50 protein-coding genes and 1 riboswitch (2 of these 51 only partly in view) are annotated in these 57,671 nt (G+C 32.5%); of the genes, 44 read left to right on the forward strand and 6 right to left on the reverse strand.

From position 1 onward, the window contains the following. Both guaA and coaA read right to left on the reverse strand, forming a co-directional pair. Nucleotides 1–351, reverse strand: the 5' portion of a protein-coding gene (gene guaA / locus MPTP_RS01015; protein WP_013773159.1) for a glutamine-hydrolyzing GMP synthase. The gene continues 1,215 nt to the left of window position 1, outside the view; the window shows 351 of its 1,566 coding nt (coding positions 1–351); the start codon lies at nt 349–351; its stop codon lies off the left edge, out of view. A 379-nt stretch (nt 352–730) separates the two neighbouring features. Then, on the reverse strand, nt 731–1,654 hold the full coding sequence (gene coaA, locus MPTP_RS01020) for a type I pantothenate kinase (protein WP_013773160.1): 924 nt from the start codon (nt 1,652–1,654) through the stop codon (nt 731–733). A 156-nt stretch (nt 1,655–1,810) separates the two neighbouring features. On the opposite strand from coaA, the gene MPTP_RS01025 reads away from it, so the two are divergent. The 10 genes from MPTP_RS01025 to deoD all read left to right on the forward strand — a co-directional run bounded on the left by MPTP_RS01025 (nt 1,811) and on the right by deoD (nt 12,146). Continuing rightward, nucleotides 1,811–2,413, forward strand: a complete 603-nt coding sequence (locus MPTP_RS01025) for a GDSL-type esterase/lipase family protein (protein WP_013773161.1) — start codon at nt 1,811–1,813, stop codon at nt 2,411–2,413. Next, nucleotides 2,410–3,012 carry a class I SAM-dependent methyltransferase gene (locus MPTP_RS01030; RefSeq protein WP_013773162.1) on the forward strand — a complete coding sequence of 201 codons (603 nt, stop codon included), beginning with the start codon at nt 2,410–2,412 and terminating at the stop codon, nt 3,010–3,012. Before MPTP_RS01025 ends, MPTP_RS01030 begins: the two co-directional genes overlap by 4 nt. Before the next feature lie 250 nt (nt 3,013–3,262). Further along, the gene (locus MPTP_RS01035; protein ID WP_013773163.1) at nt 3,263–3,748 is read left to right on the forward strand and encodes an AmiS/UreI family transporter; all 486 of its coding nucleotides are present in this window, start codon (nt 3,263–3,265) and stop codon (nt 3,746–3,748) included. Between the two features lie 847 nt (nt 3,749–4,595). Then, nucleotides 4,596–5,018, forward strand: coding sequence for a cytidine deaminase (locus MPTP_RS01040; RefSeq protein WP_080580421.1), 423 nt, complete (start codon nt 4,596–4,598; stop codon nt 5,016–5,018). Nucleotides 5,019–5,339: 321 nt separating this feature from the next. Next, nucleotides 5,340–6,422 carry a BMP family lipoprotein gene (locus tag MPTP_RS01045; protein ID WP_013773165.1) on the forward strand — a complete coding sequence of 361 codons (1,083 nt, stop codon included), beginning with the start codon at nt 5,340–5,342 and terminating at the stop codon, nt 6,420–6,422. A 272-nt stretch (nt 6,423–6,694) separates the two neighbouring features. Next, a complete protein-coding gene (locus MPTP_RS01050) occupies nt 6,695–8,236 on the forward strand; it encodes an ABC transporter ATP-binding protein (protein WP_172956380.1) in 1,542 nt (513 codons plus the stop codon). Further along, entirely contained in the window at nt 8,233–9,366 is a 1,134-nt protein-coding gene (locus MPTP_RS01055) for an ABC transporter permease (RefSeq protein ID WP_013773167.1), read from the forward strand. Before MPTP_RS01050 ends, MPTP_RS01055 begins: the two co-directional genes overlap by 4 nt. Beyond that, entirely contained in the window at nt 9,366–10,319 is a 954-nt protein-coding gene (locus MPTP_RS01060) for an ABC transporter permease (protein WP_013773168.1), read from the forward strand. The genes MPTP_RS01055 and MPTP_RS01060 overlap by 1 nt, the downstream gene beginning before the upstream one ends. 273 nt (nt 10,320–10,592) lie before the next feature. Then, nucleotides 10,593–11,411, forward strand: coding sequence for a purine-nucleoside phosphorylase (locus MPTP_RS01065; RefSeq protein ID WP_013773169.1), 819 nt, complete (start codon nt 10,593–10,595; stop codon nt 11,409–11,411). A 27-nt stretch (nt 11,412–11,438) separates the two neighbouring features. Beyond that, complete coding sequence (gene deoD, locus MPTP_RS01070; RefSeq protein WP_013773170.1) at nt 11,439–12,146, forward strand: purine-nucleoside phosphorylase; 708 nt, start codon at nt 11,439–11,441, stop codon at nt 12,144–12,146. Between the two features lie 100 nt (nt 12,147–12,246). On the opposite strand, the gene gpmA is transcribed toward deoD, so the two are convergent. After that, nucleotides 12,247–12,933 carry a 2,3-diphosphoglycerate-dependent phosphoglycerate mutase gene (gene gpmA, locus MPTP_RS01075; RefSeq protein ID WP_013773171.1) on the reverse strand — a complete coding sequence of 229 codons (687 nt, stop codon included), beginning with the start codon at nt 12,931–12,933 and terminating at the stop codon, nt 12,247–12,249. Between the two features lie 372 nt (nt 12,934–13,305). Further along, a complete protein-coding gene (gene rpiA, locus MPTP_RS01080) occupies nt 13,306–13,995 on the reverse strand; it encodes a ribose-5-phosphate isomerase RpiA (RefSeq protein WP_013773172.1) in 690 nt (229 codons plus the stop codon). Nucleotides 13,996–14,337: 342 nt separating this feature from the next. Here rpiA and rpsL point away from each other — a divergent pair, with 342 nt between their 5' ends. The 16 genes from rpsL (at nt 14,338) to MPTP_RS01160 (ending at nt 33,816) form a co-directional block, all read left to right on the forward strand. After that, nucleotides 14,338–14,757 carry a 30S ribosomal protein S12 gene (gene rpsL / locus MPTP_RS01085; protein WP_013773173.1) on the forward strand — a complete coding sequence of 140 codons (420 nt, stop codon included), beginning with the start codon at nt 14,338–14,340 and terminating at the stop codon, nt 14,755–14,757. A 50-nt stretch (nt 14,758–14,807) separates the two neighbouring features. After that, nucleotides 14,808–15,278: a 30S ribosomal protein S7 gene (rpsG, locus tag MPTP_RS01090; RefSeq protein ID WP_013773174.1), complete on the forward strand. Its 471-nt coding sequence runs from the start codon at nt 14,808–14,810 to the stop codon at nt 15,276–15,278. A 74-nt stretch (nt 15,279–15,352) separates the two neighbouring features. Beyond that, nucleotides 15,353–17,434, forward strand: coding sequence for an elongation factor G (gene fusA, locus MPTP_RS01095; protein ID WP_013773175.1), 2,082 nt, complete (start codon nt 15,353–15,355; stop codon nt 17,432–17,434). A 138-nt stretch (nt 17,435–17,572) separates the two neighbouring features. Beyond that, nucleotides 17,573–18,760 carry an elongation factor Tu gene (tuf, locus tag MPTP_RS01100; protein ID WP_013773176.1) on the forward strand — a complete coding sequence of 396 codons (1,188 nt, stop codon included), beginning with the start codon at nt 17,573–17,575 and terminating at the stop codon, nt 18,758–18,760. Nucleotides 18,761–19,008: 248 nt separating this feature from the next. Further along, a complete protein-coding gene (gmk, locus tag MPTP_RS01105; protein ID WP_013773177.1) occupies nt 19,009–19,623 on the forward strand; it encodes a guanylate kinase in 615 nt (204 codons plus the stop codon). A gap of 4 nt (nt 19,624–19,627) precedes the next feature. Further along, complete coding sequence (gene rpoZ, locus MPTP_RS01110; protein ID WP_013773178.1) at nt 19,628–19,936, forward strand: DNA-directed RNA polymerase subunit omega; 309 nt, start codon at nt 19,628–19,630, stop codon at nt 19,934–19,936. Nucleotides 19,937–21,125: 1,189 nt separating this feature from the next. Then, entirely contained in the window at nt 21,126–22,142 is a 1,017-nt protein-coding gene (locus tag MPTP_RS01115) for a proline racemase family protein (protein ID WP_013773179.1), read from the forward strand. Between the two features lie 19 nt (nt 22,143–22,161). Continuing rightward, nucleotides 22,162–23,034, forward strand: coding sequence for a sulfite exporter TauE/SafE family protein (locus MPTP_RS01120; protein WP_013773180.1), 873 nt, complete (start codon nt 22,162–22,164; stop codon nt 23,032–23,034). 614 nt (nt 23,035–23,648) lie between these two features. Continuing rightward, a complete protein-coding gene (gene priA / locus MPTP_RS01125; protein ID WP_013773181.1) occupies nt 23,649–26,078 on the forward strand; it encodes a primosomal protein N' in 2,430 nt (809 codons plus the stop codon). Between the two features lie 274 nt (nt 26,079–26,352). Beyond that, a complete protein-coding gene (gene fmt / locus MPTP_RS01130; protein ID WP_013773182.1) occupies nt 26,353–27,297 on the forward strand; it encodes a methionyl-tRNA formyltransferase in 945 nt (314 codons plus the stop codon). Next, nucleotides 27,298–28,659, forward strand: coding sequence for a 16S rRNA (cytosine(967)-C(5))-methyltransferase RsmB (gene rsmB / locus MPTP_RS01135; protein WP_013773183.1), 1,362 nt, complete (start codon nt 27,298–27,300; stop codon nt 28,657–28,659). Between the two features lie 14 nt (nt 28,660–28,673). After that, a complete protein-coding gene (locus MPTP_RS01140) occupies nt 28,674–29,402 on the forward strand; it encodes a Stp1/IreP family PP2C-type Ser/Thr phosphatase (protein WP_041363507.1) in 729 nt (242 codons plus the stop codon). Nucleotides 29,403–29,417: 15 nt separating this feature from the next. Further along, nucleotides 29,418–31,367 (forward strand): Stk1 family PASTA domain-containing Ser/Thr kinase, encoded by a 1,950-nt coding sequence (gene pknB / locus MPTP_RS01145; RefSeq protein ID WP_013773185.1) that lies wholly within the window; start codon nt 29,418–29,420, stop codon nt 31,365–31,367. Nucleotides 31,368–31,613: 246 nt separating this feature from the next. Further along, on the forward strand, nt 31,614–32,522 hold the full coding sequence (gene rsgA, locus MPTP_RS01150) for a ribosome small subunit-dependent GTPase A (RefSeq protein WP_013773186.1): 909 nt from the start codon (nt 31,614–31,616) through the stop codon (nt 32,520–32,522). Between the two features lie 5 nt (nt 32,523–32,527). Continuing rightward, on the forward strand, nt 32,528–33,178 hold the full coding sequence (rpe, locus tag MPTP_RS01155) for a ribulose-phosphate 3-epimerase (RefSeq protein ID WP_013773187.1): 651 nt from the start codon (nt 32,528–32,530) through the stop codon (nt 33,176–33,178). Continuing rightward, nucleotides 33,178–33,816, forward strand: a complete 639-nt coding sequence (locus tag MPTP_RS01160; protein ID WP_013773188.1) for a thiamine diphosphokinase — start codon at nt 33,178–33,180, stop codon at nt 33,814–33,816. Before rpe ends, MPTP_RS01160 begins: the two co-directional genes overlap by 1 nt. 96 nt (nt 33,817–33,912) lie before the next feature. Here MPTP_RS01160 and rpmB read toward each other — a convergent pair whose 3' ends face one another. Further along, nucleotides 33,913–34,101 carry a 50S ribosomal protein L28 gene (rpmB, locus tag MPTP_RS01165; RefSeq protein ID WP_013773189.1) on the reverse strand — a complete coding sequence of 63 codons (189 nt, stop codon included), beginning with the start codon at nt 34,099–34,101 and terminating at the stop codon, nt 33,913–33,915. A gap of 368 nt (nt 34,102–34,469) precedes the next feature. On the opposite strand from rpmB, the gene MPTP_RS01170 reads away from it, so the two are divergent. The 9 genes from MPTP_RS01170 to MPTP_RS01210 all read left to right on the forward strand — a co-directional run bounded on the left by MPTP_RS01170 (nt 34,470) and on the right by MPTP_RS01210 (nt 45,340). Further along, a complete protein-coding gene (locus MPTP_RS01170; RefSeq protein ID WP_013773190.1) occupies nt 34,470–34,832 on the forward strand; it encodes an Asp23/Gls24 family envelope stress response protein in 363 nt (120 codons plus the stop codon). A gap of 53 nt (nt 34,833–34,885) precedes the next feature. After that, entirely contained in the window at nt 34,886–36,568 is a 1,683-nt protein-coding gene (locus tag MPTP_RS01175; RefSeq protein ID WP_013773191.1) for a DAK2 domain-containing protein, read from the forward strand. Nucleotides 36,569–36,678: 110 nt separating this feature from the next. Then, nucleotides 36,679–38,718: an ATP-dependent DNA helicase RecG gene (gene recG, locus MPTP_RS01180; protein ID WP_013773192.1), complete on the forward strand. Its 2,040-nt coding sequence runs from the start codon at nt 36,679–36,681 to the stop codon at nt 38,716–38,718. A gap of 149 nt (nt 38,719–38,867) precedes the next feature. Continuing rightward, entirely contained in the window at nt 38,868–39,872 is a 1,005-nt protein-coding gene (gene plsX, locus MPTP_RS01185; protein ID WP_013773193.1) for a phosphate acyltransferase PlsX, read from the forward strand. A gap of 132 nt (nt 39,873–40,004) precedes the next feature. Next, the gene (gene acpP, locus MPTP_RS01190) at nt 40,005–40,247 is read left to right on the forward strand and encodes an acyl carrier protein (protein WP_013773194.1); all 243 of its coding nucleotides are present in this window, start codon (nt 40,005–40,007) and stop codon (nt 40,245–40,247) included. Nucleotides 40,248–40,718: 471 nt separating this feature from the next. Further along, a riboswitch (Lysine riboswitch) is annotated at nt 40,719–40,890 on the forward strand. A 198-nt stretch (nt 40,891–41,088) separates the two neighbouring features. Further along, nucleotides 41,089–42,711 (forward strand): ABC transporter permease subunit, encoded by a 1,623-nt coding sequence (locus MPTP_RS01195; protein WP_375782332.1) that lies wholly within the window; start codon nt 41,089–41,091, stop codon nt 42,709–42,711. Further along, on the forward strand, nt 42,704–43,447 hold the full coding sequence (locus MPTP_RS01200; protein WP_013773196.1) for an amino acid ABC transporter ATP-binding protein: 744 nt from the start codon (nt 42,704–42,706) through the stop codon (nt 43,445–43,447). The genes MPTP_RS01195 and MPTP_RS01200 overlap by 8 nt, the downstream gene beginning before the upstream one ends. 513 nt (nt 43,448–43,960) lie before the next feature. Further along, complete coding sequence (locus MPTP_RS01205; RefSeq protein ID WP_013773197.1) at nt 43,961–44,812, forward strand: chorismate mutase; 852 nt, start codon at nt 43,961–43,963, stop codon at nt 44,810–44,812. 9 nt (nt 44,813–44,821) lie between these two features. After that, nucleotides 44,822–45,340: a transcription repressor NadR gene (locus MPTP_RS01210; protein ID WP_013773198.1), complete on the forward strand. Its 519-nt coding sequence runs from the start codon at nt 44,822–44,824 to the stop codon at nt 45,338–45,340. A gap of 229 nt (nt 45,341–45,569) precedes the next feature. Here the strand turns inward: MPTP_RS01210 and MPTP_RS01215 are convergent, their stop codons facing one another. Continuing rightward, complete coding sequence (locus MPTP_RS01215; RefSeq protein ID WP_013773199.1) at nt 45,570–46,544, reverse strand: L-lactate dehydrogenase; 975 nt, start codon at nt 46,542–46,544, stop codon at nt 45,570–45,572. A gap of 309 nt (nt 46,545–46,853) precedes the next feature. Here MPTP_RS01215 and pth point away from each other — a divergent pair, with 309 nt between their 5' ends. The 9 genes from pth to hslO all read left to right on the forward strand — a co-directional run. Next, nucleotides 46,854–47,420 (forward strand): aminoacyl-tRNA hydrolase, encoded by a 567-nt coding sequence (pth, locus tag MPTP_RS01220; protein ID WP_013773200.1) that lies wholly within the window; start codon nt 46,854–46,856, stop codon nt 47,418–47,420. Nucleotides 47,421–47,469: 49 nt separating this feature from the next. Further along, nucleotides 47,470–51,015 carry a transcription-repair coupling factor gene (mfd, locus tag MPTP_RS01225; RefSeq protein WP_013773201.1) on the forward strand — a complete coding sequence of 1,182 codons (3,546 nt, stop codon included), beginning with the start codon at nt 47,470–47,472 and terminating at the stop codon, nt 51,013–51,015. A gap of 398 nt (nt 51,016–51,413) precedes the next feature. Then, on the forward strand, nt 51,414–51,689 hold the full coding sequence (locus tag MPTP_RS01230; protein WP_013773202.1) for an RNA-binding S4 domain-containing protein: 276 nt from the start codon (nt 51,414–51,416) through the stop codon (nt 51,687–51,689). Between the two features lie 62 nt (nt 51,690–51,751). Further along, nucleotides 51,752–52,228, forward strand: coding sequence for an FtsB family cell division protein (locus MPTP_RS01235; protein WP_013773203.1), 477 nt, complete (start codon nt 51,752–51,754; stop codon nt 52,226–52,228). A gap of 55 nt (nt 52,229–52,283) precedes the next feature. Then, nucleotides 52,284–52,751 (forward strand): S1 domain-containing RNA-binding protein, encoded by a 468-nt coding sequence (locus MPTP_RS01240; RefSeq protein ID WP_013773204.1) that lies wholly within the window; start codon nt 52,284–52,286, stop codon nt 52,749–52,751. Between the two features lie 240 nt (nt 52,752–52,991). After that, the gene (tilS, locus tag MPTP_RS01245; protein WP_070209688.1) at nt 52,992–54,419 is read left to right on the forward strand and encodes a tRNA lysidine(34) synthetase TilS; all 1,428 of its coding nucleotides are present in this window, start codon (nt 52,992–52,994) and stop codon (nt 54,417–54,419) included. A 16-nt stretch (nt 54,420–54,435) separates the two neighbouring features. After that, a complete protein-coding gene (gene hpt / locus MPTP_RS01250) occupies nt 54,436–54,981 on the forward strand; it encodes a hypoxanthine phosphoribosyltransferase (RefSeq protein WP_013773206.1) in 546 nt (181 codons plus the stop codon). A 91-nt stretch (nt 54,982–55,072) separates the two neighbouring features. Continuing rightward, nucleotides 55,073–57,208, forward strand: coding sequence for an ATP-dependent zinc metalloprotease FtsH (ftsH, locus tag MPTP_RS01255; protein WP_013773207.1), 2,136 nt, complete (start codon nt 55,073–55,075; stop codon nt 57,206–57,208). A 248-nt stretch (nt 57,209–57,456) separates the two neighbouring features. After that, nucleotides 57,457–57,671, forward strand: partial view of an Hsp33 family molecular chaperone HslO gene (gene hslO, locus MPTP_RS01260; RefSeq protein ID WP_013773208.1) — the 5' portion only. Its footprint extends 682 nt past the window's final position; 215 of the gene's 897 nt are visible here — the first part of the coding sequence; the start codon lies at nt 57,457–57,459; its stop codon lies off the right edge, out of view.

Genomic DNA, 57,671 nt, shown 5'->3' on the forward strand with positions numbered 1-57,671 from the left:
TTCGAGATTGGCTTTTCCATATTCACGATTTTCAGCTGGTTCAACAGTTCCACCTAAATTATAGGTCATTAACTGCATACCATAACAAATTCCCAAAATTGGAATTCCTAAATTATAGATTTCTGGATCAATACGAAATGCTTTTTCATCATATACACTATTGGGGCCACCTGAGAAGATAATTCCTTTAGGAGCTAATTTTTTGATTTCTTCTGCGGTTGTTCGATGACTAAGTAATTCTGAAAAAACACCAAATTCACGAATCCGACGAGTAATTAATTGATTGTATTGACTGCCAAAATCTAAGACAATAATTTTTTCAATTGTTTTTAAATCTATCACATGGGTCACACTTGCTAACTCCTATCTCTGTCATTTGTTTTTTTAAAAAAATAATCATTTAGTAGAATCGTTAATAAAAAATAGAGTTTGTTATAATAAGTTTTTTTATTCTATTTAAATTTAATATAAATAGAATAAAATTTAAATGAAAAATTGCTATTTAGATCACTTTTTGATGAATATCTAAGCGTTATTCTATTATATCCAGTTTTATTCCATATCCAAATATGCGAGAATGAACTGTCTATTGAATAAATGAATTGAATCGATTAATACAGAAAACATTAATTTTATATATAGAAAATTAATGATGAGTGGATAATAGAAAGATATATCATAGATTGATCTTGAAAAATAGTTTGCTGGGTAGTTAAAAGCTTAATTATTATCAATATTTTCGCAAGAAGATTTCATCAATACTATGATTTGTTGTTTTATGAAGTATGATATCAGCACGACCTCTGGTAGGCAAGATATATTCATTCAAATTTTTTAAATTAATTGTTTTCCAGACATTTTTTGCCATTGCAAAGGCTTCTTTACGATCGCCAACTGCATAAGAGTAATAGTAATTATCTGGATTACGAAAGGCAGTATTTAATAAAGCTTCAAACCTTTCTAAGTACCATTGTTCAATTAATCTAGGATCTGCATCTACGTAAATTGAGAAATCAAAGAAATCACTGACATAAATCTGTTGATTTGCTGGTAATTGTAATGTGTTAATCCCTTCAACAATCAAGATATCTGGCTGTTGAATTAAGTTATATTCATTTTCAATAACATCATAAGTATCATGAGAGTAAAGCGGTGCCTTGATTGTTTCTTTTCCACTTTTTACCTCATTTAAAAAGGCAATTAACTTTTTCATATCATAGCTTTCTGGAAATCCTTTACGTCCTAAAATTCCTTTTTGCTTTAGCACATGATTGGGATACAAAAATCCATCAGTAGTAATGAGTTCTACACTCTTTTCTTTAAACATACGACCAAAAATAGTATGTAAAAGACGGGCAGTTGTACTTTTTCCAACAGCGACACTGCCGGCAATGCCAACAATGAAAGGTGGTGCCTGGACGTATTCATGTAAGAATAAACCCTTGCTTAGAGTTAGCGATTCAAATTCCTTCATATACAGATGAATTAAATGCGTAAGAGGAATATAGATATCTTGAACATCCTGGAGAGAGATACGGTCATTAAGACTTTTGATATGTTCGAGTTCTTCAGCGGTTAATAATGCTTTCCCGTCCCGATAGAATCCTCGCCATTCTTCACGTGAGATTGGGTAATAATTTATTTTATCGTCCATGTAAATCCTCCAAAAAAATTAAACGCTAGTTTTTGTTTATTTTAACATAGTTTGAGCAAGTATAACATATATTATAAATATAAATGCTGCATTTATTAAAATGATCAAACATGTTATTATAAGAAAGCAAATTAAAGTAAAGGAGAAGAAAGAGAAATGAAAAAAATTGTTCTTTTTGGCGATAGTATTACGGCTGGTCGCTTTATCGAAGCTGTTTCTCCTATCTTGGTTGATGATATAAAAAAAGATATCACTCGTATGCATCTAGAAACTGTTGAAATTATTAACGCAGGTAGTAGATCAGCGGATACAACTGAGGATGGATTAAAACGTCTACAAAGGGAGGTACTGGATGAACAGCCAGATATTGTTACTATCTTTTTTGGCGCCAATGATGTAGCCGAATATTGTTTAGTTGAAGTAGAACAATATATAAATAATTTAAACTTCATGGTTGAGCAAATTGGTCATGATAAAGTTATTTTAATTACACCTTCTTATATTAATAGTGATAAAAAGGTTGATCGTCCTCAAGAACGTTTACAGGAATATCAAAGACGAGTGAAACAATTAGGACGTGACCTATCTGTTCCAGTTGTTGATTTGTATAAAGCAATGTGCAGCTATCCAGGGTCTAATGAATTTTTACAGGTAGATGGCTTACATTTTTCTAAAGTTGGTTATGAATTATTGAGTGCATTGATTGTTCAAGAATTAAAAAGTAAACTAAAAAAAATTAAAATAAAGGAGAAAACATGACCGATCATTATTACACAGAAAATCCTGAAACGCCTCATCAAAAAGAACAATGGTCCTTTGAATTAAAAAATCAGGTTTTTCATTTTGAAACCGATACACATGTCTTTTCAAGAAAGACGATTGATTATGGAACAAGAGTTTTAATTGATACGTTTAATGGTAAAGAACTACCAGAAGGAGATATGTTGGATGTTGGTTGTGGCTATGGTCCCATTGGCTTAACTTTAGCATCTGTAACTGGACGTTTCGTTGAAATGGTTGATGTTAATCAACGAGCGATCGGTTTAGCAAAAGAAAATGCAAAACGAAATCATATTAAGAACGTAGACATTCATTATTCAAATATTTATGATGAACTTAATCGATCACACTATGCAGCAATCATTAGTAATCCGCCAATTCGTGCTGGCAAAACTGTTGTACATAACATTCTTAGTGGTGCTCATCAATTGCTTGAAAGCAAAGGGACCTTGACAGTTGTTATTCGAAAAAAGCAGGGCGCACCAAGTGCTGAAAAGAAAATGAAGGAAATCTTTGGTAATGTAGAAATAGTGACCAGGGATAAAGGATATTATGTTTTACGAAGTACAAAAGGATGAATTTTAAAATTAAATAGTATGTAGATGACTTAGTAAAAACAAACATATTTTAAGAAATTATATTTTGTTTATTTTTGTTCAATAGGTGTACTAGCTATTTTGCTGAGACTATTGCTCGATTAACTCACAATGTAAAATGCATAAGAGATCGTTCTACTTGAATATTTAATGGTGACCTTAATCAAAAAATTTACTTTTATAAAACAAAATATAATTTAAGCGAAAAACAATTGAGAGAGGAGAAAAAATCATGCTAGGAGTAGGATTATTATTTGTAGCAATTACATTAATAAGCAATGGAGTAGGTGGCTTATTAGATATCGACCAACGCTCGATTGCTTTATTAAATCTTTTGACAGGTAGTCTTTCATTTTTAATCAATACGATTTATTTATTCCATGGTGATTATTATAGTGCTGGTACTGGATATCTTTTTTCTTTTACCTATCTACTCGTTGGAATTATTTATGTTTTTGATCTCGATATGAAGGTTTATGGCATTTTTGCTTTATTTGTTGCAATAAACACTTTATTATGTGCCTATATTTCTTATTTCTCAGATGGCGATTGGCGTTTTGCATTAATTTGGTTGTCTTGGGGTGTATTATGGGGTCTTGGTTTTGTTGAATATGTCTTGGAAAAACCAATTGGAAAACCAGTCTTTTATTTAGCAATTTTGGAAGGAATTGTTACTTGTTGGATTCCAGGTTTTATGATGTTAGCACAAGTTTGGTAGTGAAAAATAAAAATTATATTAAAATTTATTGATGAGCAAAAACAACCGATTAATTAAGCAAATAGAGAAATGACTTCTATAATGACAAGAAGATCGATTATAAGATGGGTAAAAACATAGGAAAATTTTTTCCTATGTTTTTTATTTTTTAATAGTCGAAACTCATAAAAATTTATTTTTATGTTTCATCGAATAGAAATTTTTTGATAATACAAAATAGCTGGTTAATTTTGAATAGGTGACTAAATTTTCTATATTTAGCCATTTATTTAGTTATTGTTCGTTATTTAATGAGAATAAACAGTTTATTTTCTTGATTTTTATTTTAATTAGTAGTAATTAATTAATCTCAATTCCTAATTTTATCCCTAATTTTTAATCATTATAACCGATTATTTAATTTTAAATTTTATCCATCTTTTCTTTATTATCTACTATTTTTTTACGAACGTTTCTGGTAAACTGTAGATAGTTTGATAGGTATCTATATAGATGGCGAATGTAACAAAGTAGGCGAAATATAATTTCATTTATGCTAACAATCATCAATGATGAAAAAACAAACGATAATCTAAGATGATAGAAAATAAGTTAATTACCGATCAAGTTAAATGATAAGAAAAATAGAAATAAAAATGGCTATCAAATTGGATGAATTTTCTATAGATTGTTTGATGAATGTGACCAATCAAGAGAATAAAAATGATAACTGATGAGAAAAAAATAATGGAACTTAATCGAAAATAAATATTGTTAGCCTTGATATATATGGCTGACTCTTAATATATGATTTGTAGCCTGTAATTACAAAAATAACTAGTAATTTTTACTATATAAAAATCAAAAAATGAATAAAGAATCTGAAGGGAATCATAAAATGAAAAAAGATCAGTGGATACAATTAGCAATGACTGCTATGCAAAAAGCCTATGTTCCTTATTCAAATTTTCCAGTAGGTGCCTGTTTGATCACTAAAAATGAAAAAACATATTTAGGGAAAAATATTGAAAATGCTTCTTATGGATTGACAAACTGTGCTGAAAGAACAGCTATATTTAAAGCAGTGTCTGAAGGAGAAAGAGATTTTCAGTGTTTGGTTATTGCTGGTCAAACCGCTGCACCTATTGTACCATGTGGTGCTTGTCGCCAAGTAATGATTGAATTTTTCTCTCCTGATATGCCTGTTATTTTGGTTGGTATAGCTGGAGTAAAAAAGGAGACGACGGTAGGTCAATTGCTTCCAAATCCATTTACTAAAGAGAATTTATAAAATTTTCCTTAACAGATGTTTTGAAGCTATTTTAAATGATGATCAATCAATTAAAAAATGTGTTTAGATAAACTAAAAAGTAATGAAACATATAATAATTTAAAGAAAGTAAGTTATTTAGAAATGGTTAATGAATGATGGTTACTTTAATTTATTTCATGAAAATAATTTAATGATTTATTAGTATTTGCTATCTAAAAAGTAAGGTACTTTTAAACATTTATTATAAAAAATCTAATGAAATGAATAATAGTCCAAATTTAGTAAAAACAAATCTAAAAATTTGTTTATTATAAAATTATTTTGGGAGGCTTTACAGAAATGAAAAAAGCAAAATTACTTGGTTTAGGAGTCATTGCATTGACGGTAGCACTGTCACTAGCTGCCTGTGGTGGAAAGCATACAAAGAATTCTTCTAAAAAAGGAGATCCAGATCATAATATTGTAATGATTTCCGATATTGGTGGCATTGATGACAAATCTTTCAATCAATCTGCTTGGGAAGGAATGAAAGCATGGGGCAAGAAACATGATTTACCAGAAGGAGTCAAAGGCTATGCTTATATACAATCAAAAGATGCTTCGCAGTACACAAGCAATGTCGATCAAGCAATTACAAATAATTTTAAAACAGTTTTTGGTGTTGGCTATTTAATAAAAGATACCATTCAGCAAGCAGCAAAGAAAAATCCAAAAACACAATTTGCAATTATAGATGATGTTATTGCTGATAAAAAAAATGTAGTGTCTGCTACATTTAAAGATAATGAAGCGGCCTATTTAGCTGGTGTAGCAGCGGCCTATACAACAAAAACAAACAAACTTGGTTTTGTTGGTGGTGAAGAACGGGTTGTCATTGACCGTTTTCAAGCTGGATATCAAAAAGGGGTTGCCGATGCTGCTAAAAAATTAGGCAAAACAATTACCGTAAATGCAAAATATGTGGCTTCTTTTGCAGATTCAGCAAAAGGTAGGGCACTTGCAGCATCAATGTATCAAGAAGGTACAGATATCATTTTCCATGCAGCTGGCGCTTCTGGTCAAGGAGTTTTCCAAGAAGCAGCAGCTAGAAACAAAGCAGGTAATGGTGATAAGGTCTGGGTTATTGGCGTAGATCGCGATCAACAGGATGATGGAAATTATAAGACAAAAGATGGTAAAAAAGATAATTTTACATTAACCTCTACTTTAAAAGGCGTGGGAGCTTCTGTTCAAGATATTGCAGATCGGGCACTTAAAGATAAATTTCCAGGTGGAAAGCATTTGATTTATGGGTTGAAAGCTGGAGGCGTAGATATAACAAAAGGAAATCTATCCGATTCAGCAAGATCAGCAGTAAAAGAAGCAAAAGAAAAAGTGATTTCTGGCGAAATAAAAGTACCTGAAAAACCTGAAAATAGGTAAAATAAAAGCCGATAAAATTAGAAAATAGTCATTTTTTCTATTTATCGGCTTTTATAATTATAGAGCATGATTTAGTGTAAACTGATTGTTCCAGTTAGATTAGAATATCTTAACTACCTTAACAAATAAAATTAATGATATAATTATTATATCTTTAATCTATTAAGTAATCATCTTTTGATTTGTTAATGCCTAGTTCCCCTTTACAAGTATTACCAATTATTATTGTATAAGGAAGTGAATAAAATTTGTCACAAGAATTTGTCATTGAGATGCGTAACATTACTAAACAGTTTGGCAATTTTAAAGCAAATGATAACATCAATCTGAAAATTAAATCAGGTGAAATACATGCACTTTTAGGAGAAAATGGTGCTGGAAAATCAACATTAATGAATATTCTTTCTGGATTATTAGTGCCAACTTCTGGCGAAATTTTTATGAATGGCGAGAAGGTGGTCATCTCTGATCCAACAAAGGCAAACCGTTTGGGCATTGGGATGGTTCATCAACATTTTATGTTAATGGATGCATTTACCGTTACAGAAAATATTATTTTAGGAAATGAATTAACAAATTTCGGCATTCTTGATCGTAAAAAAGCCAAAAAAGAAATTGCTCAATTATCTCAACGATATAACTTAGATGTCAATCCAGATGCATATGTTCATGATATCTCCATTGTAATGCAACAACGAGTTGAAATATTAAAAACACTTTATCGAGGTGCAAATGTATTAATTTTTGATGAACCAACAGCAGTATTGACACCACAAGAGATTGACGAATTGATATTTATTATGAAAGAGTTAACTAAAGAAGGAAAATCTATCATTTTAATTACTCATAAGTTAGATGAAATCAAAAAAGTGGCAAATCGTTGTACGATTATTCGACGCGGAAAAAGTATTGATACAGTAATGGTAGCTGATAGTTCTTCTCAAGAATTGGCTGATATGATGGTAGGACATTCTGTTTCCTTTAAAACAGAGAAAAAAATAGCAAAACCTGGAAAAACAATTTTATCGGTTGAAAATTTAGTTGTAAAAGATAGCAGGAATGTTGAGGCGATTAAGGGACTAAACTTAAAAATTCATGCTGGTGAGGTAGTTGGGATTGCAGGAATTGATGGAAATGGACAAACTGAACTTGTTCAAGCACTTACCGGTCTGACAAAAATTGAAAAAGGAACTATTATGTTGAATGGTTCTACGCTGCTTACAAATCAAAAGCCACGTGAAATAACAGAAACAGGAATTGGATATGTACCTGAAGATCGCCATAAGTATGGCTTAATTTTGGAAATGTCAGTTGCCGATAATATTGGCTTGCAAACTTATTATCAAAATCCTTATAGTAAAAATGGTTTATTAAAGCATAAAGTGATTAGACAACATGCACAAAAATTAATGAAGGAATATGATGTTCGGGCATTAAATGAAGAGGTGCCTGCCAAGGCTTTATCTGGCGGCAATCAGCAAAAAGCAATCATTGCTAGAGAAATTGATCGTAACCCAGATTTATTAATAGCAGCTCAACCAACACGTGGACTTGATGTAGGAGCTATTGAATATATTCATAAACGGCTAATTGAGCAAAGAGATAAACAAAAAGCAGTATTGCTTGTCAGCTTTGAATTAGATGAAATTTTAAATGTCTCGGATCGAATTGCAGTTATTCATGCTGGTCAAATTGTTGGTGTGGTCGATCCAAAGGAGACCTCAGAAAATGAATTAGGTTTATTAATGGCTGGCTATTCTTTAGAAGAAGCTCGGGCAGAATTATCAAACGTAAAAGCGGGTGAAACAAAATGACTAATCATTCAGAAAAAATTAGAATGATTTTGGTACCCATCCTTTCAGTAATTATGGGATTTATTTTAGGTGCAATTATCATGTTGATTTTTGATTATGATCCTATTGAAAATTATCAGGCAATGTTTGAAACAGCATTTAATGGGAAAAGAAGTATAGGTGAAATTCTTGTTTCTTCTTCACCCTTAATATTTACAGCATTAGGTTTTTCAGTCGCCAATTCTGCTGGCTTTTTCAATATTGGTTTACCAGGACAAGCACTATGTGGTTGGGTAGCAAGCATCTGGGTAGCTCTTTCAATCCCAAATGTACCTCGTGTGGTTGCACTCCCACTTGTTATTATTATCGGTGCTCTAGCTGGCGCTGTTGCAGCTGCTATACCAGGAATTTTGCGCGCTTATTTTGGTACAAGTGAAGTCGTTGTTACCATTATGTTGAATTATATCTTTCTTTATTTTGGCAATTATATTGTAAATAGTGTTATGCGACCATCCCTGATAGAAAATAAGGGAATTACTCATTTTGTTGGACAGAATACATCGCTTCAGACCCCATTTTTAAGCAATATTAGTGATGGATCGCGTTTAAATATTGGTATTTTTTTAGCAATCATTGCTTTATTCTTGGTTTGGTTTTTAATGAGAAAAACGACCTTGGGTTTTGAAATTCGTTCAGTAGGATTAAATCCATTTGCCTCTGAATATGCGGGTATGAGTAGTAAACGTACCATTATTTTATCAATGATGATTTCTGGTGTTCTTGCTGGTCTTGGTGGTGTTGTACTTGGTTTAGGGACTTTCCAGAATTTCTTTGTTCAAAGTACGTCCATAAGTATTGGCTTTGATGGTATGGCTGTCTCATTACTTGGTGCTGGAAGTTCTATTGGTATTTTGTTATCCGCTCTTTTATTTGGTATTTTAAAATTAGGTGGACAAGGTATGCCATTATTAACAGGATTACCAACAGAATTAGTAGATGTAGTTATTGCTTCAATTATTTTCTTTGTGGGTATTAGCTATTTAACTCGTTTATTATTAGCTAAAATCTCAAGAAATAAAACGGCAATTACTGAGGTTGAATCAACTGAATCAGCCGAAGATCCAAATGATCAAGAAGGAGGAACTATCTGATGAATGTATTAATTTTAGCATCTGTTATTACTCAAACATTGGTTTATGCTACTCCGCTAATTTTAACCGCTCTAGGTGGTACCTTTTCTGAAAGAGGGGGAATTGTTAATGTTGGTCTTGAAGGTATTATGGTGATGGGCGCATTTAGTTCAATTGTTTTTAATTTATCATTTGCAAATACTTTTGGTGCAATAACTCCCTGGCTGGCTTGTCTTGTTGGTGGTGCTGTGGGAATTGTTTTTTCTATTCTCCATGCTGTTGCTACAATCAATTTACGTGCAGATCATATTGTTAGTGGCACGGTGATTAATTTAATGGCACCGGCTTTGTCTGTATTTTTAGTAAAAGTCATGTATGATAAAGGACAAACAGATATGATCAGTCAACCATTTGGTTATTTTAAATTTCCATTTTTAGAAAAAATTCCCTTGATAGGTACATTATTCTTTAAGCAGACTTCATTACCTGCTTTTGTTGCTATTTTGATTGCATTTTTTGCTTGGTTTATTCTTTTTAAAACTCGTTTTGGCTTAAGATTACGTTCTGTTGGTGAAAATCCACAAGCAGCAGATACACTTGGAATTAATGTTTACTTTATGCGTTATACTGGTGTATTAATTTCTGGTTTTCTTGGTGGAATGGGAGGCGCCGTCTTTGCTCAAACTGTTGCTGGCCGCTTTGGTATTACGACAATTGCCGGACAGGGATTTATCTCAATGGCAGCAATGATCTTTGGTCGATGGAATCCTCTAGGAGCAATGTTATCTGCATTATTCTTTGGCTTTGCTCAAAATCTAGGAATTGTTGGTGAAAATTTACCAGTAATTGCAGATATACCAAAAGTATATTTACAAGCCGCTCCCTATGCACTGACGATTCTAGTCTTAGTTATCTTTTTTGGTAAAGCATCTGGTCCAAAAGCAAATGGTAAAAATTATATTAAAACGAAATAGCTATTGTGTGCATTAAGTTTGTTGAAGGAATATGAATTAAAAAAGCTAACTGCTATAATAATTGAAAAGAACTAAAAATTATAATGGTGAAGATAACTATTCATCAACAAATAAGTAAATCTAACTAAAGAATAATCTCGTAAACTTATTATATTACAATGAATTTATTAGAGAATAACTTGGTTTTTTATTCTTTATTCTAAAAAGTAAGGCTTTAATACTGGAATTGAAAACAAACAATAGTTTTATATCAATTAAAATAGGAGAAAATCAATGATAAATTTAGAAGAAAAAATTGCCCAAACGGTAACATTTTTAAAAAAGAATGGTGTAGAACAAGCAGATTTTGGCTTAATTCTAGGTTCTGGACTTGGTGAATTAGCAGAAGAAATAACTGATGCTAAAAAGATTCCTTTTGAGAAAATTCCCTATTTTCCTATTTCAACGGTTACAGGTCATGCAGGAAATCTAGTATGTGGCATCCTAGCTGGAAAAAAAGTAATAGCTATGCAAGGTCGTTTTCATTATTATGAGGGACATTCGATGCAGACAGTTACCTATCCTGTCAGAATAATGGCTGCTTTGGGTGTCCATGCCTTGATTGTCACCAATGCAGCTGGAGGTGTAAATCAATCCTTTATTCCAGGCGACCTCATGCTGATTACCGATCATATTAACTTTACTGGAAATAATCCACTAATTGGTCCAAATGATGAAAAAACAGGACCACATTTTCCAGATATGAGTCATGCTTACTCGGAGAATTTTCAAACGATAGCTAATCAGGTAGCTGCTGAACAAGGTATTAAATTACAACAGGGTGTATATATGGGATTTTCAGGTCCTACTTATGAAACGCCAGCAGAAATTAGAATGTCACGAGCAATGGGAGCAGATGCGGTTGGTATGTCAACTGTTTCTGAAGTTATTGTTGCAGTTCACAGTGGGTTAGAAGTCTTAGGAATTTCTTGTATTACAAATTTAGCTGCTGGTATGCAAAATGATTTAAACCATACAGAAGTAGTTGAAACGACACAGCGTGTAAAAGTACAATTTAAGTATTTAGTCAAAGAAATACTAGCTAAACTTTAACAATCATTTATATAAAAGGAGAATACTATGAGTGTACATATCGAAGCAGAACTAGGAGAAATAGCAGATAAAATTTTACTTCCAGGTGATCCATTACGAGCAAAATATATTGCAGAAACTTTTTTAGATCATCCAGTTTGTTATAACCAAGTGCGTGGTATGCTTGGTTATACCGGAACATACAAAGGACAACAAATTTCTGTTCAGGGAACAGGAATGGGTATGCCATCAGCTTCTATTTATGCTCACGAATTGATCAATTCTTATAATGTCAAAAAATTAATTCGTGTAGGTACTTGTGGATCAATATCCGAAAAAGTTCATATTCGTGATCTGGTTTTAGCACAAGCAGCTGCTACGTCATCTGCAATGATAAAAAATGACTTTCCTACCTATGATTTCCCTCAAATAGCAACATTTGATCTATTGATGAACGCCTATAATATTGCAAAAGAGCAGGGATTTACTGTCCATGTTGGTAATGTTCTTTCAGATGATGTTTTTTATAAGGAAAATACCGATACAGTTTTCCGTTTGGGGAAATTAGGTGTTTTAGCGATTGAAATGGAAGCAGCTGCCTTATACTATCTTGCTGCCAAATTTGGTGTAGAGGCATTAGCGGTGATGACTGTCAGTGATAGCTTGGTCACTGGAGAGGAGACAACAGCAGCTGAACGTCAATCGACATTTGATGCTATGATTAAAGTTGGACTTGAAACAGCAATTGCTCAATAAAATTATAGTTAAATATTAATTTTATTGCTTGTTTTAAAAAAATAATAAAGCAGATTGCTAAATAATGAGCAATCTGCTTTATTATTTATATTTTCAAAAATTATAGATAGTATTTTTTAGCTACAGATAAGTCAGTGTTTAGTTCATAAACAAGTGGTTGACCTGTTGGAATCTCTACACCCATAATATCATCATCAGAAATACCTTCAATATGTTTAACAAGAGCCCGTATAGAATTACCATGTGCGGCAACTAAAACAGTCTTGTCATCTACCAATGAAGGAGCAATATGATCTTGCCAGAAAGGTAAAGCACGTTCCAATGTAACTTTTAAATTTTCTCCAGCTGGAATATCACGTTTGTCCAGTCCAGCATAGCGACGATCATTTAAGGCAGAACCTGGATCCATTTCTTCTAATAATGGAGGCAGTGTATCATAAGAACGACGCCAGATATGTACTTGTTCGTCTCCATATTTTTCTGCTGTTTCTTTTTTGTTTAAGCCTTGTAATTTACCATAATGACGTTCATTTAAGCGCCAAGATTTTACTTGAGGTACCCATAGTTGGTCAGAATATTCTAAAATTAAATTACACGTTTTAATTGCACGTGTTAAGACAGAAGTATAGGCAATATCAAAATCAATTCCAGCTTCTTTGATTTTTCGTCCACCCTCTTTTGCTTCTTCAATTCCTTCAGGTGATAAATTAACATCAACCCAACCGGTAAATTGATTTAATGCATTCCATTCGCTCATTCCATGACGAGAAAAAACTAATTTTGGCATATATAACTCTCCTTTGAAAGATAGTATCTAATTTCAGCTTTTATTGTACAACGTTTTTCTACATATTTCCATTGTTCAATTAAAAAATAATAAAAAATTGTGAAAATAAGAACAAGAGAGTTTGAATTCGTGAAATTTGCTTGTAAAACAGAGAAATAAAAGTATTCCGTTCTTTTTATTTATATAAAAAAGATAAACATTAATAAAAAAAATATCATTTAAAAAATTTATTTTTATCGAGATGACTAATTAAAGAGTAAGAAAAGACTATTTCTAGAAATGTCTTTTCTTACTCTTTAATGGTAGTTTGTTTTCTGAATGATTTATTTCTACACTAATTGACTAATTGGAATAGTTTTGTTGATAAATGGCTTATTTTATCAATTTACTATTGTTTAATGTATGGATACCCTTATCGTGACTAACAATAACCAGAGAAACAATGTTTAAAAACAATCCATGTTCAACGACACCAACCAAATTATCCAAATAGGAACTTAAGCTGACAGGATCTTCAATCTTATCCAAATGTAAATCAAAAATGTAATGGCCACTATCAGTAATGTGTGGAGCATTGTTTTTAGAAGATTTACGTACTGTTGGATGATAATCATTTTTTTCAAGTAGGTGGAAAAGTTGTTGACTTCCGTAAGGAATAACTTCTACAGGTAAAGGAAATGCACCTAAGCTTTTTACTAATTTTGACTCATCAACAATCCAGATACACTTTTTTGAGTAGGTAGCAACAATTTTCTCAAAAAGTAGTGCAGCACCACCACCCTTTATTCCATGAAAATCCTGACTAATCTCATCTGCACCATCAATTGTAATATCTACATAAGGAACTTCATCAATACTTTTTAATGGAATACCCAGTGACAACGCTTGTTTTTCGGTTTCTTTAGACGTCGCTACACCTGTAATTGTTAAGCCTTCTTCTCTTACACGTCTTCCAATTTCTTCCACCATAAATTTGGCAGTCGAACCAGTACCAAGTCCAACAGTCATCCCATTCTCAACATATTTAGCTGCCTCAATGCCGGCACGCTGTTTCAAATTCATTGATCTTTGCTCCTTCTTAATAAATTATCTTCATTGTACCGTTAAAATTGCAAAAAAGAAAGATAGGAAACCATAATAGGTCGGAAAGTATTTTACTTAAAAAATAAGACAAATTTCTGAATTAGAATACAAATAGAAAAAGAGTAATTAATTATAAGTTAATATTGACATTTGCTTGAAAACATGCTATTCTAACAAAGGTGCTTTATTACAGGTCTTTTTATAAGACGTGCTGACTGTTTATCAAAGCATGAAGGGAAATGCAGTTAATGCATTATTTTTTATTTAAAAAAAAGAACCACCTGGACGTGTGGAACTAGAAGTGGAAGGAGGAAATAAGAAATGCCTACAATTAATCAATTAGTACGTAAACCTCGTAAATCAAAGGTGGAAAAATCTGATTCTCCAGCTTTGAATAAGGGATATAACAGTTTTAAAAAGGTTCAAACAAATATTGATTCTCCACAAAAACGTGGCGTATGTACACGTGTGGGAACAATGACACCTAAAAAACCGAACTCAGCTTTACGTAAATATGCTCGTGTTCGTTTGTCAAACTTAATTGAAGTTACAGCTTACATTCCAGGAATCGGCCACAATTTACAAGAACATAGTGTTGTATTGTTACGTGGTGGACGTGTGAAAGACTTGCCAGGGGTACGTTACCATATCGTTCGTGGTGCCCTAGATACAGCTGGAGTGAACGATCGTAAACAAAGCCGTTCTAAATATGGTACTAAAAGACCAAAAGCTGCTAAATAGTTAGACAGTATTAACATAAAAGATGAATATTTCGGAAGGAGGAGTTACGGATGCCTCGTAAAGGTCCTGTTGCAAAACGTGATGTTTTACCAGATCCTATTTATAACTCAAAATTAGTGACTCGCTTAATCAATCGTGTAATGATAGATGGAAAACGTGGGATTGCTGCTAATATTATTTATAATGCATTTGACATTATTAAGGAATCTACAGGAAATGACCCATTAGAAGTTTTCGAACAAGCAATGAAAAATATCATGCCTGTTCTTGAAGTTAAAGCACGTCGTGTTGGAGGTTCAAACTATCAAGTACCCGTTGAAGTTCGTCCTGAACGTCGAACTACTTTGGGACTACGTTGGGTAGTTAATTATGCTCGCCTACGCGGTGAACATACAATGGAAGAACGTCTTGCAAAAGAAATTATGGATGCTGCCAACAATACTGGTGCTTCTGTTAAGAAACGTGAAGATACACATAAAATGGCAGATGCTAACCGTGCATTTGCACATTATCGTTGGTAGAATATCCTCTCTGGATGTAGAATTTCAGATAATTTACTTAGTAATTAATTAAAATAAAGAGAGGAGAAGGCTTAATGGTAAGAGAATTTTCATTAGAAAACACTCGTAATATCGGTATTATGGCGCACGTTGATGCAGGTAAAACAACAACAACTGAGCGTATTTTATATTATACTGGTAAAATCCATAAAATTGGTGAAACACATGAAGGTGCTTCACAAATGGACTGGATGGAACAAGAACAAGAACGCGGAATTACCATTACTTCTGCTGCAACAACAGCCCAATGGAAAGGATACCGTGTAAACATCATTGATACACCAGGACACGTGGATTTCACAATTGAAGTTCAACGTTCACTACGTGTATTAGATGGTGCTGTAACTGTTCTTGATTCACAATCTGGTGTGGAACCCCAAACAGAAACAGTTTGGCGTCAAGCAACTGAATATAAGGTACCACGTATTGTCTTTTGTAATAAAATGGATAAAATTGGTGCAGATTTCTTATATTCAGTAGAAACATTGCATGATCGTTTACAAGCAAATGCTCATCCAATTCAATTGCCAATTGGTGCTGAAGATAATTTCACTGGTATCATTGATTTAATCAAGATGAAAGCTGAAATTTATACAAATGATCTAGGTACAGATATAAAAGAAACAGATATTCCTGAAGATCATTTAGAGCAAGCAAACGAATGGCGTGAAAAATTAATCGAAGCTGTTGCAGAAACAGATGAAGATTTAATGATGAAATATCTTGATGGCGAAGAAATTACAGTTGACGAACTAAAAGCAGGAATTCGTAAAGCAACAATTAACGTTGAATTTTTCCCAGTTTTAGCTGGTTCAGCATTCAAGAACAAAGGAGTTCAATTAATGTTGGACGCTGTTCTTGATTACCTACCTTCACCACTTGATATTGATGCAATCAAGGGAGTAAATCCAAAAACAGACGAAGAAACAACTCGCCCAGCAGATGATGAAGGTCCATTTGCTTCATTAGCATTTAAAGTAATGACAGATCCATTTGTAGGTCGTTTAACTTTCTTCCGTGTGTATTCTGGTGTTCTTGATAGTGGTTCATATGTTTTAAATGCTTCAAAAGATAAAAAAGAACGTATTGGCCGTATTCTTCAAATGCATGCAAATACAAGAAATGAAATTGATCGGGTTTACTCTGGTGATATTGCTGCTGCTGTAGGACTAAAAGATACAACGACAGGTGATACGCTATGTTCTCAAGATTCACCAGTAATTCTTGAATCCATTGAATTTCCTGATCCTGTTATTCAGGTTGCTGTTGAACCTAAATCAAAAGCGGATCAAGATAAGATGGGTATCGCTCTGCAAAAATTGGCAGAAGAAGATCCTTCTTTCCGTGTTGAAACAAACGTTGAAACTGGAGAAACAGTTATCTCTGGAATGGGTGAACTTCATTTAGATGTCTTGGTAGATCGTATGAAACGTGAATTCAAGGTAGATGCCAATGTAGGAGCACCACAGGTATCTTATCGTGAAACGTTCCGTGCAGCAACTAAGGCAGAAGGAAAATTTGTTCGTCAGTCTGGTGGTAAAGGACAATACGGTCATGTATGGGTTGAATTTACGCCAAACGAAGAAGGAAAAGGCTTTGAATTTGAAAATGCAATTGTTGGTGGTGTTGTTCCTCGCGAATACATTCCTGCTGTTGAAAAAGGGTTACAAGATTCAATGAATAATGGCGTACTTGCTGGTTATCCATTGGTTGATATCAAGGCTAAACTTTATGATGGTTCTTACCATGATGTCGATTCAAATGAAACAGCCTTTCGTGTAGCTGCATCTATGGCATTACGTGCTGCAGCCAAAAATGCAAAACCAGTTATTTTAGAACCAATGATGAAAGTAATTATTACAGTACCAGAAGATTACTTAGGTGATATTATGGGACATGTTACAAGTCGTCGTGGACGTGTAGAAGGCATGGAAGCACATGGAAACTCACAAATCGTGAATGCTATTGTTCCATTGGCTGAAATGTTTGGTTATGCAACAACTTTACGTTCATCTACACAGGGACGTGGTACATTTATGATGGTATTTGATCATTATGAAGATGTACCAAAATCTGTTCAAGAAGATATTATTAAGAAAAATGGTGGTAATGCTTAATATTACCAGGTTCTAGCTATTTAGGGACTATCTATTTTTAATGTTTTCGGTTAAAATAAATAAAGATGATGGGATAATTGCTAAAATTATCTATCAATAATAAATTAAAACTTACAATCTTAGGAGGAATATTTTAAAATGGCTAAAGAAAAATTTGACCGTTCTAAACCCCATGTAAACATTGGTACTATTGGACACGTTGACCATGGTAAAACTACTTTAACAGCTGCAATTGCAACTGTATTAGCTAAAAAGAGTGGCGGAGAAGCACAAACTTACGCTGATATCGATAATGCGCCAGAAGAAAAAGAACGTGGAATTACAATCAACACTTCACATATTGAATATGAAACTGCAAATCGTCACTATGCGCACGTTGACTGCCCAGGGCATGCTGACTATGTTAAAAACATGATCACTGGTGCTGCTCAAATGGATGGAGCTATCTTAGTAGTTTCTGCTGCGGATGGTCCAATGCCTCAAACACGTGAACATATTTTACTATCACGTAACGTTGGTGTACCATATATTGTTGTTTTTTTAAACAAAATGGATATGGTAGATGATGAAGAATTATTAGAATTAGTTGAATTAGAAGTTCGTGATTTACTATCTGAATACGACTTCCCAGGTGATGATACACCAATTATTGCTGGTTCTGCATTAAAAGCTTTGGAAGGCGATTCAGCTTACGAAGATAAAATTATGGAATTAATGGATGCTGTTGATGAATATATTCCAACTCCAGAACGTGATCATGACAAACCATTCATGATGCCAGTGGAAGATGTATTCTCTATCACTGGACGTGGTACTGTTGCTACAGGACGTGTTGAACGTGGACAAGTTCGTGTTGGGGATGAAGTTGAAATCGTTGGTATCGCTGAAGAAACCAATAAAACAACTGTAACAGGCGTTGAAATGTTCCGTAAATTATTAGATTATGCTGAAGCTGGCGATAACATCGGTGCTTTATTACGTGGTGTTGCTCGTGAAGATATTGAACGTGGACAAGTATTGGCTAAACCAAGCTCAATTACACCACATACAAAATTTAAAGCTGAAGTATATGTTTTAACCAAAGAAGAAGGTGGCCGTCATACTCCTTTCTTCTCTAACTACCGTCCTCAATTCTACTTCCGTACAACTGATGTAACTGGTGTTGTAGAATTAGCAGAAGGTACTGAAATGGTTATGCCTGGCGATAATATTGCTATGGAAGTTGAATTAATTCATCCAATCGCTATTGAAGAAGGAACTCGCTTCTCTATTCGTGAAGGTGGACGTACTGTTGGTTCAGGCGTTGTTTCAACAATTATTAAATAATTTGGTAAAAAATAATAAATAGATTTAACTTGAAAAAGTTAACGTACTCGGACACAAGGTTGAAGAAGTATTCTTCAACCTTTTTTCATTTTATTTTAAATATATTTTTAGTAGGCAATAATTAATTGATAAATTTCTTAATTAGGATAAAAAGTATTTAGTAGTTTTTATCAATAAATCTCTTGAAAATTACCTAAAAAAAGTGCAAAATAGAACTAATACGGTAATAAATGGGGAAGGAAGTCATTATGTCAGAACGTGGATTATTGATTGTACTATCAGGTCCATCCGGAGTTGGAAAGGGAACAGTAAGAAAAGCTATCTTTGATAGTGAGAACAATGATTTTCAGTATTCTATTTCTATGACTACTCGTAAAAAGCGAGGAGGAGAGGTAGATGGCGTCGACTATCATTTTCGTTCACGTGAGGAATTTGAGGCGATGATCGAAGCAGGGGAAATGTTGGAATACGCTGAATATGTAGGAAATTATTATGGTACGCCATTAACTTACGTAAACAAGACTTTAGATGAGGGAAAAGATGTATTTTTAGAGATTGAGGTACAGGGTGCAAAACAAGTCAGAGAAAAAGTATCTGATGGTATCTTTATCTTTTTAACACCACCTGATTTAGCAGAATTAAAATCACGCATTATCAATCGGGGAACAGATGATCCTGAAATTATTGAAGAGCGTATGCGGGTTGCTCGTGAGGAAATAGAAATGATGGCTGTTTATGATTATGCAGTTGTGAATGATGATGTTTCAGTAGCTGTTCAAAAAATTAAAAATATTATTGCAAGTGAACATTTTCGTGTTAGACATGTTATTGGAAAGTATATAAAAATGTTAAAGGAGATTTAAGATTATGATGTTAAAACCATCGATTGATTCATTATTAAAAAAAGTGCCTTCCAAGTATTCACTTGTTATTCTAGCAAGTAAGAGGGCACATGAACTGGATGAGGGAATGGATCCAACTCTTGATTCTTTTGAATCTGTAAAAAATGTTGGTCGTGCTTTAGAAGAAATTAATACAGGTAAATTGATAAATGATCCACACCCAGAAGAAAAACGCGAACGTATCCAATTAGCTAGAGAAGAAAAGAAAAAAATTCATGAACAAGAACAAAAAGACTTAGAAGAAAAAATAAGTCATGAAAATACAATTAAATAAGTTAGATAGTCAAGTAAACAAAACTAGATAATTTAAATGATAAAAAGCCATTAAAAAATATTTTTTAATGGCTTTTTATCATTTAAATAAATATTATTTTTTATTTTTAATAAAAATAAAAAATAAGCAATAAATAAATATATTTCTTGATAGATCAGAAAGTAGACTTTAATAAGAAAGATAGATATGATATCATTTACATGAAGTATGGGTAGCTGCCTGTTTTAAATTATTAATAAGCATAAATAGGGAGGTGAAAGGTTGAATATACATTAAAATAATAAATGAAAATGAGAACACAAGCATTATAATGATGAAAAAATAATATTTTTAACATCATTACTACCAATGAAATCATTACTTATCAAGTTTAAAAATACTAAAAAATTATCAATTTTAGCAAACTTTAATCAGCCTATTATTTTTGTTATTGTAATAATATTGGTTTAACGATTGTGAATTATTGAACTTTTAGATGGATATTAAAATACCTGGTAGTAATTTATTAAAATCTTTAAGATATTTTTTTATAATATTTTATAATTTTAATTAATAGAGTTAAAGATTTTGGTTTTGCTGGGCTATTCGGTAAATGCAAAATTTCTTGTAAGATTATTGATGATTAGGTAAATATTAACATGAATAAATACCTATTCATTAATGACCTAATCATTAATGAATATGATAGAAAATAAAGCATGATGAAAAATTTACTATATTTTTGAAATGTAAATATCTAGGCAAATAAGATGTTCAGTAAAATTGTTAAATTTAATAAAGGGAAAAATTCGATAAAATCGTGATTGTTGTTCTAAATGTAAATTAATTGAGATAGAAAAATCTTGTGTATGATGACTATTTATTGAGATAGGAAGGAACAGATATAATCAGTAGATAGTTTTAGAAACTAATTCTCAATATTTAGGATAATTAAAAAAGTAGAACAAATCATTAAAATTGATTTTTAAAGAAAAAATTTTAGCAATTTTAATCAAGATAGGTTTAGTATCATACGAATTTCTATTGTTAATTGTAGTTATGATAGATAAGGTGAGCTATGTATTGATATTGAAAGTTTTCCTAATAAGAAATGGTGCTTCATTTATCTGGAATAGCTTTAAGATTAATTATTATAAAAGACAAAAAAGAAGGCGCTATCTTAAAAAGATTAACTAATTGGAGGTAAATGATGAAAATCTCAAGAATGATTGCAGCAATTGATACTCACACGTCTGGCGAAGCGGCACGATTAATCATTGGAGGCATTACCAAATTTCCTGGTAAAACCATGGCTGAGAAAAAAGCATATCTAGAAAAAAAAAGTGATCATTTACGTAAGATTTTGATGTATGAACCACGTGGACATAAGGATATGTTTGGTGCTTTTATTACAGAACCGGTTAATGAAGAGGCAGATTATGGAATTATTTTTATGGATGCAGGTGGTTATTTAAATATGTGTGGTCATAATACTATTGCAGCAATGACTACAGCGGTTGAACAAGGTTGGGTAAAGGTAGCTAAAGATGATAGAGAAGTAACAGTCGTACAAGATACACCCGCAGGGGTTGTTCATGGGAAGGTACAATTAGACGGAGAGCAATCTGTGATTTCTGTTTCCTTTGAAAATGTTCCTGCTTTTCTTTATAAAAAAGATATTGAAGTAAATGTACCTGGAATTGGCAAATTAATCGTTGATATTTCATTTGGAGGTAGTTTCTTTGTATTATTACCTGCTAAATCAGTAGATTTAAATATTGAACCTAAAAATTCAGAGAAATTCAGTAAAATTGGATTAAAGATTCGGAATGCTGTTAATGAGCAGATTGAAATTCAGCATCCAACTTTGAAACATATTAATCAGGTAGATTTAGTAGAATTTTATGGTTCGGCAGTTAGTTCAGATGCTAATTATCAAAATGTTGTTGTTTTTGGTGATGGACAAGTGGATCGTTCTCCTTGTGGAACAGGTACCTGTGCAAAATTAGCTACATTGTATGGAAAGGGACAAATGAATATAGGAGAATCATTTATTTATGAAAGTATCTTACAAACAAAGTTTAAGGGACAAATTATAAAAGAGACTATGGTGGATAATTACAAAGCAATTATTCCTTGTATTACTGGTTCAGCTTATATTACTGGTTTTAACACATTTTTAGTTAATCCGAAAGATCCCTTAAAAGATGGATTTATTCTGGGATAATCAGTAAAGGAGGAGAAAAATGGTTTTAGTATTATTAATAATTTTTATTTTATTAGCGATTATATTTGGTTATTTTCTACTTAAAGATATATTGGCAAATAAAAATAATTTAGGTAGCGGAAATTGGATTATTTCAATCATTATTGGTTTTATTACAGATTTTTTGGATACATTAGGAATTGGTAGTTTTGCTCCAACAACAATGTTATTGAATTTTACAAAACAACTAAATCAGGATCGTTTATTACCAGGAACGTTGAATGTTGCTCATTCTATTCCTGTTTTACTTGAAGCAATTTTACTTATTCAAGTGGTAAAAGTTTCACCTGTTACCTTATTCAGTTTAATTATAGCAGCAATTCTCGGTTCTTGGGTTGGTTCTTATACAGTAGCTAAACTTCCAGAAAAATTTGTCCAATTTTGGATGGGATGGGCATTAATTGCTACAGCAGTACTAATGGCTTGTAAGCAATTAGGGTTATTAGACATGTTAGGTACAGGAAATACAGCGACCTCTTTGGTTTGCGTAAAATTAGTAATTGGCATTATAGGTAATTTTATTTTTGGTGGTTTGATGACGATTGGCGTAGGACTTTATGCACCTTGTATGGCTATGGTTTATATGTTGGGGCTGAATCCATTGGTTGCTTTTCCTGTTATGATGGGATCATGTGCAGGGTTAATGCCTGTTGCTAGCATCAATTTTATCAAGGCAGGAACCTATTCTAGAAAGGTAAGCCTAGGAATAACTATTGGAGGAATTGTTGGAATAATTATTGCTGTAAATTTTCTTAAAGGACTAAATATAGATATACTATCATGGATTATTGTAGTAGTAATTATTTACACTGGTTTTACTTATATTCAAAAAAGCCGTAAGCTAACTGCTTAAAGGATCAAACAACTTGCTTTTTATCTAGGCAAGTCGTTTGATCCCTATTTTTGTTAAATAGATTCATAAATAATATTACAAAATTATTTATGAATTAAAAAAGTTATTTATGAATTTAAAATTCGGTAGATACCTTAATGAAATTAGATTGTTAGGTAGCTCTATTTTATCGAAAAGATAATAATTGAATAGGGTGTAACTATTTCTCAATTGAAAAATAGTTATTTAGTTATATACTTATTTTCAATTAACTTAACGATCTTTTAATAGTAAGTAACGAAAATAACTAGGTACATCACTATTATTCAAATTTAATAAATAGATAATATGTAAAATACGTATATTGATAGTAAGAATTCATCAATTATTTTACTTGTTATATAAATTCATAACTATTCGATTTTAATTAATGAATATTCTAGTTGTCCTATTTAAAGATTTCTTAGGATTTTTGTTTAATAACACATATTTTTAAGATGAACGGAAATTTATTCATAAATTTAATTATATGAAAATTGTTAATTTTTTATAATATAAAAAATTAAGCAAGACAAATATAGGCTTCTTTAGTACAATAGATGCAAAGCTTTTAAGCAAAAAAGGAGCAGTTGACCATGAACAAGGCAGCTTACGTAATTGTTGATGTCCCTACTATGCAAAAAGATCAACCATTTACCTATCTTATACCTAGTTATCTAGAAGAACAGTTGGCTGTTGGAATGCGAGTAGAAGTTCCTTTTGGCCATGGAAATCGTCGTCTTCAAGGTTTTGTTGTAAAGATAGAAGATATAGAACAAATTTCAGAACAACAAACCTTTCAATGGAAAGAAATTATAGCAGTCTTGGATCTTAAACCGATTCTAAATCAAGAATTATTAGAACTAGCTAATTATATGAAAGAACAGACATATGCTTTTAAGATTACTTGTTTGCAAACAATGTTACCCAGTGTAATGCGAGCTGACTATAAAAAATACATTTATCTTACAGATGAGCTTGAAGAATCGCTTCAGGATGAGTTATTTCACGGATTGGATGAAATTACCTGGGAAGATGCCGAAAATAGATATATTTTACCTCAGTTAATGCAATTAAGAAAACAACAAAAGGTAGATATTCGATACGAAATTGCGACTAGGAATAAAGTGAAAACAGCACGTTATATCAAATCTGAAAAATCGTTTGAAGAACTAGAAGAGATAAAGATTGGATTAAGAAAAGGATCTAAAAAGAAAGAACAATTGATTAGTTATCTTCAAAAAATTGGTTTTGAAGAAAAAACTTCTGTAAAAAAAATGAAGGAACTAGGATTTAGCTATTCAATTTTGAATGAAGGAGCACAAAAAGGATGGTTGGCATTTTTTGAAGAAGAAATTTATCGAGATCCTTATGCCAATAAGCAATTTATCAAAACACTTCCATTAACACTTAATACTGAACAGCAAATTGCTGTTGATAAAATCATTCATTCAATAAATACACAACAAAATAAAACCTATCTTTTAGAGGGAATTACTGGAAGTGGAAAAACAGAAATTTATTTGCAAGTCATTGCTGAAACACTAAATCAAGGCAAAACAGCGATTATGCTTGTGCCTGAAATTTCATTGACACCTCAAACGGTCCATCGCTTTAAAAGCCGTTTTGGAGATCAGGTTGCTGTTATGCATAGTGGGTTATCGCATGGTGAAAAATATGATGAATGGCGCAAGGTTGAACGCAAAGAAGCTAGAGTAGTTATCGGTGCTCGTTCGGCTATTTTTTCTCCGGTTGAATCTTTAGGTGTAATTATTATTGATGAAGAACATGAAGCTAGTTATAAACAAGAAGAAACACCTAGATACCATGCACGTGATCTCGCCATTTGGCGTAGTCGTTATCACCATTGTCCAGTTGTTTTAGGAAGTGCAACCCCTTCATTGGAATCAAAGGCAAGAGCCCAAAAAAAAGTTTATGAAGAATTATTACTTACAAAACGAGCAAATCAAGTTGCAAAGCTTCCATCTATTGAAGTAGTCGATATGCGTGAAGAAATGCAGAAAAAAAATCTTTCTTCATTTTCTTTATTATTACAAGATAAATTGGTTCAACGAATAGAAAATAATGAACAAAGTGTCTTATTATTAAATCGACGTGGCTATTCTTCATTTGTCATGTGTCGTGACTGTGGTTATGTCCTTCCCTGTCCTAACTGTGATATCTCTTTAACATTACATATGGATACGAAAAGAATGAAATGTCATTATTGTGGGTACGAAGAACAAATCACCTACAAATGTCCAAATTGCAAAGGAAATAAAATGCGTTATTATGGTACAGGCACCCAAAAGTTAGAAGAAGAACTAAAACAATTATTGCCAACCGCAAGTGTCATTAGAATGGATGTAGATACAACTAGAAAAAAAGGTGCACATGAAAAGCTTTTACAAAAATTTGGTTCAGGAAAAGCTGATATTTTGTTAGGAACCCAAATGATTGCTAAAGGCTTGGATTTTCCAAATGTAACACTTGTAGGTGTTTTAAATGCAGATACGTCACTGAATTTACCGGATTTTCGTTCAAGTGAACGAACATTTCAATTATTAACTCAAGTTAGTGGGCGAGCTGGCCGTGCTGAAAAACCGGGTGAGGTAATCATTCAGACGTTTAATCCAGAACATTATGCGATTCAATTAGTAAAGGAACAAAATTATGAAGCCTTCTATAAAAAAGAAATGCAGATACGTCATCAAGGAAATTATCCACCCTTTTTCTTTACTATAAAAATTACTGCAGGACACAAGGAAGAAAGTAAGGCTGCAAAACAGATGTTCACCATTGTAAAAAAATTGCAGGAAGGTTTATCGGATAAATGCCTACTTTTGGGACCTACACCCAATGCAATTATGCGTATAAATAATTACTATTTTTATCAAGTAATTATCAAGTATAAATATGAACCTAAGCTGAAGCAAATATTAAAAGAAATTTTAACTGAAACACAAAAAGCAATTGCTGATGGATTGAAACTATCGATTGATCCAGAACCAATGAACTTTACTTAGTTGCCTTATTCAATAAAAAATATAGGTTTTAATAGAAGAATAATTCATTATTAGAAAAATTGATTAATACTTGAATGAAAGGTTTGTAATAACTTTTGTTTAATGGTAGGGTAGTCATCATAAGAAATTTTATTCATGAAACCTAGCTACAATATTAAATTTCAGAATGAATTCTATGATCAACTGAAATTACTATCGTTGCTTTTGATTTTTATTATCAAATTGATAGATTGTAAATTGCTATTATACATGCAAAGATATGGGGAATATCAAATTGAAAAAAATTATATTTATGGGGACACCAGCTTTTTCTGTGCCTATTTTGGAAGGACTTTTGCAAGCTGGCTATCATATACAGGCAGTAGTGACACAACCAGATCGTCCAGTAGGTAGAAAAAAAATTGTTACTCCCACTCCTGTAAAAGAAGTAGCACTAAGACATCATTTACCAATATTGCAACCAGAAAAAATCGCAAATTCCAAGGAAATGGAAACCATTATAAAAGGTAAGCCAGATCTGATTATTACAGCAGCATTTGGACAATTTTTGCCTGAACAACTTTTAAATTGTGCTACCTATGGTGCTATCAATGTTCATGCTTCTTTGCTGCCTAAATATAGAGGTGGAGCACCTGTTCATTATGCACTCATCAATGGTGATGATAAAACAGGCATTACAATTATAAAAATGGTGAAAAAAATGGATGCAGGTGATATTTTGTCACAAAGAGAATTAGCAATTACAAAACAAGATAATGTGGGAACAATGTTTGAACGTTTAAGTAGTCTTGGAAAAGAATTGCTTTTAGATACTTTACCTAAAATATTAGAAAACAAAATTAACCCAGAACCACAAGATGAGAAGAAGGTATCTTTTTCACCAAATATTACAAGAGAACAAGAAAAAATTAATTGGAAAAAAGCATCCGTGGCTATTGATAACCAGGTGCGTGGCATGTGTCCCTGGCCGATTGCTTTTACAACCTATCAAAATCTAGTTTGGAAGTTATGGAAAACAACACCAATCGATGAAACAACAACTGCTGAACCAGGAACCATTGTTAAAAAAAATAAAAAAGCTTTGTGGATTGCTTGTGGTGATAATAAATTATTAGCGATAGAAGTAGTACAACCAGCTGGTAAAGGCAAACTCTCCATTCAAGATTTTTTGAATGGTTTTGGAAAATCGATTTGTGAGGGACAGAAACTAGGTGAGTAGATGAAGAATACTAATAAAAACATAAAATCTTCTGTACGTGATGCAGCATTACAAGCAATAGAGAGAATAGATAAGGGCGGCGCTTATTCTAATTTGTTATTAAATGAAATGATTCAATCTTCGCAATTGGGTGAAAAAGATAGTCGTTTATTTACCGAAATAGTTTATGGAACAATTAGCAGAAAACTATTATTAGAATATTACCTAGATACTTTTATACATAAAAGAAAAAAAGTAGAACATTGGGTAAGAATGCTACTTATTCTTTCTTTCTACCAATTACTTTATTTAGATAAGGTTCCAGATCATGCAGTGATTAATGAAGCAGTTGAGATTGCCAAAAGACGGGGAAATTTAGGAACTGGTAAATTTGTAAATGGTATCCTACGTTCACTACAACGAAGAGGATTACCTAGCTTAGACGAAATTTCAGATCCTATTGAACGTCTTTCAATAGAAATTAGTATGCCTTTATGGCTTGTAAAGAAATTAATCCAACAGTTAGGAGAAACAGAAACCAAAAAACTAGGACTTTCACTGTTTGAAAAAAGTCATGTTAGTGGTCGTATTGATAGTCGGAAGATCAGTCGCTTTGATGCAATTATTCAACTACAAAAGGAGGGAATTGAAGCAAGCGAAAGTCCAATTTCTCCTTACGGAATTATTGCTGAAAAGGGACGACTTGCTACTAGTTCTCTGTTTAGGGAAGGCAAGCTAACCATTCAGGATGAAAGTTCTATGCTAGCAGCTCCAACTCTTCAGATAGATGAAAGTAATCAAGTACTAGATGCATGTGCAGCACCAGGAGGTAAAACAACCCATATTGCTACTTTCCTAAATCAACAAAAGCAAGGAAAAATTATTGCATTAGACATTCATGATCATAAATTAAAACTAATTAAAGAGAATGCAGTACGAATGCAGGTTTCTTCTATAATCAAATTAGAAAAATTAGATGCACGAAAGGTAAAAGAAGTTTATCCATCTGAATACTTTGATCGCATACTTGTTGATGCACCCTGTTCAGGTTTAGGATTGATGCGTAGAAAACCCGATATTAAGTACCGTAAAACATTACAAGATATTAAAAAATTAGCTAAAATTCAAGAGGAAATTATTGAAAGTGTTGTGCCAACCTTGAAAAAAGGAGGCATACTAACTTATAGTACCTGTACAATTACCCAAGAAGAAAATCAACATGTAATTATAACTTTTTTAAAGAAACATCCGGAGTTTAAAAAAATCGATATTATTGGAAACGAAAAAGTTTCAGCAGAAGTTCGTGATCAAATGCTGACTCTTTATCCACATCGATGGCAAACAGATGGTTTTTTCATTTGTTGCATGCAAAAAGTTTATTAGATGGGGTGAAAATAGTGGAAATAAGTGTTCAAACAGATGTAGGTCATAAAAGAAATACAAATCAAGATTATGCAGGAATATTTAATAATGAAATGAAAGCTCCTCTTGTTGTTTTAGCAGATGGTATGGGTGGACATCAAGCAGGTGATATTGCTAGTCAGATTGCTGTTCAGTATATTGGAGAAAATTGGCAGAATAACAAAATTACAACAGAAAAAGCAACAAAAAATTGGTTGATTGAAAAAAGTCAAGAAGCAAATGAAAAAATCTTTCAAAAAGGACAATCACATTCTAAATATCTGGGAATGGGAACAACACTTGTTGGTGCTGTTTTGTTAGATCATTCATTTATATTAGCTAATATTGGAGATAGTAGAGCTTACCTGATTCGTGAAAAAGAAATCTGTCAACTAACGGAAGACCATTCCTTGGTCAATGAGTTGGTGAAATCAGGCGAAATTACAAAAGAAATGGCCATTAATCATCCAAGAAAAAATATTCTTGTTCGTTCCCTAGGTATGCCTGGGAAAATTGAAGTTGATATAGCTAATCATAAATGGCAAAGCAATGATTACTTGTTATTATGTTCAGATGGATTAACAAATATGATTAGTGAAGAAGAAATTTTGAAGATTATTCAGTCAAATCAAACACTTGATGAAATAACCAACCAATTAATTGCCTCTTCAAATGAAGCGGGTGGACTAGACAATATTACAGTTTTACTGGTTCATTTTAATTGATAAGGAGGAAAATCGATGATCCAAACCGGTAAGAAACTAAATGGTCGATACCAAATTATAGGTAATATCGGCAGTGGTGGCATGGCCAATGTATTCTTGGCGCATGATTTAATTCTGGATAGAGACGTAGCGATAAAAGTCTTACGTTTTGATTTTCAAGATGATCAGGCTGCTATTCGGCGCTTTCAAAGAGAGGCCTTGGCAGCAGTAGAGTTGGTGCATCCAAATATTGTCAGTGTCTATGATGTTGGTGAAGAAGACGGCTTGCAATATTTAGTAATGGAATATGTTAAGGGAATGGATCTAAAACGTTATATTCAAACACACTATCCAATTCCTTTTAAAACCATTGTTGATATAATGGAACAAGTTCTTTCTGCTGTTTCTGTAGCACATGATCATCGTATTATTCACAGAGATTTAAAACCACAAAATATTTTGATTGATGAGAACAATATAGCTAAAATTACCGATTTTGGCATTGCTATTGCCTTATCTGAAACTTCTATTACTCAAACAAATACTATGCTTGGATCTGTTCATTATTTATCACCCGAGCAGGCACGTGGTAGCATGGCAACAGATCAATCTGATATCTATGCAGTTGGTATCATTTTGTATGAGTTATTGACAGGTAATGTACCCTTTGATGGTGAATCAGCTGTTACAATTGCTTTAAAACATTTCCAAGAAGAAATTCCTTCTGTACGTTCATTTGATAAAAATATTTCACAGTCTTTAGAGAATATTGTCTTACATGCAACTGCTAAAAATCCAATTGATCGATATAAGACAGCAGATGAAATGGCAGAAGATTTACATACAGTATTAAATCCTAACCGTTTGAATGAAGCTGTTTGGCAACCAGATCCCCATCTAGAAGAGACAAAGATATTAACACCTATTGAACCATCAACGAATGATGAGAGTGATGCAAATGAGGAATCTAAAGCATCTTCGAAAAAAACACAAAAAAACAAAGCTAGAAGAAAAAAACAAAAAATAGGATTAGCAAGTATAATTGTGATCTTAGTTGGCTTATTGGTCATGAGTGGTATTTATTTTGCTAGTGGAAAAAATGAAATAAAGGTTTTAAAAGTTAGTGATCGTTCTCCAGTAATTGCCAAAAAAGTGTTAGAAGAAGCTGGTTTTCAGGGTGTAGTAGCATTGAAAAAACAACCTGATAATAAAATTTCAGAAGGCAGAATAATTAAAACTGATCCACCAATAGGAACTTCTATAAAAAAAGATAGTAAAATTACATTGTATGTTAGTTCTGGTAATAAAAAGGTTAAGTTAGATAACTATAAAAATAGAATGTACACCAAAGTAAAAGAAGAATTGAAAAGTAAAAATATCAAAACTATTATTAAAAAAAGTAAAGCTAACTCTGCTCCTGAGGGAACAATTATTAAACAATCACCAAAACGCGGAACAGCTATTGATCCAAAAAACGATACAGTAATTTTAACTGTTAGTTCTGGCCCTATCGTTATAGGCAACTACTACAATTATTCTTATAATGATGCTATAGATGAATTAATAGGATTAGGTATAGTGAGTACAGACCAAATTTCACAGATAAATGCATCAAATGATACAGTTCCAACTGGGTATGTATTCTCACAGTCACCAGCTGCAGGTACACCTATTGATGTAAAAAATGATTCAATTATTTTATATGTTAGTACAGGACCAGCAATTAAAAAAATAGAAAATAATTTTTCACAAGAAAGCAAAAATTCTAATCAATTAGATAGAAATGACAATCATACAGAAGACAATAAGAAAAACAATAATAATAAAGAGGAAAATAAGAATAAAAATAATGATAATGCCAAAAAACAGTCGTCAGAAAAACCAACTGATGAGAGTAATGAAAAACCAACAACAGATGCTACGACGAATAATCCAAAACCAACTGATAGCAGTGAAAATAAGATAAACAATAAAAATAATAAATAATTATCTTTTATAATAAAATTTATTACTCATTGATATTTTTATAAAAATAAGGGAACTTACAAGAAAATGTAGAAAAATTTCTTATAGGTTCTCTTACTTATTTTTTATAAAATAATCTTCTAACAATTTCCTTTTAAATCAGACTCCAATGCTCTAGAATTGGTTTTCTTTCTGAAAAATAATTGTTATACTTAACTTAATAAAAAATCCTTAAGATAATTATTTTTAATAATTGCCTTAGAAGGAGTGAGGATACTGAAAGGTCAAATTAGAAAAGCGTTAAGTGGTTTTTACTATGTTTATACTAAGGGAACCACCTATCAAACAAGAGCTCGTGGTAATTTTCGTAAGAGAAAAATAGTACCTTTTGTAGGAGATAAAGTAATTTTTGAAAGCAAAAATTCAACAGATGGTTATATTTTAGATATACTACCTAGATTTAATGAATTGGAACGTCCCACTGTAGCAAATGTAAACCAAGGAGTTATTGTTACAAGTATGGTAAAACCGCTGTTTTCTTATAATTTGTTAGATCGCTTTTTAATAATATTAGAAAATAAAAAGATAAAACCAATTATTTATTTAACAAAAATAGATTTATTAAATGATGATGGCAGTTCAGATGTTCATTCTATCCAAAAACAATATGAACAAATTGGTTATCCAGTTATCTTAGGTAATAATCTAGAGATGAAATATAAAGGTATTGAGGTATTAAAGCAATATTTTCCAGAAAAGCTGACAGTATTTATGGGACAATCAGGTTCTGGTAAATCTACTTTACTAAATAATATTTCTTCAAATTTAACTTTAGCAACTGCTGAAATTTCAGAGGTATTGGGCCGAGGAAAGCACACGACTCGTCATATAGAACTTATTCCTATAGATCAGGGCTTGGTTGCAGATACGCCTGGATTTAGTTCTATTGATTTTCAAACAATTGAAAAAGAAAGACTACCAAAATTGTTTCCTGAATTTGTCAAGGCGGCACCATTTTGTAAATTTAGAGAATGTATGCATGCTAACGAACCTGGTTGTGAGGTAAAACATAGAGCAAAAGAAGGTATGATTGCTAAAAGTCGCTATGACAATTATTTACAATTTTTAGAAGAAATTGAAAAAAGAAAACCAGTATATAAAAAAAAGAAGGAGTGAAATCAATGAAATTAGTCCCTTCTATTTTAAATGCTAATTTTGCTAATTTAGAAAAAGAAATTAAAACAGTAGAAATGGCAGGAATCGAGGCTCTTCATATTGATGTGATGGATGGCCAGTTTGTTCCAAATATTACTTTTGGTCCTTCTGTTGTTTCAAGTATTCATTCAATAACGAACTTATCTTTAGATATCCATTTAATGATCATTCAACCTGAAAATTATATTGATCAATTTATTGAGGCAGGGGCAAATACGATTAATGTTCATCAAGAATCAACCCCCCATATTTATCGTTGTATGCAAATGATCAAAGACAAGGGTGCTAGAGCAGGTATCGTTTTAAATCCAGGAACGTCGATTGATACAATTATACCTATTTTACATTTGGTAGATCAGATATTGATTATGACTGTCAACCCAGGTTTTGGTGGTCAAACATTTATCGATTTTACCTTAAAAAAAATAGCTGAACTGAGTGAATTGAAAAAATTAAATGGCTACCACTATGAGATTGAAGTAGACGGTGGAATTATTCCTGAGACGGCTTTGCTGTGTAAAAAGGCCGGTGCAACAATGTTTGTGTCAGGTTCCTATATTTATGATGCAAATGATCCTCGCGAACGTATTGCTGCTTTAAGGGAGGTTCTAGATTAATGCGTACATTGATAGTTACCGGTGTTTTTTCAACTTGTTTATCTTCTCTAAGCCAAAAAGATTTTGATTATATTGTTGGTGTGGATAGGGGAAATGTTTATTTATTAGAACAAGGTTGGCCCATCGATTTAGCTGTAGGTGATTTTGATTCCGCTACAGAAATAGAAGTGAACCAGATAAAACAACAAGCAAAAGAAATGTTAGTAGCACAGGCAGAAAAAGATGATACAGATACACAATTAGCTTTAGAACGTGTGTTTAAAAAATTTCCTGAAACACAAGTATTTATTATCGGAGCAACAGGTGGAAGAGTAGATCATTTTCTTGCTAATTTATGGATGCCATTAGAAACACGATTCAAGCCATATGCAGAGCAAATTAAAATACAAGATAATCAAAATAGTATTTCCTATTACCTACCTGGCAATCATACAGTCTACAAAGAAGCAGATAAAAATTACTTAGCTTATTGTTGTCTTACACCAGTAAAAGAGTTGACGCTGTCAGAAAGTAAATATACATTGAAAAATCAAGAGGTAGAAATACCTACTTCTTATGCTAGTAATGAATTTATTAATGAAAAAGCTTCTTTCTCTTTCGCCTCTGGAATGGTTGCTGTTATTCAAAGTAAAGATTGAGAATAATTTGGATGAACCATTTCATCTATTCTAAATATAAAATAAAAAAGCTGAGCGTTCTTTACACGTTCAGCTTTTGCTCATTTGTCTATATGGTTAAACACGCTCGATTTTTCCAGATTTCAAAGCACGAGTTGAAACCCAAACTTTTTTAGGTTTGCCGTCTACTAATACACGAACTTTTTGTAAGTTGGGTTTAACAGTACGTTTAGTAGCATTCATTGCATGAGAACGATTATTTCCACTTCTTGTCTTACGACCAGTGAAGTAACATACCTTTGCCATTAATAAATTCCTCCTTTGCTTTGATCTTGGAGCGATAATATTCTGCTCATACTAATTTAATGTATCATAGTGATCAAAGTATTGCAAGAAGATTTTAAATTCTACCTAGCTTTTTTACAATCTCTTTCCAGTTTTTAAACGTAACTTGTTTAAAGAAAGTTCAAATAATTAGAATTATTTTTGGTAAATATTTTATAAAGCACATTGACATTTTCCATTGGTCAAGGTAAATTAAAAACTTATAAATAAATAAAATGAAAGCTAGTCCACTTATTATCTAATGAACTTTTCTTTCCATTAAGGAACAGCTATGTTAGAATATAAAGAAGAAAATCGGGGAAATATACCCTTTTAAGGAGGCTTTCTAAATGGCTGTAAAAATTAAGACCCCTTCAGGTATGATTGAAATCACTAATGATGTTATTGCAACGGTAGTTGGTGGTGCAGCTACCGATATTTATGGAATAGTCGGTATGGCAAGCAAAAATCAAATTAAAGATAATTTAAATGGTATTTTACGCCGAGAGAATTATTCTAAAGGCGTTATTGTTCGGCAAAAAGAAAACGGCGTAGCTGTAGATGTTTATACAATTATTAGTTATGGAACAAAAATTTCTGAGGTTTCTCGTAATGTTCAAGAGAAAGTAAAATATAACCTTGAAGCGTTACTAGGTGTAACAGCTAATTCAGTTAATGTATTTGTTCAAGGTGTACGTGTATTGCCTGATTAGAAGAGCAATTGTTCCATTAAACGATGGGCAATGAATCTAAAGGAGGATTTTAGGTGAATGTAACAGAAATTAATGCCAGTAAGTTTCGGGAGATGGTCAAGGCTGGTGCAAGCCGGTTAAATATGAATGCAGAATACGTGAATTCATTGAATGTTTTTCCCGTTCCAGATGGAGATACAGGAACGAATATGAATTTGTCAATGACTAGTGGTTCTAAAGCTGTCACCGACTCATATTCAGAGAATGTAGGCGAATTGGCAGGTATTTTATCTAAAGGACTATTGATGGGTGCCCGTGGTAATTCAGGCGTTATTCTGTCACAATTATTTAGGGGATTTTCCAACCAAATTTCTGATAAAAAAATATTGCAGGCGGATGAATTGGCCGCTGCCTTTATACATGGTGTTGAAACAGCCTATAAAGCTGTAATGAAACCAGTTGAGGGAACGATCTTGACTGTTGCTCGTGAGGCCGCTCGTTTTGGTGAGCGTAAGGCAAAGGAAAGTAACGATTGTATTGAAATAATGGATGCTATCGTTCAGGGAGCTAGGCGTGCTTTAACAAAGACACCAGACCTTTTACCAGTTTTAAAAGAAGTTGGTGTTGTAGATAGTGGAGGTCAGGGACTTCTTTTTATCTATGAAGGATTTCTTGAATCGCTATCTGGAACATATCTGGATAAAGGAACTTATGAACCAACAACTACTGAAATGGATGAAATGGTCAATGCAGAACATCATCGCAGTATTCAAAGTCAATTAGCTACAGAGGACATTCAATATGGCTATTGTACAGAAATCATGGTTCAAATTGGTGAAGGTCCCACTGTTGATAGTAAATTTGAGTATGACATATTTAGAAATTATCTAAATAAATTAGGGGATTCTTTGCTTGTTATTAATGATGATGAAATCATTAAAGTTCATGTACACACAGAACATCCTGGTGAAGTTTTGAATTATGGACAAAAGTTTGGTTCATTAATTAAGATTAAAGTAGATAATATGCGTTTACAACATGAAACAATTTTGGAACATGATACTAAAATTGCGCAATCACCTATTGCTAAAAGTGCTGCTGTTCCTTTAGGAGTAATTGCTATTGCGGCTGGTGAAGGTTTACAACAATTATTCAAAAGTTTGGGAGCAAGTTATGTAATCAGTGGTGGTCAAACAATGAATCCGAGTACTGAGGATATCTTGAGTGCCATTAATCAGGTAAATGCTGAGCAAATTATCATCTTACCTAACAACAAAAACATTTTTATGGCAGCAAATCAAGCTGTAGAAGTTGCTTCAATTCCTGTTTCGGTTATTCCTTCGCAAACTATTTCTGAAGGGTTAACTGCCATGCTTGGTTTTAATGAACGTCAAACATTGGATGAAAACAAAGAGACAATGACCGATATGTTGGATGATGTAACAAGTGGGCAAATTACGACTGCTACCCGAGATACAACGGTAGATGATGTGACAATCAAAACAGACGATTATTTAGGAATGATCAACGGTAAGATTGTTATTTCTAAAAAAGACCGATTTGATGTTTTGCTTGAAACACTGAGAAAGATGATTCATGATAATATAGAGATTGTTACGATTATTGTGGGTGAGAAAGGAACAATGAAGGAAGCAGAGAAACTCAAGGAAATTTTAAATAAGGAATATTCCAAGGTAGAAATTGAACTACAAGATGGAGGACAACCTGTGTATCCTTATTTGTTTTCTGCTGAATAAAAATGCAAACTAATTAAAAATAAAGTTGAGACAAAGCCATTCGTTTTGACTCAACTTTTTTTGTAGATAGAGAAAAATCAATTCAATATTGAATAGAAGGGAGAACCCAATTGGATTTATCAGATGTTATTACAAAAATTCCAAAGATCGGCTCTAAACGAGCCGAAAATTTACAGGCTTTAGGTATCTATACGGTAGAAGATTTATTGACCTATTATCCTTTTCGTTATGAAGATATTCAAGAAAAAGAATTAGATGAAATCCAAGATCAAGAAAAAGTTACCCTGAAAGGCTTTGTTGTTTCTGAACCGATTGTTACTCATTATGGTTATAAGAAAAATCGATTGGTATTTAGAATTATGCAAGAACATGCAGTCATCAATGTTTCATTTTTTAACCAATCTTTCTTAAAGGAAAAAGTTCACCTATCCGAAGAAATTGCTATTTATGGAAAATGGGATGCTAAACGAAAATCGTTGAATGGAATAAAAATTCTTGCTTCAAAAGATGGTAAAACTGAAGATTTTTCACCAATCTACCATGTAAATAAAAAAATCCATCAAAGTACACTTGTTCAATTAATTCAGACTGCATTTGATCTATATGGTGAAGCAATTGAGGAAACATTACCAAATTATTTATTAAAAAAATATCATTTATTATCTAGAAAAGAAGCAATGTTTTCTATGCATTTTCCTAATTTACCCAGCGAAAATTATCAAGCAAAGCGACGAATTGTTTTTGAGGAATTTTTGATTTTTCAATTACAGATACAGGGATTAAAAAAGCAAGAAAAAGCTGAACAAAATGGTATTTCTATTCATTATGATATAAAGCGTTTAAAACAATTTACAAAATCATTACCTTTTCAATTAACAGAGGCACAAAAAAAGGTAACAAATGAAATATGTAGAGATTTATTAAGTGCAAATCATATGCAACGTCTTTTACAAGGGGATGTGGGCAGTGGCAAAACAATTGTAGCAGCGATCGTTCTATATGCAGTAGTTACAGCTGGCTTCCAAGGTGCTTTAATGGTACCTACTGAGATTTTGGCACAACAGCATATGGAGAGTTTTCAGAAATTATATAATCCATTAGAAGTTCGTATAGCTTTATTAACAAGTTCAACGAAATTAAAAGAACGTAGAGAAATACTAGAGCAATTAAGAAATGGAGCTATTGATATTATTATAGGTACACATGCATTAATTCAAGAAGATGTCGTTTTTCATCAACTAGGACTTGTCATAACAGATGAACAACATCGATTTGGCGTAAACCAACGAAAAATTTTAAGAGAAAAAGGTATGAGACCAGATGTCTTGTTTATGACAGCAACACCGATTCCAAGAACACTAGCTATTACTGCCTTTGGGGAAATGGATGTTTCAAGCATTGATGAAATGCCTGCTGGAAGACAACCTGTTGAAACTCGTTGGGTGCGTTCAACAAAATTGGACTCTGTATTAGAATGGGCAAAAAGAGAATTAGTAAATAATCACCAAACCTATGTTATCTGTCCCCTGATTGAAGAATCAGAAGCTCTAGATGCCAAAAATGCTTTAGAAATCTATGAGTACTTATCAAATTTTTTTAATGATGAATACAAGGTAGGATTGCTACATGGCAAAATGAAAAATACGCAAAAAGAAGAAATTATGCAAGAATTTAAAAATAATCAGCTCCAAATATTGGTTTCAACAACTGTAATTGAGGTCGGTGTCAATGTACCCAATGCAACACTTATGTTGATTATAGATGCAGATCGCTTTGGATTAGCACAACTTCATCAATTAAGAGGACGTGTAGGTCGTGGAACAGAAGCTGCTTATTGTATATTGATAGCTGATCCAAAAAATGAATTGGGGACCGAACGAATGAAAATTATGACAGAAACAACAAATGGTTTTGAATTAAGCGAAAAAGATCTAACTTTAAGAGGATCTGGAGAAGTATTTGGTGATCGTCAGTCCGGTGTTCCTCAATTTATTGTAGGTGATATTGTTAATGATTTCAATATTCTAGAAATTGCTCAACAAGAAGCTGCCCAAATTTGGCATCAAAAATCATGGTGGTGTTCAGTGGAATTTAAAAATCTTGCTAGCAAGGTTAATGTTGTAGGCCGAGATGATCAATTCTTTGATTAAACAATACAGTACATTATAAAATAAGTGAAGTATCAAAATTAAGTAAGAAAATGGGTTTTAAAAATAGGAAATTCTTACAGGCCGGCTCGCCCATCTATTGAATTTATGATATACTGACAATGAAAAAAATGTAGGGAGGAAATGTTCTGATGAAAATTGCAGTAGATGCAATGGGCGGAGATAATGCACCTAAAGCAATTATTGAAGGTGTCATGTTAGCTAGGAAAGACTTTCCAGATATTGAATTTCAATTATACGGCCGTGAAACAGAAATAAAAAAATACATAACAGACGAAACAAATATCAAGATTATCCATACAGATGAAAAAATTGCTAGTGATGACGAACCAGTCAAGGCAGTTCGTAGAAAAAAAACTGCTTCTATGGTATTAGCCGCACAAGCAGTTAAAAATGGCGAAGCAGATGCAATTTTTTCAGCTGGGAATACAGGAGCATTGTTGGCAGCTGGTTTGTTTATTGTTGGACGTATAAAAAATATAGAACGACCTGGACTGATGTCTACACTACCAGTAATTGGAAAAAAAGATACTGGTTTTGATATGTTAGATTTAGGTGCTAATGCTGATAATCGACCTGAACACCTATTGCAATATGGTATCTTGGGTTCATTTTATGTAAAAAATGTACGTGGTGTAGAAAATCCACGAATTGGTTTACTAAATAATGGTACAGAGGAAACAAAAGGTAGTGAATTAACAAAAGCAGCATTTCATTTATTATCAAATGAAACGAGTCTTAATTTTATTGGAAATGTTGAAGCGAGAGATCTTCTAAATGGTGTTGCTGATGTAGTTGTAACAGATGGCTTTACAGGCAATGCGGTATTAAAATCATTTGAAGGAACAGCTTTGAATTTAATGAGTCTATTTAAATCTTCCATTTTATCAGAAGGTATCAAAGGCAAGATGGGAGCAGTACTGCTTAAAAATGCTCTCGGTAGTATGAAGAATGAAATGGATTATTCTAAATATGGTGGTGCAGTATTGTTTGGATTAAAGGCACCTGTGATCAAAACACATGGAGCTACAGAAGCCAAAGCAGTTCGCTATACAATCCATCAGATACGTACAATGCTACAAACAGATGTTGTTCCCCAACTTGTTTCTTATTTTGAGAATAAACCAGCTAGCTAATGAATTGACTTTAGTTATTGATTCGTTAAAATAAAAAAAGATAGACAAATAATTGATTTATCAGTAAAATATGAGAGTAGAATTTAGTTATGTCAGAAAGAAAAAGTTTTTACGCAGTGGAGGTGAATGAAGTTGACTCATGAGGAAGTATTTAAACAGATAGCGGAGATTATCTCAAATCACTTTAACATTGAATCAGATAAAGTAACTAATGAATTAAGTATAAAAGATGATTTAAATGCTGATTCAATTAGTGTTATGGAATTTGTTTTAGAATTGGAAGATGAATTTGGAATTGAGATTTCTGATGAAGATGCAGAAAAGATTGAAACAGTGAGCGCTGCGGTAGATTATATTGTAAATCATACAAAATAATTAATTAATTAAATAGATAAAAGGAAAGACAAAAGAATTTGCTTGCTCTTTGTCTTTTTTTGTTATATTTACATGACTAAAATTATTTTATAGGTTAGTTTATAATAATAGGATATCTTTTTTTATCAAATACCTAGTTATATTTTAAATTCATAAATGCTTGTTTGTTGAAAAATATTCTATTTAAGCTAATTTATAGGGTTATTATTAAGCCACATATATTTTAAAAAAGTAATAAACTTTTTCTTATATTAAGATAAGTTGAAATGTTGGAAATCAAGTGAAGCAGTCTTTTTAATTACTAAAAAATATTTTAAATAGGTAAAATTTAATTTTAAATAGTTAATTTGCATCAAAATCAATACATCTTCTTTTAATTTTAATAAATATGAATAGATATAAAATAATATTTGCTTTCTGAATTATTCTAAGTTATACTAAGTGGCAATTAAATAATTAAATAATACTTCAAATTGAGGTAGAGGTTGCGATTTTTATTAAGCTTGTGGAGTGAGAGGACACAAAGAAGCAAGTCTAGGAAAAATCGCCGAAATAGATAATAGCCTCCCTATTGTCTATTGGGACATAAGTGAATAGCTTATGGACTGTCTTAGTAGAGATGCTAAGTTGCGCTATATATTTGTTGAAGGATTTCATCTATTCAATATCAGCAGCCTAACATCCGTTAGGCTGCTTTTTTGTTTAATACTGTAAGCGAATTTGTCGTTAATGATCATAACCATATATATTAATAATGATAAATACCTCTAATCTGTATGCTTACTTCAACAACAACTTATTGCATTTTATTGTAGAGAATAAAAGAAAGGAAAGAAAAGACGTGAATAAGAAAAGATGGGCTTTTCAATTGTTGATCGTTTTATTGTTTGGACTAATTTTTAGTCATGCAACAGCTGCTTCGGCAGAAAAAGCAACAGATGGAGAATTACGTGTCGGAATGGAGGCTGGTTATGCACCATTCAATTGGACACAAGGTACAGAAAAAAATGGTGCTGTAGCTATTGAAGGAGATAAGGAATATGCTGGTGGTTATGATGTTGAAATTGCAAAAATTGTTGCAAAAAAATTAAATAAAAAATTAGTCATTGTTAAAACGGAATGGGATGGATTACCACCTGCATTAACTTCAGGTAAAATTGATGCAATTATTGCAGGAATGACACCAACAGCAAAGCGAAAAAAAGAAGTAGACTTTACGAATGTTTATTATAAATCTCAACTTGTTTTATTGGTTCGTAAAAATAGTCAATTTGCAAAAGCGGTTGAATTAAAAGATCTTGCAAAGGCTCGAATTACTGGACAACTCAATACATTTCACTATAACGTGATTGATCAAATTCCTCAGGTGAAAAAACAACCTGCGATGGATAATTTTCCAGCAATGCGTGTTGCCTTATCATCAGGAACCATTGATGGGTATGTAACTGAAAAACCAGAGGCGATTACTGCTGAACGTGTTAATCCTAATTTTAAAATGCTTGTATTTGATGAAAAACATGGTTTTAAAACAAATCCAGAAGATACAGCTATTTCTATTGGATTAAAAAAAGGCGATGAAAAATTAGCAACAATTAATAATATCTTGGCAGGTATTTCTCAAAAAGAACGTATGCAGATTATGAATAAGGCGATTAAAAATCAACCAGCGGCTAAAGAAAACACAAAAGACAACCAGGTAGGTAATAATCATGTAATTATTAATATTTTAAAACAATATGGCTCGATGTTTGCACGTGGTGCCGGTATGACACTTTTCTTAGCTTTAATTGGAACCATAATTGGAACAACAATTGGTTTATTGATTGGAATGTTTCGTACAATGAATGAACCAGAAGCACCAATCAAACGAGGATTTGTTAAGTGTGTCAATGCTTTATTATTTGCTTATATAGAAATCTTCCGCGGGACACCAATGATTGTTCAAGCTGCAGTTATCTATTATGGTTCTGCACAAGCATTTGGTATAGATGTAAACAGAACGTTAGCAGCCCTTGTCATCGTCTCTGTTAATACAGGTGCCTATATGTCAGAAATTGTTCGTGGAGGTATTTTTGCCATTGACTCAGGACAATTTGAAGCAGCTCAAGCCATTGGTATGACACATGGTCAAACCATGTGTAAAGTGATTCTACCACAAGTGATTCGTAATATTATGCCAGCTACTGGTAATGAGTTCGTCATTAATATCAAAGATACATCAGTACTAAGTATTATTTCAGTTTCAGAGTTGTTTTTCCAAGGAAAGTCTGCTGCTGGTGCGACTTACCAATTTTTCCCTACTTATTTCATTATTTGTGTCATCTACTTTATTATGACTTTTATTGTTACACGTATTTTACGTTTGGTTGAAAAACATATGGATGGTCCTAAAAACTATACACCTTATGCCGATCAAATACAGATACAACAGTCAAATGGAGAGGAAGATAAAATCAATGAGTGAAATAATAAAAATAGAACAGTTAAAAAAAAGTTTTGGTGAGAATGAAGTATTAAAAAATATTAATTTATTGATTAATAAAGGTGAAGTGGTCACTATTATTGGTTCTTCTGGTTCTGGCAAATCTACTTTATTACGTTGTATCAACCTATTAGAAAAACCAACAGCCGGAAAGATCTTTTATAAAAATGAGAATGTTTTAGACAAGCAATATAATTTGCCAAAGTATCGTACACACCTTGGAATGGTTTTTCAGCAATTTAATTTATTTAGTAATATGAATGTTTTGGAAAATTGTACAAGTGGTCAACTAACTGTTTTAAAACGTTCAAAAGAAGAGGCGAAACAAATCGCCTTAGAAAATTTAGAAAAAGTGGGTATGGCTCCTTTTGTTGATGCAAAACCTACACAACTTTCTGGCGGGCAACAGCAACGTGTAGCTATTGCACGTGCACTTTCTATGAATCCTGATGTTTTATTATTCGATGAGCCTACTTCAGCGCTTGATCCAGAGATGGTAAATGAAGTATTAAAAACGATAAAAAGTTTAGCATGTACTGGGCTAACATTAATTATTGTAACTCATGAAATGGAATTTGCTAGAGATGTTTCTGATCGTGTAATCTTTATGGATTCTGGTGTGATTGCCGAAGAAGGAACGCCAGAAATGATTTTTGGCCAACCAAAAGAGACGCGTACCAAAGAATTCTTACACAGAATTTTACCTAAAGAAAACTAAAAATACAGAATCTCTCTAACCTCTTCACTTTGTTAGCTATCTTGCTTAAATAAACAGAAATACATAAATAATCGGATTATCAATTATTTATGTATTTCTGTTTATTCTTTTTCACAAGATGATTATTGAGATAAGATAAATTAATAAAATATTCATCAATATAAATGTTTTTAAAAGAAGCCATTCTATTAATTAAAGGATGGATCATTAAGGAAACATAGCTTCTGCGTAATTTATCTTAGATACAAAAATTTAATGAAGATAAATTACTTTTTTAATTTAAGTTATTTTTCAATCAAGTGATAAATATCTGAAACAATTCAGTGTTATATTGGATAAAAATAGTCAATTGATCATAAGATTTTATTCAAAAAATTGCAGAATATCTGAATAAGTTGAGTGATTGAATAGATTACCTTTTCTTAGAATATGCTATAATTTAAACAAAATAAATGATTTTGGTTTTTGGTTAATGCTTAATAATCTATATAACTAGATAGACAGGAGAATGCAATGGTGGAGACAATGAAAACGGAAAAACAAAAAATGATAGCTGGAGAATTATATGATGCTGGCGCTACCGAATTGATTTCAGATCGAAAACTTGCAAGGAAACAAATGACATTGATCAATGGAGAAAAAGATCGCTCTAAGCGTTCCCAATTATTGAAACAAACATTTGGATCTTCTGAGGGTAGGATCACTATAGAGCCAACATTTAGTTTTGATTACGGCTTTAATATTCATGTTGGCAAAGATTTTTATGCTAATTTCAACAATATTTTTTTAGATGTTTGTCCGATTTACATAGGAGACAATTGTATGTTTGGCCCAAATGTTCAATTATATACAGCAGCCCATCCATTGGAATTTCAGGAAAGAAATAAGGGCCTTGAATATGGTAAACCTATTACTATTGGAAACAATGTCTGGCTTGGTGGCGGCACTATCATAATACCTGGAGTTAAGCTTGGAGATAATGTAGTAGTTGCTGCTGGATCGGTTGTAACTAAATCATTTCCAGCTGATTGTGTCATTGGTGGTAATCCTGCTAAAATGATAAAAAAAATTGAAACTGCAGAAATAGAAGATCCACTGATGAAAAATAGAATGGAAATTAATCAAATTGATAAAAAAATTATTCAATTATTAGAACAACGAATGTCAATTGTTTCAACAATTGCCTCAATTAAAAAAGAAAGAAAAATACCAATTTTAGATACAAATCGTGAAGGTGAAGTAATAGAGATAGTGAGGGAAGAGCTGATTGAAAAGGATTATGAAGAGAGCATTCTTGCCATATTTCAATCTATACTTATCCAGTCTAAAGAATTTCAAAAAAAATTAAATCAAACTGGAGATTAGGAATAACTAATGGACGGAAATCAACGCAGAAAAAATCTTTTAAAACAATTAACTGAAGCATATAAGCCAATTAGTGCTAACTGTTTCGCTAGAATGTTCAATGTTAGTCGCCAAATTATTGTTGGTGATGTTGCATTATTAAGAGCTAGTGGATTAGCAATTTTAGCAACTTCACGTGGATATATCTTAAGTGAAAAACTTAATAAAAAAGGTATCTTTCGTAAGATTGCCTGCCAACATGGAGTAGAGGAAACAGAAGAAGAATTACATACAATCGTAACCAATGGTGGTGAGATTGTTGATGTCATTGTAGAACATCCACTTTATGGAGAGTTGACGGGAAATCTTCATATAAGTACACAGAAAGATATTGATAGGTTTATGAGAAAATATCAAAAAAGTAATGCTACCCTACTATCTATCTTAACTGGTGGTATCCACCTCCATACCATTCATTGTGAAAACATAGAAACCTTTGAATTAATTAAACAGGCATTGGTCCAAAAGAATTTTTTATATCAAGAATAATTAATTTTTAACCTGATAAATAGCAAAAGTTATCTAAAATTAGTCAAATAAAATAATAAAATAGCTGTCATCAGTGAGCAACTAAAATGACTATTCACTGAATGAACTGTTTTCGTGAACTATGAGTAAGTTTATTGATGGAAAATAATGAATATCAAAGATAAAAAAAGAGCAATGCTAATTTTACTTAGCTTGCTCAGTTTTTCATTAATTAGTATAAATAAATAGATTAATCATTCTCTGATTCAAGACGCTTAAAGGCAGAGTCAATTACTTCTTTTAAAGAAGTTGCTGAAGCATCCATACGATCTTTTTCAGAATCTGTTAAAGGAATTTCAATTACTTGTTGGACACCTTGACGATTAATTACAGCAGGTGCACCGATAAATATACTTTCTTGACCATACTGGCCATCTAAATAAACAGATAGAGGAAAAACAGCATTTTCATCATCTAAGATTGCTCGTGTAATACGTGCTAAAGCAGCAGCAATACCGTAGAAGGTTGCACCTTTTTTCTCAATGATTGTATAAGCAGCATCACGAACATTGGAAAATAGGTTAACCATAGCTTCTTCATCAACCTTAGGATTATTTTTTACCCATTCATAAATTTGTAATCCAGCAACGTTTGCATGTGACCATACTGGAAATTCAGTATCTCCATGTTCGCCCAATATATAAGCGTGGACGTTACGAGCGTCAACATTAACCAATTCAGCAATTGCTTGACGGAAACGTGCTGAATCTAGTGAAGTTCCGGAACCAATTACACGTTCTTTAGGAAAACCAGAGAATTTCCAAGTAGAATAGGTTAAGATATCTACAGGATTTGCAGCAACTAAAAAGATACCATCAAAGCCAGAAGCAACAATAGAATTAACAACTTCCCGATTAATTTTTAAATTTTTGTGTACAAGATCTATCCTAGTTTCACCAGGCTTTTGTGGAGCACCAGCAGTTAAAACAACCAAGTCGGCATCGCGACAGTCATCATAGGTAGCTGAATAGATTTTTTTAGGTGAAGTGAAGGCAAGCGCATGTGATAAGTCGATAGCATCTCCTTCTGTTTTTTTAATATTAATATCAACAATTCCTACTTCTTGTGCAATATTTTGGGTTACTAAAGCAAAGGCATAACTTGAACCAACAGCACCATCACCTACTAAGATTACCTTTTGGTGGTCTTTTTTTCTAGTAGTCATTCCTATCCATCCTTTCCTTTGTTTAATATAATTCTGATAATACCATGCTTCCTACTATTTGTCACGCGATTCAAATAAAAAAATAGTACAGTTTTTGCATCTGTTTTTTTAAAACGGTTTTTAGTTATTTTCTTTATCTAAAATTTTAATTAAATAATAAGGTCTTTGTTTTTATATTTTTAAGGAATGTAAACATACGTTTTTTTTATTTCTATGGTATACTTAACAAGTAGAAACTGAGCAGCAAGTCACCTGCTCAGCTATTTTGTGTTGGAAATCTATTAATAGATATGAAGGAGCAATACTTCAATGAAAATGATCGTGGGATTAGGAAATCCAGGAACAAAATATCAAGCAACGAAGCATAACATCGGCTTTATTACATTAGATGAAATTGCTACTCGTTATAAGGTAGATTTTAATAAAAACCAATTTGAGGCTGTAACTACCGATTTTTTTATTGACTCTGAAAAGATAATGCTAATCAAACCGCTAACTTATATGAATGAGTCGGGTCGTTCCATTGGACCGTTGGTTGATTATTATGGATTAAATTTAAGCGATTTAATCATTATCTATGATGATTTGGATTTGCCAGTAGGAAAAGTTCGTGTACGGGCAAAAGGAAGTGCAGGGGGACATAATGGTATCAAAAGTTTAATTGCCCATTTAGGTACAAATGATTTTACAAGAATAAAAGTTGGTATTAGTAGACCAGAAAATAATGATACAGTTATTCATCATGTACTAAGTGCATTTAAAAAAGAACAACATACAGAAATACAAAAAGCAATAAAAACTGCCGCAGATGCAGCAATTTACATGTGTAGTTCCCATACAGTTATTGATGCAATGAATCAATTTAATGGAAAATAATACATTATAATAAATATAAAAGAAGATAGAGAAATAGGGAGAGCCGGAAATGAATATTATTGAACAAATTGGTAATAGTGAATTGGTTCATTTATGGAATCAAAACTTACCCGACATGTCACGTCAATTAATTACTGGTTTGGCCGGTTCTGCAAAAACATTAGTCATGGCTAATGGATATATACAGCAGAAAAAAAAGATGATGGTTATTGTGCCAAACCTATATTATGCAAATCAATTGGTAGAAGACTTAAAAAATCTTATACCAACAGAATCAGTCCATTTATTTCCTGTAGATGAAGTTATTTCGGCAGAAATGGCATTTTCTTCACCTGAGGCACGTGCAGAAAGGGTTGCTACATTAAACTTTTTGATAACAAAAAAAACAGGTATTATTGTTGTTCCTGTTGCTGGATTAAGAAAATATTTACCAAAAAAAACAACTTGGAAAAATGCACAAATTCATTGGCGGATAGGTGAAGAACTAGATTTAGAAGCATTAGCGCAACAGTTAGTCTTACTAGGATATGAACGTCAATCTCTTGTTGGAAAACCGGGTGAATTTAGTTTTCGGGGTAGCATTGTAGACATTTATCCTTTAAATACGGAATACCCAATTAGAATGGAATTATTTGACGTTGAAGTTGATTCTTTGCGTTATTTTGAAGTAGATACCCAGCGTTCAGTTGAAACTATAGATGAAGTAACTATTTCACCAATGACAGATTTGATTTTCTCAAAAGCTGATCTAGAAACTGGCATAAAAGAATTAAAAAATATTCTAGAAAAGCGACTTGCAATTACGAAGGAATTAGCAGATAAAGAAATTTTACAAGAGTATTTTGGACAATTACTATCTTCTTGGGAACAAGGTATTCCGACAGAAAATGCTCATTATTATACGGATTTTTTATATAAAGAAAAAACAACCCTTTTAGATTATTTCCCTAATAATAGTTTACTTTTTGTTGATGATTATTCACGAATCATGGAAACTGAAAGAGAAATTCTACGTGAAGAAGCAGAATGGCAAACAATGAAAATTGAGGAATTGCAAATTTTCTCAGAACAAACATTTGGCGTTAATATTCATGAACTATTGAGAAAAGTCAATTTATCAACAACCTTTTTTTCATTATTTCAAAAAGGTATGGGCAATCTCCGTTTTCAAGCGATTCATAATTTTCAATACCGACCGATGCAGCAATTTTTTGGACAACTGCCGCTATTAAAAACTGAGACAGATCGATGGCAAAAACAAAAACAAACGGTGATTTTGCTTATACCAACCAATGATCGAATTAAAAAGGTAGAAGAATTATTTCAAGGCGTTGGTATTAGTAGCGCTGTAACAACCTGGAATCAATTATTGCCAGAAAAGGTTCAAATTATTGAGGGAGATTTACAAACAGGATTTGAATTGCCTTCTGAAAGACTTGTAGTGATTACAGAAAAAGAAGTATTCCACACAGTTACCAAAAAACGTACTCATCGACAAACAACTCCAAACGCTGAAAGATTGAAAAGTTATAATGACTTAAAAGTCGGTGATTATGTTGTTCATGCAAATCATGGAATAGGAAAATACATTGGAATGGAAACATTAGAAGTTGATGGTATCCATCAAGATTATATTACTATTCTTTATCAAAACGATGATAAGCTTTTCATTCCTGTCACCCAGTTAAATCTTATTCAAAAATTTGTTGCTTCAGAAGCAAAAGCCCCGAAAATTAACAAACTAGGTGGCAGTGAATGGAATAAAACAAAACAAAAAGTATCCACTAAAATTGAGGATATTGCTGATGATCTTATTCAACTATATGCAGCAAGAGAGGCTGAGAAGGGATTTGCCTTTCCACCAGATGATGCTTATCAAAAAGAATTTGAAGATGCCTTTCCATACACCGAAACAGATGACCAGCTACGTAGTGCTGCAGAAATTAAACATGACATGGAAAAAATTAGACCAATGGATCGTTTATTAGTGGGAGATGTCGGCTATGGAAAAACAGAAGTAGCCTTGCGAGCAGCTTTCAAGGCAATTGCCTGTCATAAACAAGTTGTTTTTCTAGTACCAACAACCATTTTGGCACAGCAACATTACGAAACAATGATCGACCGTTTTGCTGATTTTCCTGTTGAGGTCGGCTTACTTAGTCGTTTTCGAACCAAAAAACAACAAAATGAAACAATTCAAAAGATTAAGCATGGTCAAATAGATATTGTTGTTGGAACGCATCGCTTGCTCTCAAAGGATATTACTTTTAGTGATTTAGGATTATTGATTATTGATGAGGAACAACGGTTTGGTGTTAAGCATAAAGAACGCTTAAAACAGCTACGTGCACAGGTAGATGTACTAACATTAACGGCAACGCCTATTCCTAGAACGCTTCATATGTCTATGCTTGGTGTTCGGGATCTATCTGTCATTGAAACGCCACCGGCAAATCGTTACCCTATTCAAACATATATTATGGAGAACAATCTTGGAGCTATTCGTGAAGGAATTGAAAGAGAATTAGCAAGAGGTGGCCAAATTTTCTATCTTTATAATCGGGTAGAGACAATTGAGAAGAAAGTTGAGGAGATCAAGGCATTAGTCCCTGAAGCTCGTGTTGCCTATGCACATGGACAAATGACAGAAGTTAAGCTAGAAAACACCCTTTTTGACTTTATTGAGCAACAATATGACATATTAGTGACAACTACCATTATTGAAACAGGTGTAGATATACCTAATGTCAATACGTTATTTGTTGAGAATGCAGATTATATGGGATTGTCCACACTTTATCAATTGCGTGGACGTGTTGGTCGAAGTAATCGTGTTGCTTATGCTTATTTTATGTATGAACAGCAAAAAATACTAAATGAAGTAAGTGAAAAACGTTTGGAAGCTATTAAAGATTTTACTGAACTTGGTTCAGGATTTAAGATCGCAATGCGAGACCTCTCGATTCGTGGAGCCGGTAATTTATTGGGAGCTCAACAACATGGATTTATCGATTCCGTTGGATTCGACATGTATACACAGATGCTTTCAGAAGCTGTTTCTCGTAAGCAAGGAAAAACAGTTCAAGATCAAAAAACTTCAGTAGAAATTGATTTGGGTATTGACGCTTACTTACCAACTTCCTATATTACGGATGAGCGACAAAAAATTGAAATTTATAAACGAATTAGACAGCTAGAAAATTACGATATGTATGAAGAATTAGAAACAGACTTGTTAGACCGATTTGGTAGTTATCCAGATGAGGTTGCACACTTACTAACGATTGGTAGAATTAAAATGGATGGCGATAGAGCATTGATTGAATCAATTTATAAAAAACAACAAGTCGTTAAATTTACATTAAGTAAAATAGGAACAAAGACATATAACATTGAGCAAATTTTTTCTGCTCTTTCATCGACACAATTATCAGCCGATTTTCCTATTGAAAATGAAAAAATGACGATCCTATTAAAAATTCCAAAATCGATGGAAACAGCAACTTGGCTTTTAGAAATTACCGCTTTTACGGAAGCTTTAAGAAAAGAAAAATACAAAAAATTAAATGATGCTGATAGTGACATAGAACAGTAAAGAATTTAAAGATATAACAAGACAAGTATGAAATAATGAGGGGAACATTCATCTAATAATAGTTTCTTTCCTTCATAGCTAAGATTGGTTAAACGGTTATTACTACTTAAATTCACTATCAAAATTTTATATTGGGCTAGAAATGATATTCACCAACAGATATATTAATTTGTAATATTTATAGCTTTAAAATAACTATTTATTCATTAGAATTGCTAGCGATTAATTCAAATTGCTATAAAACAATAGAAGATAAGAAAAAAGTAGTTGGTAATGAGCGATTATTACACAAATCAGTGAATCATTTACGTGTGTAAATGATTCACTGTTCTTGAATACTAATTATACTATTTAGTGATATTTATTAAAAATGAAAGTTAATGAGAGGAGTAAAACGTATGCGTTTAGATAAATTTTTAAAAGTTGCACGAATTATTAAGCGAAGAACATTAGCAAAGGAAGTTGCCGACAAAGGAAGAATTCAGATCAATGATAAGGTGGCTAAATCTTCCAGTAATATAAGCATTGGTGATCAGATAACCATTCAATTTGGAAATAAAATTTTAAAAATTAAAGTAGAAGAAATTCGTGATACGACTAAAAAAGAAGATGCACAAAAAATGTATACGGTATTAGCAGAGACAAAAGTTGATAGTACGGATAAATTACATTAGACATCATTCTTAGATGTTGGTATAATGAAACGGACAATCCAAACAAAGCGGGCGTATTGAAAATGAAGAAAAGAAAAGATATAAATAAAATAGCTTCATTAACAAATGACTATATAAAAGAACAACAGGTCAAATATGAAAAACGGCAGAAACAATTAATTTTTAAACGACGACGATTAGCTGTTATTTTTACCTGTGCATTTATAATTTTTATTTTTTCTGGTTTTCAGTTGATAGGTGATTATAGCCGATTGAATACCTTTAAACAGCAAGAGTTGAAAGTGAAGAATCAATCTGCAAAAATTGATGAGCAACGCACGCAATTAAAACAGGAAGTTGATTTGTTAAAAAATGAAGACTATGTGGCAAAGTTAGCACGGAGTCGTTTATATGGTTCTAAAAATAATGAACAAATTTATACAATTCCAGAATTAAATGGAACAACTGAATTACCAGATAAAGGTAATTCATCACAAACCAAGGATAATCATCAATCGCAGTCTAGTTCATCAGAGAAGGCAAAAAATTCTGGTGAATAAATCACTGCAATATAAATTATATTAATAGGGTAAAAATAGGAGGAACATTTTTTTTATGGCAATTGAAATAGGAGCGAAGCTATCTGGAAAAGTGTCAGGAATTACTAATTTTGGTGCATTTATTGATTTAGGCGATGGTAAAACTGGATTGGTTCATATTAGTGAAATATCCAATGGTTTCGTGAAAGATATCCATGATGTTTTAACAGTTGGTGATAAGGTAACTGTTAAAGTCACTGCAGTTGGTAATGATGGTAAAATTGGTTTATCTATTCAAAAAGCACAAGAAAATATAGAAGGACAAAAAAGAGAACGTTCAGAAACACCAGAAAGATCAGAAAGATTTGAAAGACCCATACGATCAACACCTAAAAAAACATTTAACAAGTCTACTACAACAAATACAAAGCAAGATTTTGATTCATTAATGAGTTCATTTTTAAAGGATAGTGATGATCGATTATCTTCTTTAAGAAGAAATACAGAGGGCAAACGTGGTGGACGTGGTGGACGTCGAAATTAAGTATATCTATCTTTATGACTAGTAAACTAGGTAATATCGATACATTTGGCTATATAAATAATGGAAGGGTCAGGAATAATATAAATTCCATCCCTTCTATTTTTATTATTCTCAATAACCAAATTAAAAATATTGGTTTATCAATCCTGTAAAAATAAATTGATTTCAATAAAAGAAGTAAAAAATTATACCTACTATTATTAGTTTATAATTATTTTCAAAACATAAGTAAGACTGATAATGTGTAAAGATGGGAAGGAAGAAAGTAAATTGTTGCATACATTTTTTCAGCAAGGAGAAAAAATAGGATTATGGTCAAAAAAAAATCGTTTACTTCTAGCCATTTCTGGTGGCGTAGATTCAATGGTTCTTCTTCATCTTATTGAGCAACTTCAAAAAAAAATACCAATTGATTTTGCAGTTGCCCATGTGAATCATAAAATAAGAGAAGAATCTATTGAAGAAGCTGCCTATGTTTGTACCTATTGTAAACAAAAGAATATTCCTTATTATGAGACGAGTTGGGAAGAGGCGAAAGATAAAAATATTGAGGCAAGAGCACGTAAATTCCGTTATTCATTTTTTGCAAATTTAATGAAACAAGAAAGATATACCCACCTATTGACTGCTCATCATCTAGACGATCAGGCAGAGACAATGCTGATGAAAATGGTAAGAGGAACAACACTAAAAAATTTAGCAGGAATTCAATTACAACAAGATTTCAGTATTGGAAAATTAGTACGGCCTTTTTTAATTTTTTCTAAAGAACAAATAAGGAACTATGCTATTGATAAGAAAATCATGTATTTTGAAGATAATACAAATTATTCAGATAGTTATGCTCGCAATCGAATGAGACATCAGATTATTCCTTTACTAAAACAGGAAAATAAGCAATTTCTTGAGCATATGGCTGGGTTGAGTCAACAAATTACAGCTGCTTCTTCATTGATTGATTCAATGATTACACCCTATTTTAATCAATGGGTTCATCAATCAAATGCCATCTGGTATTTACAGTTAGATGATCTACTTAAGCAAACTGAAGAATTTCAATTATTTTTTTTGATGGATTTCTTTCAAAGAATCTTAATCCCGGAGAATGTTCTTATTAATCAAGCACAAATGAAACAAGCGTTAACAATATTGAATGGTTCTACACCACAAGCAAAAATGATATTTGGATCAAATTGGCATTTCATAAGAACTTATAACTGTGTAAAACTTTATCAGAAGACAGAAACAACATTTTTGATCAATAAAAATTCCAACCCTCTGCATAACTTAAATTTATTTGAAGGAGTATTTTTATCTGATAAGGAATGGATGGGTTTAGAGACATCATGTAAAAAGGTTCCAATACCACCTAAGGCTAAGTTTTGGGAAACAAAAGTTTTAAATATATCTGCAAAAACATCCTTGCCATTAATCATTCGGCATCGTCTGCCCGGTGATAAGATAGCTATTGCTCCTAAGCTGACAAAAAAACTACGTAGGTTATTTATCGATAGAAAAATTCCTAATGAAATTCGTGATCAAGTCTGGATTATTGCAGATAAGAATCAAGAAATTATCTGGATACCTAATTTTGTAAATTCTTATTTGAGTATTGCAACAGAAACTGATAAAATACACTACAGGCTCCTTTTTAAATTTAGGGAGTAGAGTGAAGGGAGTAATTATGTTAGAAAAAGACATAGAGAAAGTTCTAATTACTAAAAAACAAATTTTTGATAGAACAATAGAACTTGGTAGGCAGTTAACAGAAGATTATCAAGATAAAAATCCTTTAGTTATCGGTATTTTAAAAGGTGCTGTACCATTTATTGCTGATTTAACAAGTCAGATTGATGAAAAATTAGAATTAGATTTTATGGCAGTTTCTAGCTATGGAAACGCCACTATATCTTCAGGTGAAGTAAAAATTATTAAAGATCTAGATACAAATGTTGAAGGTAGACATATTTTAATTGTAGAAGATATCATTGACAGTGGAAGAACATTAGCTTATTTGGTTGATCTTTTTAAATATAGAAAAGCAGCATCGGTAAAAATTGTTACATTGCTTGATAAACCAGAAGGCAGAGTTGTGAATATTACAGCAGACTATGTAGGATTTGATGTTCCTGATGAATTTGTTGTTGGTTATGGAATGGATTACGCAGAACATTATAGAAATTTACCTTATATCGGTATTTTAAAACCTAAGATTTATCAAACAAATTAATATCTATCTTTGTATCACTTATGTTACAATATAAGCGGACAGTATAACTAAATTTCAAATAATTTATGCATATAATTAAGGGAGGACAGGCATGAAAAGAAAAAATAATGGCATGAAAAATGGCCTATATTACGTGCTAATTGTTTTAGCAATTGTCATGATTGTCTATTTCTTTTTTGGAAATAACAATCAACAATCATCCGATATTGAGTATTCAACTTTCAATAAACAATTAGCAGATGGAAAAATTAAATCAATAACAGTACAACCAACGAATGGTGTTTATCGAATTACAGGCCAGTACAAGAAAAAACAAGAAGTTAAAGAGACAAGTGGGCTTTCTCTATTAGGTTCAACTGAAGTTGCAACAAAACGTTTTACAACGATCATTTTGCCAAGTGATACTACACTGTCTCGTGTTGAAGATAGCGCTAAGAATCATGGCGTTAACTTAGAAGTAAAAGAACAATCGACAAGTGGTGCATGGGTTTCATTACTTGCAAGTTTTGTGCCTTTTCTCATCCTTTTCTTCTTCTTTTATATGATGATGGGTCAACAAGGTGGCGGTGGAAATGGCGGCCGTGTGATGAACTTTGGGAAATCCAAAGCAAAAGAAGCAGATAAAAAAGCAAATAGGATCCGTTTCTCTGATGTTGCAGGTGCTGAGGAGGAAAAACAGGAACTTGTTGAAGTTGTTGAATTCTTAAAAGATCCAAGACGTTTTATTGAATTGGGCGCCAGAATTCCGGCAGGTGTTTTACTAGAAGGACCTCCAGGAACTGGTAAAACATTATTAGCAAAAGCTGTCGCTGGTGAAGCGGGTGTACCTTTTTACTCGATTTCTGGTTCTGATTTTGTTGAAATGTTTGTCGGTGTTGGTGCTAGTCGTGTACGTGATTTGTTTGAAACAGCTAAGAAAAATGCTCCAGCGATTATCTTCATTGATGAAATCGATGCAGTTGGACGTCAACGTGGTGCTGGTATGGGTGGTGGCCATGATGAACGTGAACAAACATTAAATCAATTATTAGTTGAAATGGATGGATTTGATGGAAATGAAGGAGTTATTGTTATCGCTGCTACAAACCGTTCAGATGTATTAGATCCCGCTTTATTAAGACCGGGACGATTTGACCGACAAATTCTTGTCGGACGTCCAGACGTTAAGGGTCGTGAAGCAATTCTTCACGTACATGCTCGAAACAAACCCTTTGCAGATGATATTAATTTAAAAGTAGTTGCACAACAAACACCAGGTTTTGTTGGTGCTGATTTAGAAAATGTTCTAAATGAAGCAGCCTTGGTAGCTGCAAGACGTAATAAGAAAAAAATTGATGCTTCAGATATTGATGAGGCAGAAGATCGAGTTATTGCTGGACCAGCTAAAAAAGATAAGGTCATTAACAAAAAAGAACGTGAAATGGTTGCTTTCCATGAAGCGGGTCATACAATTGTTGGATTAGTTTTAAGTCGTGCACGGGTTGTACACAAAGTAACAATTATTCCACGTGGCCGTGCTGGCGGATATATGATTGCTTTACCTAAAGAAGATCAAAACTTGATGACTAGAGAAGATCTATTTGAACAGGTTGTTGGTTTGTTAGGTGGACGTACAGCTGAAGAAATTATATTCGGTGTTCAAACTACTGGTGCTTCTAATGACTTCGAACAAGCTACAGCATTAGCACGTAGTATGGTGACTGAATATGGTATGAGTGATCGATTAGGACCAGTTCAATACGAAGGAAATCATCAAGTATTTGTTGGTAGGGATTATGGTCAGACAAAAGCTTATTCTGAACAAGTTGCCTTTGAAATTGATGAAGAAGTACGTCGTATTTTACAAGAAGGACATCAAAAAGCCTATGAAATTATTCAGGCACATAGAGAACAACATAAATTGATTGCTGAAAAATTATTAGAATATGAAACTTTGGATGCTCGTAGTATTAAATCACTCTTTGAAAAAGGTGTAATGCCTCAAGATGTCGTTGAAAATCAATTTCCAAGTGAAAAAACTCAGACGTTTGAAGAAGCAAAACGTGCGCTAGAAGAAAAAGATGCACAAAGACAAACTGAAGAAAAAACTGATTTTGATGAAGCGAAAAAAGAATTAAGTGATGAAGCAAAAGAAGTAAGAATTCAAAGTAACCAAACAGAACAACAAGTACAATCAGATGAAGATCATGAGAAAAAACACGATCATGATAATGATGAAGAAAAATAAAAAGCATGGAATGAAACTATTGGGCGTAAGATATAGCATCTTACGCCCAAACTTTATTTTCGGTGAAATGATTATGGAATTCATCAAGACAATAAGTTAACATTTTGCTTATCCTATAAAATTTATTAAATACTTTTAATAAAAGATCAGTAACTAGCATTTTTTCTCTTTAGTTGAAAAAATAAATAATAACTAGTATTATCTGATATTGATGAATGAATTATTGGATGGGATATGGAGGGAAAATAATGAAAGATTATTTAATAAAAGCAATTAGCCATAAAGGAACTATTCGTGCGTATGCATTGAATGCCACAGAAACGATCAGCGAAGCACAACAAAGACACGATACTTGGACTAACTCAACCGCTGCACTTGGTCGAACGATGATTGGTACACTTTTATTGGGAGCAACCGTAAAAGGAAAAGATACACTTACAGTGAAAGTGCAAGGAAATGGTCC

The sequence above is a fragment of the Melissococcus plutonius ATCC 35311 genome (assembly GCF_000270185.1).
In the GTDB taxonomy this organism is placed as follows: domain Bacteria; phylum Bacillota; class Bacilli; order Lactobacillales; family Enterococcaceae; genus Melissococcus; species Melissococcus plutonius.

What these genes read in the sequence shown, in the direction of transcription:
- MPTP_RS01030 (WP_013773162.1), top strand. Translation starts at nt 2,410, where the DNA reads ATGACCGATCATTATTACACAGAAAATCCTGAAACGCCTCATCAAAAA.
- priA (WP_013773181.1), top strand. Translation starts at nt 23,649, where the DNA reads ATGAACAAGGCAGCTTACGTAATTGTTGATGTCCCTACTATGCAAAAA.
- MPTP_RS01060 (WP_013773168.1), top strand. Translation starts at nt 9,366, where the DNA reads ATGAATGTATTAATTTTAGCATCTGTTATTACTCAAACATTGGTTTAT.
- MPTP_RS01115 (WP_013773179.1), top strand. Translation starts at nt 21,126, where the DNA reads ATGAAAATCTCAAGAATGATTGCAGCAATTGATACTCACACGTCTGGC.
- fusA (WP_013773175.1), top strand. Translation starts at nt 15,353, where the DNA reads ATGGTAAGAGAATTTTCATTAGAAAACACTCGTAATATCGGTATTATG.
- pth (WP_013773200.1), top strand. Translation starts at nt 46,854, where the DNA reads ATGAAAATGATCGTGGGATTAGGAAATCCAGGAACAAAATATCAAGCA.
- ftsH (WP_013773207.1), top strand. Translation starts at nt 55,073, where the DNA reads ATGAAAAGAAAAAATAATGGCATGAAAAATGGCCTATATTACGTGCTA.
- rpoZ (WP_013773178.1), top strand. Translation starts at nt 19,628, where the DNA reads ATGATGTTAAAACCATCGATTGATTCATTATTAAAAAAAGTGCCTTCC.
- MPTP_RS01240 (WP_013773204.1), top strand. Translation starts at nt 52,284, where the DNA reads ATGGCAATTGAAATAGGAGCGAAGCTATCTGGAAAAGTGTCAGGAATT.
- MPTP_RS01040 (WP_080580421.1), top strand. Translation starts at nt 4,596, where the DNA reads ATGAATAAAGAATCTGAAGGGAATCATAAAATGAAAAAAGATCAGTGG.
- MPTP_RS01160 (WP_013773188.1), top strand. Translation starts at nt 33,178, where the DNA reads ATGCGTACATTGATAGTTACCGGTGTTTTTTCAACTTGTTTATCTTCT.
- tilS (WP_070209688.1), top strand. Translation starts at nt 52,992, where the DNA reads ATGTGTAAAGATGGGAAGGAAGAAAGTAAATTGTTGCATACATTTTTT.
- MPTP_RS01230 (WP_013773202.1), top strand. Translation starts at nt 51,414, where the DNA reads ATGCGTTTAGATAAATTTTTAAAAGTTGCACGAATTATTAAGCGAAGA.
- MPTP_RS01055 (WP_013773167.1), top strand. Translation starts at nt 8,233, where the DNA reads ATGACTAATCATTCAGAAAAAATTAGAATGATTTTGGTACCCATCCTT.
- rpsG (WP_013773174.1), top strand. Translation starts at nt 14,808, where the DNA reads ATGCCTCGTAAAGGTCCTGTTGCAAAACGTGATGTTTTACCAGATCCT.
- MPTP_RS01045 (WP_013773165.1), top strand. Translation starts at nt 5,340, where the DNA reads ATGAAAAAAGCAAAATTACTTGGTTTAGGAGTCATTGCATTGACGGTA.
- MPTP_RS01235 (WP_013773203.1), top strand. Translation starts at nt 51,752, where the DNA reads ATGAAGAAAAGAAAAGATATAAATAAAATAGCTTCATTAACAAATGAC.
- rsmB (WP_013773183.1), top strand. Translation starts at nt 27,298, where the DNA reads ATGAAGAATACTAATAAAAACATAAAATCTTCTGTACGTGATGCAGCA.
- MPTP_RS01215 (WP_013773199.1), bottom strand. Translation starts at nt 46,544, where the DNA reads ATGACTACTAGAAAAAAAGACCACCAAAAGGTAATCTTAGTAGGTGAT.
- MPTP_RS01120 (WP_013773180.1), top strand. Translation starts at nt 22,162, where the DNA reads ATGGTTTTAGTATTATTAATAATTTTTATTTTATTAGCGATTATATTT.
- rpiA (WP_013773172.1), bottom strand. Translation starts at nt 13,995, where the DNA reads ATGAATTTGAAACAGCGTGCCGGCATTGAGGCAGCTAAATATGTTGAG.
- gmk (WP_013773177.1), top strand. Translation starts at nt 19,009, where the DNA reads ATGTCAGAACGTGGATTATTGATTGTACTATCAGGTCCATCCGGAGTT.
- mfd (WP_013773201.1), top strand. Translation starts at nt 47,470, where the DNA reads ATGAATATTATTGAACAAATTGGTAATAGTGAATTGGTTCATTTATGG.
- gpmA (WP_013773171.1), bottom strand. Translation starts at nt 12,933, where the DNA reads ATGCCAAAATTAGTTTTTTCTCGTCATGGAATGAGCGAATGGAATGCA.
- MPTP_RS01200 (WP_013773196.1), top strand. Translation starts at nt 42,704, where the DNA reads ATGAGTGAAATAATAAAAATAGAACAGTTAAAAAAAAGTTTTGGTGAG.
- rpmB (WP_013773189.1), bottom strand. Translation starts at nt 34,101, where the DNA reads ATGGCAAAGGTATGTTACTTCACTGGTCGTAAGACAAGAAGTGGAAAT.
- pknB (WP_013773185.1), top strand. Translation starts at nt 29,418, where the DNA reads ATGATCCAAACCGGTAAGAAACTAAATGGTCGATACCAAATTATAGGT.
- MPTP_RS01210 (WP_013773198.1), top strand. Translation starts at nt 44,822, where the DNA reads ATGGACGGAAATCAACGCAGAAAAAATCTTTTAAAACAATTAACTGAA.
- plsX (WP_013773193.1), top strand. Translation starts at nt 38,868, where the DNA reads ATGAAAATTGCAGTAGATGCAATGGGCGGAGATAATGCACCTAAAGCA.
- deoD (WP_013773170.1), top strand. Translation starts at nt 11,439, where the DNA reads ATGAGTGTACATATCGAAGCAGAACTAGGAGAAATAGCAGATAAAATT.
- MPTP_RS01025 (WP_013773161.1), top strand. Translation starts at nt 1,811, where the DNA reads ATGAAAAAAATTGTTCTTTTTGGCGATAGTATTACGGCTGGTCGCTTT.
- coaA (WP_013773160.1), bottom strand. Translation starts at nt 1,654, where the DNA reads ATGGACGATAAAATAAATTATTACCCAATCTCACGTGAAGAATGGCGA.
- MPTP_RS01170 (WP_013773190.1), top strand. Translation starts at nt 34,470, where the DNA reads ATGGCTGTAAAAATTAAGACCCCTTCAGGTATGATTGAAATCACTAAT.
- MPTP_RS01065 (WP_013773169.1), top strand. Translation starts at nt 10,593, where the DNA reads ATGATAAATTTAGAAGAAAAAATTGCCCAAACGGTAACATTTTTAAAA.
- rpsL (WP_013773173.1), top strand. Translation starts at nt 14,338, where the DNA reads ATGCCTACAATTAATCAATTAGTACGTAAACCTCGTAAATCAAAGGTG.
- hpt (WP_013773206.1), top strand. Translation starts at nt 54,436, where the DNA reads ATGTTAGAAAAAGACATAGAGAAAGTTCTAATTACTAAAAAACAAATT.
- MPTP_RS01050 (WP_172956380.1), top strand. Translation starts at nt 6,695, where the DNA reads ATGCGTAACATTACTAAACAGTTTGGCAATTTTAAAGCAAATGATAAC.
- tuf (WP_013773176.1), top strand. Translation starts at nt 17,573, where the DNA reads ATGGCTAAAGAAAAATTTGACCGTTCTAAACCCCATGTAAACATTGGT.
- rpe (WP_013773187.1), top strand. Translation starts at nt 32,528, where the DNA reads ATGAAATTAGTCCCTTCTATTTTAAATGCTAATTTTGCTAATTTAGAA.
- MPTP_RS01035 (WP_013773163.1), top strand. Translation starts at nt 3,263, where the DNA reads ATGCTAGGAGTAGGATTATTATTTGTAGCAATTACATTAATAAGCAAT.
- MPTP_RS01205 (WP_013773197.1), top strand. Translation starts at nt 43,961, where the DNA reads ATGGTGGAGACAATGAAAACGGAAAAACAAAAAATGATAGCTGGAGAA.